This is a genomic window from Mesorhizobium metallidurans STM 2683 (assembly GCF_000350085.1).
GTDB classification, from domain to species: domain Bacteria; phylum Pseudomonadota; class Alphaproteobacteria; order Rhizobiales; family Rhizobiaceae; genus Mesorhizobium; species Mesorhizobium metallidurans.
In genome coordinates this window covers 1-49,272 of sequence record NZ_CAUM01000001.1, presented here as the reverse complement: position 1 = coordinate 49,272, position 49,272 = coordinate 1, and the positions used below count along the sequence as shown (strand labels likewise).

43 protein-coding genes and 2 pseudogenes are annotated in these 49,272 nt (G+C 61.1%); 7 read left to right on the top strand and 38 right to left on the bottom strand.

Going from position 1 to position 49,272, the window contains the following annotated elements; translation table 11 throughout:
• Positions 1-1,106: 1,106 nt before the first annotated feature.
• Positions 1,107-1,910 carry a type I restriction enzyme subunit R domain-containing protein gene (locus tag MESS2_RS34040; RefSeq protein ID WP_040591654.1) on the bottom strand — a complete coding sequence of 268 codons (804 nt, stop codon included), beginning with the start codon at positions 1,908-1,910 and terminating at the stop codon, positions 1,107-1,109.
• Positions 1,911-1,934: 24 nt separating this feature from the next.
• Between MESS2_RS34040 and MESS2_RS00205 the strand changes: the two are divergent.
• The 4 genes and pseudogenes from MESS2_RS00205 to MESS2_RS00190 all read left to right on the top strand — a co-directional run.
• Positions 1,935-2,273 (top strand): annotated as a pseudogene (locus MESS2_RS00205) (recombinase family protein); the annotation flags it as partial.
• A gap of 1,355 nt (positions 2,274-3,628) precedes the next feature.
• Complete coding sequence (gene groES / locus MESS2_RS00200; protein WP_008871949.1) at positions 3,629-3,925, top strand: co-chaperone GroES; 297 nt, start codon at positions 3,629-3,631, stop codon at positions 3,923-3,925.
• A gap of 62 nt (positions 3,926-3,987) precedes the next feature.
• Complete coding sequence (gene groL / locus MESS2_RS00195; RefSeq protein ID WP_008871948.1) at positions 3,988-5,652, top strand: chaperonin GroEL; 1,665 nt, start codon at positions 3,988-3,990, stop codon at positions 5,650-5,652.
• A 128-nt stretch (positions 5,653-5,780) separates the two neighbouring features.
• Complete coding sequence (locus MESS2_RS00190; RefSeq protein WP_008871947.1) at positions 5,781-6,557, top strand: sulfite exporter TauE/SafE family protein; 777 nt, start codon at positions 5,781-5,783, stop codon at positions 6,555-6,557.
• 251 nt (positions 6,558-6,808) lie between these two features.
• On the opposite strand, the gene MESS2_RS00185 is transcribed toward MESS2_RS00190, so the two are convergent.
• The 13 genes from MESS2_RS00185 to ccoN form a co-directional block, all read right to left on the bottom strand.
• Complete coding sequence (locus tag MESS2_RS00185) at positions 6,809-8,710, bottom strand: putative bifunctional diguanylate cyclase/phosphodiesterase (RefSeq protein WP_008871945.1); 1,902 nt, start codon at positions 8,708-8,710, stop codon at positions 6,809-6,811.
• A gap of 257 nt (positions 8,711-8,967) precedes the next feature.
• The gene (gene ubiM / locus MESS2_RS00180) at positions 8,968-10,149 is read right to left on the bottom strand and encodes a 5-demethoxyubiquinol-8 5-hydroxylase UbiM (protein ID WP_008871944.1); all 1,182 of its coding nucleotides are present in this window, start codon (positions 10,147-10,149) and stop codon (positions 8,968-8,970) included.
• Positions 10,149-10,544, bottom strand: a complete 396-nt coding sequence (locus tag MESS2_RS30425) for a globin domain-containing protein (protein WP_008871943.1) — start codon at positions 10,542-10,544, stop codon at positions 10,149-10,151. The genes ubiM and MESS2_RS30425 overlap by 1 nt, the downstream gene beginning before the upstream one ends.
• A 40-nt stretch (positions 10,545-10,584) precedes the next feature.
• Positions 10,585-12,486, bottom strand: coding sequence for a glycoside hydrolase family 127 protein (locus tag MESS2_RS00175; RefSeq protein ID WP_008871941.1), 1,902 nt, complete (start codon positions 12,484-12,486; stop codon positions 10,585-10,587).
• Positions 12,483-12,605: a hypothetical protein gene (locus MESS2_RS33780; RefSeq protein ID WP_280113298.1), complete on the bottom strand. Its 123-nt coding sequence runs from the start codon at positions 12,603-12,605 to the stop codon at positions 12,483-12,485. The genes MESS2_RS00175 and MESS2_RS33780 overlap by 4 nt, the downstream gene beginning before the upstream one ends.
• Positions 12,606-12,820: 215 nt before the next feature.
• A complete protein-coding gene (gene ccoS, locus MESS2_RS00170) occupies positions 12,821-12,976 on the bottom strand; it encodes a cbb3-type cytochrome oxidase assembly protein CcoS (protein WP_008871940.1) in 156 nt (51 codons plus the stop codon).
• On the bottom strand, positions 12,973-15,255 hold the full coding sequence (locus tag MESS2_RS00165) for a cation-translocating P-type ATPase (protein ID WP_008871939.1): 2,283 nt from the start codon (positions 15,253-15,255) through the stop codon (positions 12,973-12,975). The genes ccoS and MESS2_RS00165 overlap by 4 nt, the downstream gene beginning before the upstream one ends.
• Positions 15,252-15,749 carry a FixH family protein gene (locus MESS2_RS00160; protein WP_008871938.1) on the bottom strand — a complete coding sequence of 166 codons (498 nt, stop codon included), beginning with the start codon at positions 15,747-15,749 and terminating at the stop codon, positions 15,252-15,254. Before MESS2_RS00160 ends, MESS2_RS00165 begins: the two co-directional genes overlap by 4 nt.
• Positions 15,746-17,305, bottom strand: coding sequence for a cytochrome c oxidase accessory protein CcoG (gene ccoG / locus MESS2_RS00155; RefSeq protein ID WP_008871937.1), 1,560 nt, complete (start codon positions 17,303-17,305; stop codon positions 15,746-15,748). The genes MESS2_RS00160 and ccoG overlap by 4 nt, the downstream gene beginning before the upstream one ends.
• Positions 17,306-17,471: 166 nt before the next feature.
• Complete coding sequence (ccoP, locus tag MESS2_RS00150) at positions 17,472-18,335, bottom strand: cytochrome-c oxidase, cbb3-type subunit III (protein WP_008871936.1); 864 nt, start codon at positions 18,333-18,335, stop codon at positions 17,472-17,474.
• 2 nt (positions 18,336-18,337) lie between these two features.
• The gene (locus MESS2_RS00145) at positions 18,338-18,487 is read right to left on the bottom strand and encodes a CcoQ/FixQ family Cbb3-type cytochrome c oxidase assembly chaperone (protein ID WP_040591650.1); all 150 of its coding nucleotides are present in this window, start codon (positions 18,485-18,487) and stop codon (positions 18,338-18,340) included.
• An 11-nt stretch (positions 18,488-18,498) separates the two neighbouring features.
• The gene (gene ccoO, locus MESS2_RS00140) at positions 18,499-19,230 is read right to left on the bottom strand and encodes a cytochrome-c oxidase, cbb3-type subunit II (RefSeq protein WP_040591648.1); all 732 of its coding nucleotides are present in this window, start codon (positions 19,228-19,230) and stop codon (positions 18,499-18,501) included.
• Positions 19,221-20,852 carry a cytochrome-c oxidase, cbb3-type subunit I gene (gene ccoN, locus MESS2_RS00135; RefSeq protein WP_008871934.1) on the bottom strand — a complete coding sequence of 544 codons (1,632 nt, stop codon included), beginning with the start codon at positions 20,850-20,852 and terminating at the stop codon, positions 19,221-19,223. The genes ccoO and ccoN overlap by 10 nt, the downstream gene beginning before the upstream one ends.
• A 122-nt stretch (positions 20,853-20,974) precedes the next feature.
• Between ccoN and MESS2_RS34035 the strand changes: the two are divergent.
• Positions 20,975-21,497: pseudogene (locus tag MESS2_RS34035) on the top strand (IS481 family transposase); the annotation flags it as partial.
• Here the strand turns inward: MESS2_RS34035 and MESS2_RS00125 are convergent.
• The gene (locus MESS2_RS00125) at positions 21,434-22,198 is read right to left on the bottom strand and encodes a Crp/Fnr family transcriptional regulator (RefSeq protein WP_051068989.1); all 765 of its coding nucleotides are present in this window, start codon (positions 22,196-22,198) and stop codon (positions 21,434-21,436) included. The pseudogene MESS2_RS34035 and the gene MESS2_RS00125 sit on opposite strands and share 64 nt — an antisense overlap.
• A gap of 158 nt (positions 22,199-22,356) precedes the next feature.
• Here MESS2_RS00125 and hemN point away from each other — a divergent pair, with 158 nt between their 5' ends.
• A complete protein-coding gene (hemN, locus tag MESS2_RS00120) occupies positions 22,357-23,706 on the top strand; it encodes an oxygen-independent coproporphyrinogen III oxidase (RefSeq protein WP_008871931.1) in 1,350 nt (449 codons plus the stop codon).
• Positions 23,707-23,859: 153 nt separating this feature from the next.
• On the opposite strand, the gene MESS2_RS00115 is transcribed toward hemN, so the two are convergent.
• From MESS2_RS00115 to MESS2_RS00005, 23 genes are all read right to left on the bottom strand, one after another.
• A complete protein-coding gene (locus MESS2_RS00115; protein ID WP_008871930.1) occupies positions 23,860-24,132 on the bottom strand; it encodes a DUF2274 domain-containing protein in 273 nt (90 codons plus the stop codon).
• Between the two features lie 12 nt (positions 24,133-24,144).
• The gene (locus tag MESS2_RS00110) at positions 24,145-25,359 is read right to left on the bottom strand and encodes a TraB/TrbI/VirB10 family type IV secretion system protein (protein WP_008871929.1); all 1,215 of its coding nucleotides are present in this window, start codon (positions 25,357-25,359) and stop codon (positions 24,145-24,147) included.
• 13 nt (positions 25,360-25,372) lie between these two features.
• A complete protein-coding gene (trbG, locus tag MESS2_RS00105) occupies positions 25,373-26,398 on the bottom strand; it encodes a P-type conjugative transfer protein TrbG (protein ID WP_008871928.1) in 1,026 nt (341 codons plus the stop codon).
• Positions 26,388-27,119, bottom strand: a complete 732-nt coding sequence (gene trbF, locus MESS2_RS00100; RefSeq protein ID WP_008871927.1) for a conjugal transfer protein TrbF — start codon at positions 27,117-27,119, stop codon at positions 26,388-26,390. The genes trbG and trbF overlap by 11 nt, the downstream gene beginning before the upstream one ends.
• Positions 27,120-28,442: a P-type conjugative transfer protein TrbL gene (gene trbL, locus MESS2_RS00095; protein WP_008871926.1), complete on the bottom strand. Its 1,323-nt coding sequence runs from the start codon at positions 28,440-28,442 to the stop codon at positions 27,120-27,122.
• Positions 28,443-28,471: 29 nt separating this feature from the next.
• On the bottom strand, positions 28,472-29,197 hold the full coding sequence (trbJ, locus tag MESS2_RS00090; RefSeq protein WP_008871925.1) for a P-type conjugative transfer protein TrbJ: 726 nt from the start codon (positions 29,195-29,197) through the stop codon (positions 28,472-28,474).
• A complete protein-coding gene (trbE, locus tag MESS2_RS00085; protein ID WP_008871924.1) occupies positions 29,194-31,644 on the bottom strand; it encodes a conjugal transfer protein TrbE in 2,451 nt (816 codons plus the stop codon). The genes trbJ and trbE overlap by 4 nt, the downstream gene beginning before the upstream one ends.
• Positions 31,638-31,910: a VirB3 family type IV secretion system protein gene (locus tag MESS2_RS00080; protein ID WP_008871923.1), complete on the bottom strand. Its 273-nt coding sequence runs from the start codon at positions 31,908-31,910 to the stop codon at positions 31,638-31,640. The genes trbE and MESS2_RS00080 overlap by 7 nt, the downstream gene beginning before the upstream one ends.
• A complete protein-coding gene (locus tag MESS2_RS00075) occupies positions 31,910-32,218 on the bottom strand; it encodes a TrbC/VirB2 family type IV secretion system protein (RefSeq protein ID WP_008871922.1) in 309 nt (102 codons plus the stop codon). Before MESS2_RS00075 ends, MESS2_RS00080 begins: the two co-directional genes overlap by 1 nt.
• Before the next feature lie 11 nt (positions 32,219-32,229).
• Positions 32,230-33,198: a P-type conjugative transfer ATPase TrbB gene (gene trbB / locus MESS2_RS00070; RefSeq protein WP_008871921.1), complete on the bottom strand. Its 969-nt coding sequence runs from the start codon at positions 33,196-33,198 to the stop codon at positions 32,230-32,232.
• Positions 33,195-33,608 (bottom strand): hypothetical protein, encoded by a 414-nt coding sequence (locus MESS2_RS00065; RefSeq protein WP_008871920.1) that lies wholly within the window; start codon positions 33,606-33,608, stop codon positions 33,195-33,197. Before MESS2_RS00065 ends, trbB begins: the two co-directional genes overlap by 4 nt.
• Positions 33,609-33,728: 120 nt before the next feature.
• A complete protein-coding gene (locus MESS2_RS00060) occupies positions 33,729-35,759 on the bottom strand; it encodes a conjugal transfer protein TraG (RefSeq protein WP_008871919.1) in 2,031 nt (676 codons plus the stop codon).
• Between the two features lie 252 nt (positions 35,760-36,011).
• Positions 36,012-37,835 (bottom strand): glutamine--fructose-6-phosphate transaminase (isomerizing), encoded by a 1,824-nt coding sequence (gene glmS, locus MESS2_RS00055; RefSeq protein ID WP_008871918.1) that lies wholly within the window; start codon positions 37,833-37,835, stop codon positions 36,012-36,014.
• A 1,263-nt stretch (positions 37,836-39,098) separates the two neighbouring features.
• The gene (locus MESS2_RS00045; RefSeq protein ID WP_280113297.1) at positions 39,099-39,812 is read right to left on the bottom strand and encodes an FkbM family methyltransferase; all 714 of its coding nucleotides are present in this window, start codon (positions 39,810-39,812) and stop codon (positions 39,099-39,101) included.
• 702 nt (positions 39,813-40,514) lie between these two features.
• On the bottom strand, positions 40,515-41,438 hold the full coding sequence (locus MESS2_RS00040) for an SMP-30/gluconolactonase/LRE family protein (protein ID WP_008871912.1): 924 nt from the start codon (positions 41,436-41,438) through the stop codon (positions 40,515-40,517).
• Between the two features lie 692 nt (positions 41,439-42,130).
• Entirely contained in the window at positions 42,131-44,101 is a 1,971-nt protein-coding gene (gene rlxS / locus MESS2_RS00035) for a relaxase/mobilization nuclease RlxS (RefSeq protein ID WP_008871909.1), read from the bottom strand.
• A gap of 212 nt (positions 44,102-44,313) precedes the next feature.
• Positions 44,314-45,000: a lytic transglycosylase domain-containing protein gene (locus MESS2_RS00030; protein WP_040591645.1), complete on the bottom strand. Its 687-nt coding sequence runs from the start codon at positions 44,998-45,000 to the stop codon at positions 44,314-44,316.
• A complete protein-coding gene (gene traF, locus MESS2_RS00025; protein ID WP_008871907.1) occupies positions 44,988-45,536 on the bottom strand; it encodes a conjugative transfer signal peptidase TraF in 549 nt (182 codons plus the stop codon). The genes MESS2_RS00030 and traF overlap by 13 nt, the downstream gene beginning before the upstream one ends.
• Positions 45,533-45,802 carry a helix-turn-helix transcriptional regulator gene (locus MESS2_RS00020; protein ID WP_008871906.1) on the bottom strand — a complete coding sequence of 90 codons (270 nt, stop codon included), beginning with the start codon at positions 45,800-45,802 and terminating at the stop codon, positions 45,533-45,535. Before MESS2_RS00020 ends, traF begins: the two co-directional genes overlap by 4 nt.
• Before the next feature lie 162 nt (positions 45,803-45,964).
• Positions 45,965-46,288, bottom strand: a complete 324-nt coding sequence (locus MESS2_RS00015) for a DUF736 domain-containing protein (RefSeq protein ID WP_008871905.1) — start codon at positions 46,286-46,288, stop codon at positions 45,965-45,967.
• A gap of 534 nt (positions 46,289-46,822) precedes the next feature.
• Complete coding sequence (locus tag MESS2_RS33145; protein WP_008871903.1) at positions 46,823-47,209, bottom strand: hypothetical protein; 387 nt, start codon at positions 47,207-47,209, stop codon at positions 46,823-46,825.
• Between the two features lie 20 nt (positions 47,210-47,229).
• On the bottom strand, positions 47,230-48,546 hold the full coding sequence (locus MESS2_RS00010) for a ParB/RepB/Spo0J family partition protein (protein ID WP_008871902.1): 1,317 nt from the start codon (positions 48,544-48,546) through the stop codon (positions 47,230-47,232).
• A 76-nt stretch (positions 48,547-48,622) separates the two neighbouring features.
• Positions 48,623-49,042, bottom strand: coding sequence for a DUF2958 domain-containing protein (locus tag MESS2_RS00005; protein ID WP_008871901.1), 420 nt, complete (start codon positions 49,040-49,042; stop codon positions 48,623-48,625).
• Positions 49,043-49,087: 45 nt separating this feature from the next.
• Here MESS2_RS00005 and MESS2_RS32065 point away from each other — a divergent pair.
• Positions 49,088-49,272, top strand: a 185-nt coding sequence (locus tag MESS2_RS32065) for a hypothetical protein (RefSeq protein WP_157357546.1), incomplete at its 3' end; no start/stop codon positions are given.

Here is a 49,272-nt window from a genome sequence, read left to right as displayed (position 1 = left end):
TTTACAGATCCCTATCGGGGACTCTAAAAAAGTACCGTCAAGAGCCTCATTGGCTCTGACGGTACTTAGAAAAATTCGAATGGGCAATATGCGGTAGGTCCGTCAAAGCCAATCTCTGCGCATCGATTGTCGCTGATTGCCTCTGAAATGATTTATATTTGTTTTCAGTACGTTACGTCGCAGATTGGCGTATTTTCGGCGGCGTTTGGGTGGGCCTGAATCACTCCCACTCAATGATCAATTAGGTCTATAACTGCTTGTTTTGATTGATAAAATCTTATCATCTTTCCAAGGAATACCGTCAAGAATACCGTCAGATTGTTAGGCTGTTGAAAAGACTAAAACAATGTGGTCGCCGTCGCGGTATGCACACTGTTGACTGCATTATTTACGACTGCCATTCGGCGAGGTCAAAGCCGGAGTTCACAGACCATAAGGCAAGGACGGTCTTGCTCATGCTCGACAGCCCTAGGTCGAGTAGACGGGAATGGGCTGGCAGGAGATGGGTGTCGTGTCGAATCCTGTCGATCCTCGATCGACCAAAGCTTCGCATTCTCATCTGCTGTGACATTGTGTGGGCACACCTTTTTGAGGTCGTTCATTGGCAAGTCTTTGATGCTTGAAATTCTTCGGTGCTAGCAACATCACGTAATACGCTGGCAGGTTGACGACAAATCTCCTGTTCGATGGAGCTTGTCGTGCATTTTTTTGGATGAATCACCGTGCTAGCGTGGACACATAGGCCCAATGATCCTCTGTCCTTCAACGTTTCCGCTTCGGAAGACGACCCAAGAAAGGCTTTCTCCGCAGTACTTTCGCGTACTGAAGTACGCAAAAATTAGAATGCCTCTCCATCTGGTCGGGGAAACGATCGAGAAGACACGCAGAGACGGGCAAACTGGTGCAGCTGATGCGCGGCATCTACGTCGATGCCAATGATGACATCGACACGGTGCTCCTCCGACACGCTGTTCGCATGTCCCAATATCTATACCCGCGTGCTATCTCTCTGCAGCCATTTCCGTGCTGCTCGGCCCAACGCGCGACGGTCGCCTCTTTCTAAGCGGTCGACGTAAGCAGCCGACCCGGCTCCGTTTCACTCAAGATCATTCAGAACGAAGGCCCGCCAACCCCTCTGTCGCACAAGCAGTGATCAACGACATTGTGAACGAGTTCCGGATGGCAGTCTCTTCCTTGCACCAGCGATTCCTCGAGGCCTTTCGGCTACGCAGAGAGCATGCAGCGTTAATGGACGACGCCATGCGGGAGGCGATCGCGAAAAGGCTCATAGAGGAATACAGCAGCGCGAAGGGAGCGGCAGACGCGGTGTGGACGCTTGCGCGCGAAAACCAATGTATCGCGAAGGCCAACAGGCCGAAGGCTATGTGCTCCGTCGCCGCGGTCGTCCCGGTGCGCAACGAAGCTGCGATGGATCTGATCGTGGCCTGGCCATTGCCGGCGACTATATGCATATCACCGTCGCCGAGGTCCGTTGGGTTCGCCAGCGCGGACGCGTTCGTTGGCGGGATGTCGCAGAAGGGGCCTATCGGCGCGAGCAGGTCGTCACAATTCAGACGCTTGTCATTGATCGTCTGCCGGCGTCGGTTCGCTCCGCGATGTTTCCTGCGGATGGTTATTGCGAAATCCGGCCGACCGGGCGCGAGTCGCCGCGTGAGCTTGGATTTCCCCGCAATGTTGGGATCCGTAAACTTGAAGATCGCCTCCTCGACCTTGCACACGCGCAACGACTGCGTTTGGTCGCGCAGCGGATCGATCCCGCGCTGACCCGCTTGTTTGCCGGACGCAACTCGGTTCGCGCGCGCGATCGTCTGCATCAGAGTGTGGTTCTTCATTGGCTTGTCGAGATAGATCGTCGAGCAGGTTGGCACGTCGAAGACGGTGATCCACATGGCGCAGACGAAGACCAGTCTCGACTTCCCACCTCCTGGAGCATGGCTTCAAGCGGAACCGACGAGTTCACCGCCCGGATGCAGGAGGCCATCAACGGGATGATGCTGGACATGATCGCCGCGATTGCCCGCAAGGACTATGACGACAGGCGGCGGCAGGCCCAGGGTATCCAGAAGGCCAAGCAGGAAGGGCGCTACCGGGAGCGGCCTGAGGACCAGGAGCGCAATGCGGCCATAGTGAAGATGCTCAAGGCGGGCCAGTCCTGGAACAACATCGTGGCCGCAACCGGGGCCTCCAGGAGCACCTTGGCTAGGCTGGCGAAGCGGAGCCATTTAGCGCTCCCCTCGCCACGTCATACATAAGCAGGTGGTCCGTACCGTCTGCCCTACGCACTCCAACCGCTGGACAAGGATAGCCCCGCCAGCGCGTGCTCATGTCGGTCTGAGGTACCGCCACCGGGCAGCCTCTCGGCGTCTGGCGGTCGTCTCGCCCGGGCCTGTGTCGTGAAACCGAAGGGGCACGGGAGGATGGGTCGTAAGAAAATTTGGCCCGGATATTCCGACCCCTCCTTTTGACCCCGTTGAACCCGCTCACCCGAATTGTCTATCCGAGCTAGCCCAAGCGGCCGATTTGGGGGCGATCTTTATCGGCTACTAATGACCTGTCGCTTGACGCTGGGGTCAATTGGGTGGGCACTCGTCATTGGGTGGGCACGCGCGTCAGGCCGGAGTGTAGGCTGGGGTACGGAAGTCGCAATCTTTGAAGGCCCGTCCCCGGCCGCACTCTTGAAACACCCGCCCGGGTGGCCTTGGGGGCGGCACTAGCCGGTGTAAGACTGACAGGGTGCCCAAAGCTCCGCTGTCTGGGGCCTGTCATCGCTCAGTCACTATTTAGTTGTGCTGCCACTGCACCCTGCGAAGGCAGCTCAAAGCAGCGGGGACTAACCCCAAGCCCCCCACCCGGTCCCCGCTGCTCATTTACCGTCGCAATGACGTCAAGGCCCGCGTGACCACCTACAACATCGCAGCACACGCCAGTACCCGGCATGATCGTCAAGGCTTTCCGGTGCCGTTGCGGCTCAACGCGCTGCGTTCACGGCGGAATTCGTGAAGGGAGAGATTCGCGCGGTGGGCGCACTGGACGGGCGCGCCATCTTGTCTATCTAATCGCCGACGCAAACCTCACCACGGAAACAATCCACCTCGATCACGAAATCCCAAACACCGTCCTCAAAACGAGCATTCCTCTCGACCTGCTGATCGGAACCTACCGAACAAGCAAATTGCGAGCACCTTGCTTTAGGATTGCCAGGCGCTTCGGCAGGCATTTGCAGACCATCGATTGCGATAAGCGCTCCTTTTGGCGATGCCACTTAGGTTATGATGAATTGCAAAGAGCTCAAGACTGTGTGGCTGGCCATCGATTCCGGCCGACTGCTCGGCCATTAATTTCACATAATTTCACATTCCAAACAGAGACGAAAGTTGGCCCAGAGCTTACGGCCGAAACGCTCGCTTACGCAGTTGGATGCACCGTAACGGGGGCGAGGCTTCCGCGCCTATTCCAAATCCTTTGCTCTTCGGCCGTCCCCTCGTCCGTCTTGACTAGTACGAGCCCACAGCCTATTTCAGCGCCACGTTAGCACTCTCCACTGGCGAGTGCTAACCACGCTCCGGCAACGGAGAACCTTTCAACCTCCGCACCAGGGATATCCAAAATGGCAAAGTCGAATTTCCGGCCGCTGCATGACCGCGTGGTCGTTCGTCGGGTCGAATCCGAATCCAAGACCTCAGGCGGCATCATCATCCCCGATACGGCTAAGGAAAAGCCGCAGGAAGGCGACATCATCGCCGTTGGTTCCGGCGCCCGTGACGAAGCCGGCAAGCTCGTCCCGCTGGACGTCAAGGCCGGCGATCGCATCCTGTTCGGCAAGTGGTCGGGCACCGAAGTCAAGCTCAATGGCGAAGACCTTCTGATCATGAAGGAATCCGACATCATGGGCATCATCGGCTGAATCTCGGCCTCACCATCACTTAAACCCCAGGGCTCAATTCAAGCCCCTGCCAGGAGCTAAAAATGGCTGCCAAAGACGTAAAATTTTCCCGCGATGCCCGTGAGCGCATGCTGCGCGGCGTCAACATCCTCGCCGACGCTGTGAAGGTCACGCTCGGCCCCAAGGGCCGCAACGTCGTCCTCGACAAGTCATTCGGCGCACCGCGCATCACCAAGGACGGCGTCACCGTCGCCAAGGAAATCGAACTTTCCGACAAGTTCGAGAACATGGGCGCGCAGATGGTCCGCGAAGTTGCTTCGAAGACCAACGACATCGCCGGCGACGGCACCACGACCGCGACCGTTCTGGCTCAGTCGATCGTCCAGGAAGGCCACAAGGCGGTTGCCGCCGGCATGAACCCGATGGACCTGAAGCGCGGCATCGACCTCGCGGTGAGCGACGTCGTCGCGACGCTGATCAAGAACGCCAAGAAGATCAAGACCTCGGAAGAGGTTGCCCAGGTCGGCACCATCGCCGGCAATGGCGATGCTTCGGTCGGCTCGATGATCGCCGAAGCGATGCAGAAGGTCGGCAACGAGGGCGTCATCACGGTCGAGGAAGCCAAGACCGCCGAGACCGAACTCGAAGTCGTCGAAGGCATGCAGTTCGACCGCGGCTATCTCTCGCCCTACTTCGTCACCAACGCCGACAAGATGGTTGCGGATCTGGAAGACGCCTACATCCTTCTCCACGAGAAGAAGCTCTCCAACCTGCAGGCCATGCTGCCGATCCTCGAGGCTGTCGTGCAGACTTCGAAGCCGCTGGTCATCATTTCGGAAGACGTCGAAGGCGAGGCTCTGGCCACGCTCGTCGTCAACAAGCTGCGCGGCGGCCTGAAGATCGCCGCCGTCAAGGCGCCGGGCTTCGGTGATCGCCGCAAGGCCATGCTGGAAGACATCGCTATCCTCACCGGTGGCCAGGTCATTTCCGAAGACCTCGGCATCAAGCTCGAGAATGTCGGCCTCAACATGCTCGGCCGCGCCAAGAAGGTGTCGATCTCCAAGGAGAACACCACCATCGTCGACGGCGCCGGCAAGAAGGCCGAGATCCAGGGCCGCGTCGCCCAGATCAAGCAGCAGATCGAGGAGACCACCTCGGACTATGACAAGGAGAAGCTGCAGGAACGTCTCGCCAAGCTGGCGGGCGGCGTTGCCGTCATCCGCGTCGGCGGTGCGACCGAGATCGAAGTCAAGGAAAAGAAGGACCGCGTCGATGACGCCCTCAACGCGACCCGTGCGGCCGTCGAAGAAGGCATCGTACCCGGCGGCGGCGTCGCACTTCTGCGCGCTTCGCTGGCCATCACCGTCAGCGGCGCCAACTCCGACCAGACCGCCGGCATCGCCATCGTGCGTCGTGCGCTGCAGGCTCCGGCTCGCCAGATCGCGGCCAACGCCGGTGCGGAAGCATCGATCGTTGCCGGCAAGATCCTCGAGAACACGGGCCCGACCTTCGGCTTCAATGCCCAGACCGGCGAATATGGCGACATGATCGCCATGGGTATCGTCGATCCGGTCAAGGTCGTGCGCACAGCTCTCCAGGATGCGGCCTCTGTCGCCGGCCTGCTGGTCACCACCGAAGCCATGATCGCGGAGGCTCCGAAGAAGGAGTCGGCTGGCGGCGGCATGCCTGCCGGCATGCCCGGCGGCGGCATGGGTGGCATGGGCGGTATGGGCGGTATGGATTTCTAAGGTCCACGCACCTCAACAATCTCGATGGGCGGCAGCGATGCCGCCCTTTTCTCTGACGCGGAGCCAAGCCGGATGCCACATCCACAAGGCTACATACGGATACGGCGGCACGTTCACGGCGGACACCAATGACTGACTTCATTCTGTTCGCCATTGTCGGCTTCCTCGCCCAGGCGGTTGACGGCGCGTTAGGCATGGCCTATGGCGCGATCTCCTCCACCGTGCTGCTCTCCTTCGGTGTTCCGCCGGCGCAGGCTTCCGCCGCGGTACACGCGGCGGAAGTGTTCACCACTGCCGCTTCCGGCACGGCGCACCACTACCACCGCAATATCGACTGGAAGCTGTTCTGGCGGCTTGCTCCTTTCGGCATTCTCGGCGGCTGCCTCGGCGCCTTCGTGCTGACCTCGTTCGACGGCGACATTGTGAAGCCCTACGTCACGACCTATCTCGCTGTGATCGGGCTCTGGCTGTTCCTCCGGTCGTTCCGCAAGATCCCCAGCAATCCGGTTCCTACCCGTCTTGTGGCGCCGCTGGGCACTGTCGGCGGCTTCCTCGACGCTGCAGGTGGCGGCGGATGGGGCCCGATGGTCGTGACCGGATTGCTCGGCGCCGGCGCGCCACCCCGCTACGTGATCGGCACTGTCAATGCGGCCGAGTTCCTGATCACGCTAGCGGTGTCCGTCACCTTCATCGTCGCGCTCGTCAGTGGGCACTGGCAGGAAGCGGGGGCGCTGTCGACCCATGCAAGCTCGGTGCTGGGGCTGATCGTGGGCGGCATAGTCGCCGCTCCGCTTGCCGGATGGGTGCTCAAGGCGATTGCCGAGCGGACGCTTTTGCGGCTCGTCGGCTGCCTGATCATGCTGCTCGCTTTGTTCCAGACCGCCCAACAACTGGGATTCGTCTGACCTGAGCAAGCGGACTACCCTTCTAAGCCTTCGCTTTGCTTCCGGACATCATGATCGGCGTAACCGAAGTGAATCGCGGACTGGAGGCGACTTGCCACCCTGGAAAACCTAACCTGCGCCACGAACAGCGTATGGCACGCCAGTGATCAACGCGTTTCCCATTCCCGCCTCGCCCCAGCCCATCGGTCATTTGACGCTCTGCTCGATGCAGTGACTGCTCTGCTCGATGTAGTGACTGATGACGGCGGCGATCAACATTGCTTCGCGTGCTCTTTTAGTGCCAATTCAAGCGCTTGGCTCAAAGGCACCGCCTTGGAGAATAGGAAGCCCTGAGCGGTTCTGCAGCCAAGCTTGTGCAGAATTTGCCGGTCTGCCTCTGTTTCGACGCCCTCGGCCATGACATCGATCCCGAGCGCCCGACCAAGATCGATCACCGTTTTGACAAGCAGCCGGTCCTCCCGAGACTTGGCCAAGCCGCGGATGAAGCCTTGGTCTATTTTCACCTTGCGTATCCGACTGTCCTTGAGCGATGCCAACGTGGAAAAGCCGGTGCCGAAGTCATCGAGCGCGATGGAAATGCCGGCATGCGAAAGCCGTCCGAGCTTTTCATCCAGTCTTTCCGGGTCCACTGGAGATTCTTCGGTAATCTCGATTTCGAACATCGTTGCAGGGAGGTGTTTTGCCGCCAGACCATTCAGAACCATGTCGTCGATATCGCCGGCTTCCAATTCGCGCGGCGAAACATTCATTGCCACACGAACATCTCGACGGTCAGCTTTCACCAAGCCGTCGATAAGAGCACAACAGTCGGAGAACACCGTTTGCGTTAGCAGTTGAAGCATTCCGGTTTCGCGTGCGGCTGTCATGATTTCGGGTGGAGAGATGGAACCATGGATCGGATGGGACCACCTCAGCAAGGCTTCAAAACCGATCACGGCCTCAGTGTCGAGTCTTACGATGGGCTGGAACCAAGGTGCCAACCTTCTCGCCTCTATCGCCGAATGAAGGTCGCGTTCGATGGACTGGCGACGCTGCAATTCCCTGTCGAGTTCGGCATCGAACAGGCGAAATTCGTTCCTGCCACGACGCTTTGCCGTGTAAAGGGCGACATCCGCCCGCAGCAACATTTCCGTCAGCCCCGGCCTTTCAGCCAAGTATATTCCGATCGATGCACCGATCCGGACGGACGCGACCTTAGGATAGGGGCTGGCGACTTTGGCTATGATATTGGATGCGAGGTTACTGGGAGAAAGCGAACTCCTGAGTGAGGGAAAAAACAGCACGAACTCGTCGCCGCCGATACGTGCGAGCGTTGAGCCTGCCGGCGCTTCCTGCTCTATGCGGCGGGCGATCATGACGAGCAGTTCATCACCGGTCCTGTGACCGTAGGTATCGTTGACAGATTTGAAGCCGTCCAGATCAATCAGCATTGCAACGAAGGGGCCGTCCGTATTCTCGAGCTGATTGATCGCGTGTTCGAGACCCCGTCTGTTGAGGAGGGCCGTCAGGTGGTCCTCTCTGGAATTGCGCTCCATTTCCGCCGCAAGCCGCTCCGCCTCATGTCTCAGGCGGCTGGCTTCGCGGAAGCGAGCTTGCCCTACAAACGAGCCTCGAACCAAGCCGCCGATGAACAGCAGAACGGCAAAAGCCAGAATGTAATCTTCAAAGTTGCCTTTCGCCGACAAGCAACCCACCGCGATCAGAAGCGGCGGTGTTATGAAATTGGTCGCTGCCGCGGCATATGAACTGCCGTATGTAACCGCACCAGCTGAAATGCCGGCCAGAATAATCAGATGCAGCGGTGCTTGCGGTGTTGTGTAGCCAACAGTAAGGACGGCAAGAAAGGACCAGGCAAACCCTGCCAGAAGAGCAAGGATGCCAAACCAGCGAAGCCGCTGCGAAATCCCTGTTAAATCGTCCTGATGCCCGGTCTCCTTTAGCTGATAACGGGCGAGTCCGAGGCGGGCGGCATTTATCGTATTGATAACCAAAAACCAGGCTACGCCGGCAAAGCCGTTCTCGGAAAGGGCCTGCACGGTCAAAATCAGGCCCGATAGGATAATGCTTATCGGCATTGATACGAAGAGACCTGCCCTTAGGTCAGCAAGCTGATCCTGAAGGATTCTGGCCTCCAGCTCGTCTTCTTTCTTCATGTTCGGACGGGTCAGGTTGCATCTCCTGCTTGTACGCAGCACATGTCTATGCAAGCCTACTAAAGGAGGGGTTAACTATTCAGCGCGACATCAGCCTCTGGGCTGATCAGCCAAATAAAGCGCTGAGACAATACCTCTTCGGGGCGACATTTATGGCCTGCCGCGGGAAGCTGCCGCTTCTGCGTGCAGGGGCAGCGATTACTCCGGCGAATGAGGCCCTCTTTCATCGCGCAAGGTCCAAAGCTGCTGGTACGGTTTCATCGCCTAAGCATGGCCGAAATGCCATGCCGCATAAAGGGAACATGTTGGGCGAACCGAAGCCCCACATGTCTTGCAAGCCGTGCCGCCGGGTGCTCGCTTGAGTAGAGTCCGACGACAATGTTCGTGCCATGGAAGAGCGGCGCCGCTGACAGGCGAAGCCACCTTTCGTATCCGTGCAGCATGTCGGGATCGGCAATCTCGCGACCGTCGCGACATGCTGTTAGGATTCCATAGGCGAGTTGCTTCTGGCTGCTGATACCGATGTTGAAACCATGCGCAGTTACCGGGTGCATGCCGATGGCAGCGTCGCCGATGAGTGCGGCGCTGGGAGCTTGGAATTTGTGCGCCCAAGTCGTGACCAGCGGATAGGCATGGCGCTTGCTTGCCAAGGTCATTTTTTCAAGGCGCCCTCGACACCGGTTCGTCAATTCCCTCAGAAACAAATGGTCGCTGAAGGCAAGCAGTCTATCGGCCTCGTTTGAGCACAGGGTGAGCAGCAGCGACGACACGCCCTCCGCCAGGGGCAACATCGCTATCGTCTGATGGTGATCGAACCATTCGATTGCCACCTGGTGGTGGGCGCGCTCATGCCGTACCCGGCATATTAGCATGGAGTAGCCAAGCCGATTGATATCGGCGCCTATGCCGAGCAGATCACGAGTGGCCGACAGACGTGAATCGGCGGCAACCACAAGGCTAGCGTTCAACTGCACGCCATCAGACAGCGTTACGACTGCTCCTGTCTGGCTGGTTGTTGCATCTACGACCGAGTGGCCGCACAGCAGCCGCGCGTGATTCTGCAAGTGGATGGTCTTGAACAGCGCGTCGCGAATTCGGCAATTTGGGACCAAAACTCCGAGGGGTTCTCCAGACCCGCTGGGAGGATCGAAACGCAGAGCGAAAGGGCTCGAACCGTTGAGCACGCGGGCGCCGTGAAGCGGTGATTTGTCCGAAGCGGGGATGGCATCCCAGGCGCCGATCTCGCGAAGGATTCTGATCGAGGCGTGGGTCAGCGCGATTTCCCGACCGTCAAAAGGCGGATTGGCGAGAGTATCGATTGAGTTCTGTTCGACAACTGCGACCTTGAGTTGGCTTTGAGCGAGTGATGCGGCGAAGGAAAGGCCGACCGGCCCGGCTCCGACAACAACGATATCGAATCTGTCCTCAGCGCCGCCCATCAGCGTGCCGCCATCGCGGCGGCTATCCTCGTGAGACGCTGGTTGAGTTCAGCCTCCTGTCGTGCGCTGCGTTCCAATGCCCGCCGTATCGCCTCAAGGCGCAGGGCGGGAAAATCCGCATGTATCAGCAACGAAGCAGGAAATCGCCTCAAACTCGTACGCGGGTGATCGGACCAGCGCTCGCGTCCGCGCAGCCAAGCACATACCCAGCCAGCAAGCGAGATTGTCACGTCGGCAGTTTTTGACCGACGCGGCGCCCTTATCCCCCTGTATGCAGGGTCGGTTCCAATCAGGTCGTGGAACTCGTCAACCAGAGCACGGACCGGTGGACCGCCCGCCGGACGAATGAGAATATTATCTGAGGCTTCTGATGACTGCATCTTGTCGGCATTCATTGGTTGAGAAGTGGCCTCCCATACGGCGACAGCGCTGAATTCAGCTTTCCAGCAGCCACACTTGCATCGAGCCTTTCGCCCGATTGTTCCAGAGATAATATGGCAGAGCGGTTAGCCGGCAGCCCGAAACGATCGGGGGCGCATTCCTGTATAGGCTGTCTCCCCACTCTTGGTCTTCGATACGCTCTGGGGAGGCGGTCAGCGTGACCACGCCATCGAAGAGATCGCCCCGTTCCACCGTTTCGATCCTGGCGTCTCGCGGTAGTTTGAGCTGCTGCACCGCCCCCCCGGGATTGTCGACCTCTTCAACGCAATAAACCAACGGCCCGCGCTTGAGCGCCACCCGGCCGATGTCCTGCTTGACCGAGGGATGAGCATAGATGCGCTCGGGAGAAATCGGTAGCTCGAGGGCGATGGTGTCTCCGGCATTCCATAGCCGCGAGATCGCAAGATAGCCATTTCTGGTGCATGCCGTCACGTCGACTGCACATCCCCCGACCGAAGCTTCGGCTTCATGAGCCCAACCGGGAATGCGGAGATTGATAGTGAACTCGGCCGGCGCGTCAGGGCTGACCTCGATCCTGATCGAGCCGAAAAATGGATAGGCGCTGGTTTCCCGCAGGAACACATTGCCCGTAGCGAGTTGGATGTTCGTCGAAACGCCGCCGTAGAGATGGAAGGCGATTGCGTTTTCACTGGCCGAGACGAAATAGCCTCCGATCGAAGCAATCAGACGAGACGAATTCATCGTGCAGCATGGGCATGAGTGCCAGGCCCATCTGCTGCGTCGCCCATCGCTCTCGAGCGGATTGGAGTAGAAATAGCGCTCGCCATCGCGCGAAAGGCCGGTCAGCGCGCCGTTGAACAACGCCTGTTCCAGAACGTCGGCGTATCGGCCGTCGAGTTCGAGATGCAGCATGCGATGTGCCCAGAAGATCAGGCCTACCGAGGCGCAGGTCTCCGCATACGCCGTATCGTTCGGCAGGTCGTGATCCTCAGTAAAGCCTTCATTCGCGGCAGCCGGACCCAAGCCGGACGTGATGTAGATTTTCGAGGAGATGACGTCGGCCCAGAGCACCTCGCATGCTTTCTTGAGGCTGTCGTCATTCAGTTCCGCCGCGAGGTCGGCCATGGCAGAAAGCATGTACATCGCTCGGACCGCATGTCCGACCACCTTAGTTTGCTCGCGCACCGGCCTGTGCGACTGGTTGTACTCATATCTTTTCGCCCTGAAATCCCTGGGGTGCTCCCCGCGCGCGACCGCTTCCTGATCGAAGTAGTGCGGCTGACGCCCGCGCTCATTCATGAAATAGGCCGCGAGGTCGAGATGCATTCTGTCTCCAGTCAAGCGATAGAGCTTAACGAGGGCCAGCTCGATTTCCTGATGGCCGCAATAGCCGCGCTTCTGGCCGGGGTTCGGGCCGAATGTCTTGCACACATGGTCAACATACCGCTCAAGGATGTCCAGGAGCCGGCGCCGGCCCGTCGCGAGGAAGTAGGCGATCCCGCCCTCGAGCAGATGTCCAAGATTGTAGAGTTCGTGATTGTCGCGCAGGTTGGTCCAGCGCTTGTCGGGCTCGCGCTGCAGGTACCAGCAGTTCAGATAACCGTCGGGAGCCTGCGCCTTTTCGAGATCGTCGACAATGTTTTCGATCCATGCCTCGATGTCGGGATCACGCCTGTGTGACAGCGCGTAGGATGCTGCTTCTATCCACTTGCCGGCGTCGGAATCCCAGAACACCTGCCCGGAATCGTGCTCGTTGCCTGGGACGCTCAGTGGCAGCGACTGGTTCGGCAGTGTGAGGGACAGCAATACACCTTGCTTGCCAAGCTGGACGTGCTGGCTGGGGATAGTCCGTGTCAGCACCGTCTCCAGCCGCTCGCGCCAGAATTGCCCCTCTAGCGCGACATCAACGAACCGAACTGGCTTGAACTCGCTCATTCGAACGCATCGGCTCCTGCAATGACGTGCGCCGGCCTGCTCACGGCTTCGACAAAGCCGGCGCCCCCGGCGAACACGGCCAGCACCTGATGCCGCTCAGCTTCCGTCCGGCTAGACATGCGTTCTCCCCTTTAAAAGACTCGTCCATTGAAATCAGGGCGATGAGGAGACAGCACTGATCTGGGTCAGCCAGACACGACAAACCCGCGCCGCCGGTCTATCCGCTCCGTTGCACTTGGAACACGTACATCGCCAGCGCTCGTCCGGCCGTGGGAGGTACTTCGTGGCATCAGCCGCTTGCATCGCGGGCGACGCAGGCCCTCGAGTGACGGAATCAGCGTTCCGGCCTCTCGTCCCGGTCAATGAGGATACGCTCGGCGGCTCCGTCGAGATCCTCGTATTGACCACTCCTCAAGGCCCACAGGAAGCCAGACAGTCCAAGCCCGCCCAACAACAGAGCCACCGGTATGAGATAGACCAGGATTGTCATGAGGGTTGCGTCAATGTGCCGGTGTGGGAGCGGCTATCAGGCGGAGCAGTTCTCCTTGGCACGTCTGGCACAAAACCTTGCAGCCTCGACGCATTGCCAATGACAAGCAGTGATGAGGCCGACATCGCGATTGCCGCAATCAATGGTGTTACCTGCCCCAAAATGGCGATCGGGACGGCAATGGCGTTGTAGACAATCGCGATGGCGATGTTTTGCCGGATCAGTTGTCCGGCCTTTCGCGAAACGTCGAGCGCAAGGGAGACGGCCGAAAGGCTTTCGTGCAGGAAAACGAAATCCGCAGCTTTGCGGCCGACATCGGCCGCCGTGGCTGGAGCGATCGAGACATGTGCCGCGCCCAGCGCAGGGGTGTCGTTGAGGCCGTCGCCAACCATGAGCACCTTGTGGCCGTCCTTCGCCAGGCTTTCAATATACTTGACCTTGCCCGAAGGAAGCAGCGCCGGAACAAAGTGATGTATCCCCAACGTCGTCGCGACCTCGCCGCAGGCAGCCCCGGTATCGCCCGACAGCATTTCCACGGAAACTCGGGCGTTGTTCAATTGCTCGATGGCCGCCCTGGCGTCCGGACGCAGCGCGTCCTTGAAGACAAAGGACGCCACGATGATCCCGTCTTTGGTCAGAACCGTTCCGCCGTATCTGCTTTCCCCACCGGTTCGGGCCTTCCATCCAGCCCAACCGCGCCGCCCCAGTCGCCAGGTGCTTCCCCTCGCGGTGGCTTCGATGCCGAATCCGGGGTGTTCGCTGACAGCTTCGAGCTTTGGCTGACCGGCGAAACCGGCAAAGGTGGCAATGGCGTTTGAATGCGGGTGACGGGAGTGCGCGGCCATCTCGGCAGCGATTGCCAGCATGGCCGGATCGACTGACGACGCATTGACGAGCCGAGGCTGTCCGAGCGTAAGCGTTCCTGTCTTGTCGAACACCGCCGTGTCGATCGCCGCCAGGCGCTCCATGGCCGAACCATCCTTGACCATGACACCGCTTTCGAACAGACGCTTCGCAGCGACCACCTGCACGATCGGCACCGCGAGACCGAGCGCACATGGGCAGGTGATGATGAGAACGGCGATTGCGTTTGTTACTGCCCGGTGCCAATCGCCCGTCGCCGCCATCCAGCCAAGGAACGTCAGGAAGGCGGTCAGATGAACCACTGGAGCATAGAGCGCTGAAACGCGGTCGGCGAGCCTGCGATAATGCGCGCGACCGCCCTCGGCGGCTTCCATCAGCCGGACCATTTCGGCCAGGAAGGAGTCTTTTGCGGCGGCTGTCGCCTCGACCGTCAGTGGGCCGGTGAGATTGTGCGTGCCGGCCTGCACGGTTTCCCCTGTCGCCACTGTTCTGGGTGTGCTCTCACCGGAAACCAGTGAACAGTCGAGATCCGAAGAGCCTCGAATGACCTTGCCGTCGACGGGAATCCGTTCGCCGGCAGCGATCAGCAACTGCATGCCTGGTTCGATCTCGCCAACCGGCCGGTAGTCGCGCGTGCCATCGTCGCGCAATACTATGGCGCCGCGCGCCGCCAGCCGTGACAGACCGTTCACCGCGGTCCGGGCACGCTCGCGCATCACGTGATCAAGCGTGCGGCCGATCAGCAGGAAGAACAGCAGCGATACCGATGCATCGAAGTAAGCGTGGTCGCCATGGTTGATGGTTTCGTAAAGGCTCATCGCGTAGGCGAGCGAGACACCAACCGCAATCGGCACATCCATGTTCATGCGGCCGTGACGCAATGCGTTCCATGCCGAGCGGAAGTAGATGCCACCAGCGAAGGCGAGCGCGGGGATGGCGATCAGTGCCGAGACCCAGTGGAACAGGTCGCGGGTCGCACCTTCAGCGCCGGACCAGACCGACATTGAAAGCAGCATGATGTTGCCCGCTGCAAAGCCGGCAACCCCCACGGCCCGGATCAGCTCCGATAGCGTCTTGTCCTTCTCCCCTGTCTCGGGCTCGAACAAATGCGCGTCGTATCCCAGCCGTCCAAGCGCGGCGACAAACGGTGGAACCTCATTTCCGCGCCACCGGATCGCAACCCGTTTCGTCGACAGGTTGACACGTACACCCTCGACGCGATCGAGTTTTCCAAGCGCCCTCTCGATACTCTGGATGCAGGCTGCGCAATGCACCGTCGGGACCGAGAGATCGGTTTGGTGCAGATCGCCGCCAAGCGAGCGGCTCGCCAGCCTGACCTCCTGGCTTGATGGCAGGACGGATATGCTGCTTTCCAGATCCAGCGCCGTTTCGGCGCCCGGTGCACAACAGCTCATTGTAACGCTCCATGGGAAATTATAATTCGACGGACGTCGCGATAGGGTTCTGCGAGACCAACATCGGCGTCGACTTGGACGATCCAGACGCCGTCCCTTGGCGTATGCTGGGCGGCAAATTCCTGGCTCGCGGCAGGCGCAAGCATGACGGCTTTGTCCTCGGCCTCGTAGGCGGGATGACGGAACAGGAGCCTGACGCCGTGCAACTGGACCGCTTTGCCGGCGGCCTCGCTGAGGCCGTAGCGGACCTCGCCCCGTGCGATGGTCAGTTTGCCGGTCCAGCCGAGTGCGGCCTGCGCGCGCCCTTCCTCGGCCATCCGGTTGAACTGCTGGCTCGCGACATAAGTATTTTCGACGACAAGACCCGTCCAGCTTGTGCTGGCGAGTGTTGCCATGGTCAGGTTCACACCAACGATCACGCCGAAAAAGCTAAGGATGATACGCAACATATGCCTGCCGGTGAATTCGGGGGGCCTTCGTGCATTGACGCTCATCTAACGATCTCCGGTGCGTTGAACGTGGCCGTGTATTCGTCCGACTCGAAGCTCGCCTTGTCCTCGACCCGGAACTTGAACGTCTGCGCTTGGGCATTGATCTGTTCCGCCGGCTGGCTGACGAAAATCTTCAGCATTTTCAGCCGGTCCGGTTCGACCGGAACGGAGAGGGAGCGATCCGCAGGCATGTCGATCCCGACGACGCTCATCTCGGCATCCGCCAGGCCCTGCATGGTGACGACAATCGTTCTTGGCTCTGGGATCATGTTGAGCAGCTTGACGGTGTAACCATTGCGGATCGAACCATCGGACAGCGTGACGAACTGCGGATTGCGGTCGTGCAGAACGTTGACCTCGAGCCGATCGCGCGTCAGCAGCGAGTAGAGTAAGGCGAGACCGACCGCCGACCACGCACTCATGTAGACGAAGGTGCGCGGTCGAAAGATCTTGCGGACATGGAAATGGGCTAACCTGTTGGAGAAAGCGCTGCCGTCTGTCCGCACCAGCGACGGATTCACCGAGCAAGCGCCGCCTGCGGTCGCCGCCGCCATGTTGGCGTTGTAATCGGACAGCGTCGCATACGAGATCAGCCCGCGCTCCTTGCCGAGTTTGTTCATTACGCCGTCACAGGCGTCGATGCAGAGCGCGCAGGTGATGCATTCGAGCTGCTGGCCGTCGCGGATGTCGATCCCCATCGGACAGACCGCGACACAGGCATTGCAATCAACGCAGTCTCCAACCGGCTGCCCTGCGGCAAGAGCCTTCTTGGCATGGCGCGAACGGGGTTCCCCGCGCCAGTCATTGTAGGTCACAGTGAGCGAATTCTCGTCGAGCATGGCCGCCTGGATGCGCGGCCACGGGCACATGTAGGTGCAGACCTGCTCGCGCATCAGTCCACCGAATGTGTAGGTGGTTGCCGTCAGCACGCCGATGGTGATGTAGGCGACCGGCGCAGCGGTGCCAGCGAAGACCTCGTCAATCAGAGATGGCGCATCGGCGAAATAGAAGATCCAGGCGCCGCCGGTCGCTGCCGCTATGGCCAGCCAGATGGCGTGTCTCGATACACGCAGCACAAGCTTGCGCGCAGTCCAGGATCCCGCGTCGAGCTTTATGCGAGCATTGCGATCTCCCTCGATCGCACGCTCTACAACTAGAAACAGATCGACCCATACCGTCTGCGGGCAGGTATAGCCGCACCAGGCTCTGCCAACGGTGGATGTGATCAGGAAAAGGCCGATGCCGGCCATAACGAGAAGGCCGGCCACATAGTAGAATTCCTGCGGCCAAATCTCGATGAAGAAGAAATAGAAGCGGCGGTTGGCAAGATCGATCAGCACGGCCTGGTCCGGTGCAAACGGACCTCGGTCCCAGCGCAGCCAGGGCGTCAGATAGTAGATCGCCAGCGAGATCGCCATCACCAGCCATTTGAAGCTACGGAAATTACCCGAGATTCGCTTGGGGAAAACCTTCTTGCGTGGAGCATAAAGCGGCTCACGGGTGTTGGGGGAGTCGATCGCTTCTGCTTCGGGCGGTTCTGTCTGCGTTTTATCACGCACGTAGCATCTCCAGTCCCGCTGCCGATGTCAGGGCCGCCCGTGGAACAGCCTCGCCGTAGGCGGTCCGCCCGTGTTGATTCAGGTCGCAGTCGGAATGGTGTCGAGGCCCGGCTCGCGCCGGGCCTCGTCGCTTGGCAGGGGGAGGGCCGAGAATAGGCTTCCGTTCCTATTCTCCGCCGCCAAGCGAATGGACATAGACCGCAAGTTCCTTGACCGTGACCTCGCCGAGACGCCCACCCCAGGCCGGCATGACGCCTTGCTTTGGCGCGCGAACCTGCGCGGCGATAGCCGTCTCGCCCGCCCCGTAGAGCCAGATCGCGTCGGTCAGGTCGGGTGCGCCAAGCTCCGTGTTCCCCTTTGCCTTATCACCATGACAGGCGGCACAATTCTCGGCGAAAACATTGGCGCCGGGTATGACCAATGCTTGATCGCCAACAGCGCCGGAGAGACTCGAGACATAAGCGCTGACCTGTCTAATCTGCTCGGGCGTAATGATGTCACCAAAGGCGGGCATTTCCGACAGGCGCGTGTCGGAGTCGGAGGCAAAGCGGATGCCGTGCGTGATTGTCTGCTGGATCTGCTCGGCCTTGCCGCCCCACAGCCAGTCGTCATCATTCAGGTTGGGAAAGCCCTTCGAACCCTGGGCGCCGGAGCCATGGCACTGAACGCAATTGACCTTGAAGGCGGCGCCACCGGCCGCGATAGCGAATCCGCGCAAAACATCGTCGGCGGCAATCTCGGAGACAGTCTTCGCCTGAAGGGCGGCAACATACTTGCCCTTGGCGACCTCGGCCGCTGCCAGCTCATTCTTGACATCGTTGCGGCTGGAATAGACGAGCACGCCTCGGGTGGCGGAGCTTAGCATAGGCCATGCGGGATAAGCGATGGTGTAGCCGATCGCCCAGACTATGGTGACGTAGAAGGTGATCACCCACCAGCGCGGGAGCGGATTGTTGAGCTCCTTGATCCCGTCCCATTCATGGCCGGTGGTCGAGACGTCGGAGACTTCGTCAATGTGCTCACCGCTCATGATCAGTCGTCCTTGAGAGGGATTTGAGCAGCTTCGTCGGCTCGCGTCCTGCTGCCGGGACGGAGCGCAAAGGTGATGCATCCGACGAAGAACAGCGCCATAGCGAGCAGGCCCCAAGTGTCGGCAAACGCCCGCATGAAGTTGTAGGTCATCACCATTCTCCTCAGCGGTAACCGGCGGCTTCGTCGTAGTTTTTGAAATCGACCAGAGTGCCAAGCATCTGGAGGTAAGCGACCAGCGCGTCCATCTCGCTGACCTGTTGCGGATTGCCATCGAAGTCACCGAGCTTGGCCTTTGGATACCGCGCTTCAAGACCGGATGTGTCGATGTTGGGATCTGCCTGCGCCATGAGATCGGCATTCGCGCTCGCGATCATGTCGTCGGAGTAGGGCACGCCCACACGGCTGTTCGCGATCAGGTGCGTCGAGAAGTCCTTCACCTCAATCGGCATTTCCTTCAGGAACGCGTAGCTCGGCATTATCGATTCCGGCACCACCGAGCGCGGATCCACAAGGTGCTGAACGTGCCATTCATTCGAATAACGGTCGCCCACCCGCGCGAGATCCGGTCCTGTGCGTTTCGATCCCCACTGGAACGGGTGGTCGTACATCGACTCGGCCGCCAGACTGTAGTGCCCATAGCGCTCGACCTCATCGCGGAACGGCCTGATCATCTGGCTGTGGCAGAGGTAGCAGCCCTCGCGCACATAGATGTTGCGGCCGGCGAGTTCGAGCGGCGAATAGGGCCGCATGCCTTCGACCTTCTCGATCGTATTGTCGAGATAGAAGAGCGGCGCGATCTCGACGATGCCGCCGATCGTCACCACCAGAAGGGAGCCGACGAGAAGAAGCGTGGCGTTCTTCTCGATGACGGCGTGTTTGTCCATCAAGCCCATTTTCTGGCTCCTGATCGCGCAGGTCGGACGGCGGCGATGGGACGCGGCATCGGTTTCTCCTCGCGCTGGTAGCCGAGGATTGTCATGGTGACGTTCCATGCCATGATCAGGGCGCCGGACAGGTACATCGCGCCGCCGATGGCACGCATGATATAGTAGAGATGCATGGCGGCGACAGTTTCAGCGAAGGAGAAGACCAGAAAGCCCTGCTCGTCGTATTCGCGCCACATCAGGCCCTGCATAACGCCGGAGACCCACATCACCGCGGCGTAGACGACGATCCCGAGCGTTGCCAGCCAGAAGTGCCAGTTGACGAGCCGCAGCGAATAGAGCCGCTCGCGGTTCCACAACTTCGGCACCATGAAATAGATCGCGCCAAACGAAATCATGCCGACCCAACCGAGCGCGCCGGAATGCACGTGGCCGATGGTCCAGTCGGTGTAGTGCGACAGCGAATTGACAGCCTTGATTGACATCATCGGGCCTTCGAAAGTGGACATGCCATAGAAGGCTATGGCCATGACCATCATGCGGATGATCGGGTCCGTCCGCAGCTTGTCCCAAGCGCCGGACAGCGTCATCAGGCCGTTGATCATGCCGCCCCAGGAGGGCATCCAAAGCATGATCGAGAACGCCATGCCGAGCGTCTGCGCCCAGTCGGGCAAGGCGGTATAGTGGAGGTGGTGCGGGCCGGCCCAGATGTAGAGAAAGATCAGCGCCCAGAAGTGGATGATCGACAGCCGGTAGGAATAGACTGGCCGGTTCGCCTGCTTGGGCACGAAATAGTACATCATGCCAAGGAAGCCGGCGGTGAGAAAGAAGCCTACGGCATTGTGGCCGTACCACCACTGCGTCAAGGCGTCCTGGACGCCGGAGAAGGCTGAATAGCTTTTTGAACCCACGAACGAGACTGGCATCGACAGGTTGTTGATCACATGCAGCATCGCGATGGTCACGATGAAGGACAAGTAGAACCAGTTGGCGACGTAGATGTGCGGTTCCCTGCGCTTCAGGATGGTACCGAGGAACAGGACGAGGTAGGCGACCCAGACCATTGTCAGCCAAAGATCCACATACCATTCGGGCTCGGCGTATTCGCGGCTTTCGGTGATGCCGAGCAGGTAGCCCGTCGCAGCCATGACGATGAACAGCTGATAGCCCCAGAACACGAACCAGGCGAGATTGCCGCCGAACAGCCGGGCGCGGCAGGTGCGCTGTACGACATAAAGGGACGTGCAAAGCAGCGCATTGCCGCCGAAGGCAAAAACCACGCCGGATGTATGCAACGGCCGCAAGCGGCCAAAGTTGAACCAGGGCTCGACGCTGAGATCGGGATAGGCAAGCTGCAGCGCGATGACCACACCAACCAGCATGCCTACGACGCCCCAAAACACCGTCGCCACGGCCCCGTAACGGATTGGACCGTCCATAAAAGCGGCGGGGTCTATCGGAACTGCAGGCTTGAACTCCGTATTGCGCAACAGGATCGCGGTGAAACCAGCTACGGCGAAGAACAACACCCACATATGCTGGCGGAAAGGTTCATCTACGCCGAAACCGGCAGCCACCAGGGCCGCAAAAGCGAACAGGCTTAGAAGCACGATCTCTGTGCCGAATTTCATCGCAAATCCCGATCTCGAATCCGGCGGACGCCAAATCCGCTGTGCATCAATTGCGCAGCCGCCGCCTGCTCGCCCTGATCCATGTCAGGGGCCGCACGATTTTTCGGCAGCTAGGTTGACCTTCGCGGCGGCCGGTGCGCTACGCCAACCAGCTGCCCGACCAGATCGAGCTGACGATCGTCGCAACCAAGAAGGACAAGCCGCACTGGGCGCCAGGAAGATTAGGGAGCTCCTGATCAGGAGGCTCGCCGGCGATGTCCGCATACCCTCGAAGAGCCCGGTGCATGCCGTGCTCGATCGTCACGGCCTGTAAAGCGCTCCCGTCAGCGGCAGCGCTTCGGCACGCAACTATCACCAACGCGTTGTGGTGCACGGACTTCTAAGGGGAGTTCCGGCGGGCGATGGTCGTTATTGTGACGGTCACCGACCCGGCCTCGCGCTACCTGCTCCCCTGCGAAGCGCTCGAATCGAAGAAGGAAGGACCGGTCATCGAGGCCGCCATCCGCCTGTTCAGGGAACGCGGCCTGCCTTCCGCCATCAGGAGCGACAACGGCCTGCCCCTTCTCTTCGCCGAACGGCCTCTACAACCTGTCCAGGCTGTCGGTCTTCTGGCTCAGGCTCGGCATCGCCATCGAGCGCAGCCGGCTCATGCTGTCCACCATCACATGGCGTGTGTTCTCGATCCGGATCACGCCGTCAGCCCGCAATTGCGTCAGCTGCCGGCTCACAGTCTCGTTCGTAATTCCAAGAAAATCAGAGATCTCGGCACGCGTCAGCGGCAGATCGAAGGACGCTGACCTGGCTACCGGGTCAACACTGGAATCGATATTCCGAGCGATCATGAGGAGAAAACTCGCCACCTTTTCCGATGCGGTCTTGCGCCCCAACGTCACCAGCCACTCGCGTGCTTCATCGAGTTCATTCAGCGTCTGCTTGAGCAGGCGATGCTCGAATTCCGGCGACCCCTTCATCATCCGTTCGACGGCTGCCCTTGGAAACGAGCACAGCGTGACAGCTGTCACCGCTTCCGCATTGATCGAGCTTTCCACCTTAAAAGGACGTCCCAGAAAATGCGGTGCAAACTGGAGACCGACGATCTGCTGGCGACCATCGGAAAGGCTCTTTGTCAGCTTTACCACGCCTGAAAGCAGGTTCGAATAGCTGTCGACCGCCTGTGCGTCGCCGATCAGTTCCACTCCTGACTCGATCTGGCGCCGCGAGCAAGTGTTGGCGAGCCCAACCAAATTGTCTGGATCAAGCGCACCGCAGACGCCGCGATGCCGTGCTTCGCAATGGACGCAAAGAACGGGAATACCGGAAGTGTGAATGTGTCGCCGTACTGACATGCGCTCGCTCAACCCGATCCCAAGTGCCGGCAGGATACCAATCTAGGGTAGAAAAATCCTTGCGGCAGTTTGTCCGAGTTGCTGATTGACCGAAATCAGGGCTTTGGCTCGCCAATAAGCCCAGAGTTCCAGCGATGCAAACATGGTTGGACCACGACATGCAGTCCGAATTAGCTGCCCGGGTTGGCGAGAACGTCCCGCGCTATACCAGTTATCCGACTGCACCGCATTTCCACGCGGGCGTCAATCCTGCGGTTTATCGTGGCTGGCTGGAGGCGCTCAAAAGTGGCGGCGAGATCTCGCTCTATCTGCACATCCCCTATTGCGACAGACTCTGCTGGTTCTGTGCGTGTCATACCAAGCAGACGCGCCACTATGAGCCGGTGACGGCCTATCTGCGCTCGCTACACGCGGAGATCGCGACGGTTGCGGGTCTCGTCAGCGGCAAGGGCCATGTCCGCGCAGTCCACTTCGGCGGCGGTTCGCCCACCATGCTGAAGCCCGAGGACATGGTGGCGCTTGGCGCGTTTTTGCGGGACAGCTTCGATTTTGTCCCGGATACAAAAATCAGCGTCGAGATCGATCCAAACGACATGGATGAGGCGCGCCTTGATGCGCTGGCCGAAATCGGCATGACCAGGGCGAGTCTCGGCGTCCAGGATTTCGAGCCAAAAGTGCAAAAGGCAATCAACCGCGAGCAAAGCTTTTTGCAAACGAAGGCTATCGTCGACGGAGTTCGCTCCCGCCGCGTCGGTTCCATCAATCTGGACCTGCTCTACGGATTGCCGCACCAGAGCAGGGAGAGCGTCTGTTCCACCGTAGCGCAGGCGCTGACCCTGGAACCGGACAGGATGGCGCTGTTCGGCTACGCGCATGTGCCCTGGTTCAAGAAGCATCAGACGATGATCAAAGAGGCGTGGCTGCCTGGCCCCACGGAGCGGTTGGCGCAATCGCAACTCGCTGCGCGAGCGATTGTGGACAAGGGATATGAAGCAATAGGGCTCGATCATTTCGCCAAGCCAGGCGATGCCTTGGCGATCGCGGCCCGGGCAGGGGCTTTGCATCGCAACTTTCAAGGCTACACGGAGGATCGCTGCGAGACACTGATCGGGCTTGGCCCTTCGTCCATCGGCCGTTTTCGCCAGGGCTACGTGCAGAACAATATTTCAACCGCCGAGTACGGAAGTATGGTTGCGCATGGCGGGCTGGCGGTTGTCCGCGGTATCGCGCTTTCCGACGACGACCGCGTTCGCGGCTGGATCATCGAGAGGCTGATGTGTGATTTCGCCTTCTCGGCAGTCGATCTGGTGGAACGCTTCGGCAAAGCCGGCCAGAAGCTCCTTCTTGAGTCGAGTACCATGGCCCTCCACGATCCCGTTCGATTGCTTGAACTGGATGGCGACCGTTTCGTCGTGCCGGCTGAAAGTCGCCCATTCGTTCGAAGCATCGCGGCCAGGTTCGACAAATATTTCCAAAGCGGAAGGGCCAGGCACTCGGTTGCAGTTTGAGCCAAAGAGTGCGGTCGCCGTGACGTGCTCCCCTGTTTGCCTCCATTTGTGAGTGAGCCCGTTCACGTTGTGATCCTTGACGGATCGGGTTGCATGTTCAAGCGGAGTTAGCCCATCGAGGCTCGTGTGCGGGCGGTTTACTCATTGCCTCGGTTACTCGGAATCTGAGCCTGCCAGACGCCGCGACTTCTCCGGCATGCTGGACGTCGGCAAACCTTCTTTTCTGGCCTTGGCAAACGCTCGGTCGCCTTCCAGAAACCCCGCCAGCATGAAAGGGATGAGTTCCGCCACCGTTTCAGACTCGCCATAGGTCTGACGATAAAGGGTAGCATACTCCTTGAGTGATTGGCTCAACTCCGCGCTGACGGTGATGGTAATCTTCGAAGGTGTTCGGTCTGGAAGCTTTCCAAGTTTCAAGTTGGCCATATTCACTCCCGCTCAACTCGCGTATGGCCGTAGCACCAGATCCTTGTGCACGATGACGCGCAGTGGCCAACCTGGGCGGATGGTGATGGTGGGCTGAACATTGAGGTTCTTCTCGGTGATGCGCTGGCCGGCTTGACTGACGTTCTGCTGAGTGGATTCCCGGATCGCTTTGACCAGATCGCTTTCGTTTTCTCCAAAACTTAACTCGGTGCCGACGCCCAGCAATGTGGCCAGCGCGACTCCCTTGATCAGCTGCCAGGTGTGGAAATCGATCTTGTCCTCGAGCCCGGCATAGCCGGCAGTGTCTGTCGCCGGGAGATTGTCGATTTCGATCGAAGAACCGTCTGGCAGTATTATTCGCTGCCAAACCAGAAGCGCCCGTTTTTGCCCAAAAGCGACGACGCTGTCATAGGTCCCGATCAGCCGCGAGCCTTGCGGGATAAGCAGCATGCTGCCGGTGAGCGTGTCGTGCACGTTCTCGGTGACCTGCGCGACGACAAACCCGGGCAAGTCGGAATTTATGCCGGTGATGAGACTTGCGGCGATCACGCTGCCGGCCATGAGCTGATTTGGCGAAGCTGGCGTCTGCAATGCATGCGGGTTGTAGATCCCGCTGGTGTTGCGCTGGCTGACAAAATCGAGCTTGCGTTGTTGATTGTTCTGATCGCCCTCAGCCGGGGCAACGGAATCTGACGGCCGAGCGGCATCAGATTGCGGAGGCGCCCCGAACGGCTGCTGAGCACTTTTCGCATTACCGCCGATGCCCGCCTCCTTGGGTTGATTTTCAATGCGGAAGAAGACTTGTGATTCCCGCGCCTCAATCGCCTGCTGGGCAACACGCTGCTCCTCGGCGGAGTTGTCCTGCCCTGGCGCGATGCCGAGCTGGCGCCGCCGCTCAAGGATGGGGCGACCGAGGTCGCCCGGCAGTGGTGGTCCAAGCACAGGAGGGTTCGGCTTCACTCCGGAATAGTCCTTGGGAAGTGTTTCAAGTCCTTCAGGGGTTGGCTTGCGGTCAGTGTTGTAGAGATCTTCCGCCTTTTCTTTGAAGCGAAGCGCCGGTCCCTGCAGCGCCATCATCGTGACGCCCAGGATGGCACCGGACCCGACGGCAGCGATGGCGACGATCACGCCGCGCCTGAACCGCACGGCGCGGCGGGGCGAGGCCCGTAACTGCAGCTGCTCGGGATCGAGTTTTGGCGGAGCATTGGATGGGGAAGTGTCGGTCATAAGGCCCCTCTCCTCACCTGCTGGAGCGCGCAAAGAGAGATACGCGACGCGGCGGTTGCCGGCCGTCCGTCCTTGTGATGCGCACCACTTGCTGCTGCTTGGTGCCGAGGCGTAGTTCGGCCGCGGCGAAGAGCCGATCGACAATGTAGTAGTTGCCGCGCATGCGGTAGTTGACGAGCTGGTTGTCCCCGTCAGAGCCGACGATGAAGAGTGGCGGGGCCTCTCCCTGGTCTATGCGGCGCGGGAACTCGATATAGACCTTGCTGCCATCATCGAAGGCTCGCGTCGGTCTCCAGGGCGGTGTGTCGCCCCTAATCGAGTAGCGAAAGCGAATGTTTTCGAGCGCCACGTTCGACGCCACCGGCATGGTAGCCTCGGCCTGAGCGTTACGCTGGCGGAGCGCGACGATCTGGTCCTCGCTGTACGTCCAGGAGATCGCCGCCATAGCGGTCTTATCGGTGCTTTGAAGCTGCAAGTGGTAGGTGCGTCGTTCCGTGGTGATCACCAGATTGGTGCTGAGTCCCGGCGCGAAGGGTTTTACCAGCACATGGGTGCGCTGGTCGTCACCGGTGCCGCTGACGGTATCGCCGATGACCCAGCGCACCGTGTCGCCGGCCGACACGGCTGTCAGTTTCTCGCCCGGCTGTAGGGCGATATCGGTGACGCGCTCCGGCGCGGCATAGAGCTGATAAAGCGCGCCATCGGTGAAGGGATAGACCTGCACCGCATTGACGTAGCCGTACCGGGTGGGTTGCTGCGTCGCCGCCTTGTTGGCGTCGGCGACGCGTTCTTCAGGAGAGCGCTTGTCGTCGGCGATTTTGCCCGGTTCTGGCTGCAACTGGCCGGGGAGCGGCAACGGCCTTGGCACCTCGACTATCTTGACCGGTGTCTCTGGCGCCTTCTCGATTGCCGCTGCTTTGAAGTCGGCAGCATCATACGAGATTTCAGGCGGCACCGGCTTCGATGCGCAGGCCGAGAGAACTGCTGCCGATGCGGATAGGATCAGCGCGGCACGGAACGATTGGGCTCTATTTGTCATCGGCGGGCTCCTTCGGGGAAACGGATGTCGGTGCGGCACTGTCGAGCTCGCGCGACCAGTCGATGGCGTTGATGAATACACCGAGCGGATTGTTGCGCAGCTGATCCGTATTGCTTGGCGGGCGGATCACGATGGTGAGGATCGCGGTCCAGCGCGTGGTGCTGGCAAGGCTGCCGCGCTCAAAGACCTGCTCAGTCCATTTGACCTGGAACGAGCTGTCGGAAGCCCTGACAACACTGGTCACCTGGACGGACACGCTGCGCGTTCCGATCTGACCGAAAGGATCGTTTGCCTTGGCGTACTCATTGAGGAAGAGTGCCGCACGGTCGGTGGCAAGGTCGTAAGCCGCCAGCCAGTTCTGCCGCACCAGCACCGGATCAGTGGAGACGGAACGGACATTCTGGATGAAGCGGCCGAGGTGCCAGGCTATCTCGGCGTCGGAGGGCTCGTAGTCTTGGATAGCCGGCGCGACGGCGCGTGCCTCGCCGAAGCGGTCGACCTCGACGACGTAAGGCACAACACGGCTCTGCATCGACTGCCATACGAGTCCGCCAGAGAGCCCGGTCGCCAAGGCCAGACAGCCGAGGGCCATGAGCCGCCAGTTCCTAGCCTGTACTCGAGATGAGCCGATGCGCTCGTCCCATAGCTGGGCGGCCTTTTGATACGGCGTGACCGGTTCGGGTGTCTTGCCGTAACGTTGAACGGGTCGCTTGAACAGCATCTAGTCATCCTTGTCGTTGAGAGAGGGATTGGCGCTGCCTCCCGGCCTGTCGCCTTCACGGACAGCCTGCATGGCGGCGTGGCGGTGGGCACGGGCGGTCTGTTCGGAACGCAAGCGCCTTGCCCACGTCGGAGCGGCATTAGGATCTGCAGCGGTTGGGTTTCCAGTCATGGACGCGGTGGGCGCACCACCGGTCGCGGTCCATGCCGCTTCCCGGCCGGCATCGGCGCTGCGCCCGAACGTTCCCGCGGCAGCTCTTGCTGCTCGCATCGCGGAGCCGCCGGCGGCACTGGTCACGCCCTGCAATCCAGCAGCCACACCGGACAGGCCGGTGTGGGGCGAGGTTGCTCGCCCGATCTGCCAGGCCGTTAAAGCAGCCGATCCCATCGTTGTGCCGGCCCGAATTGCGGCGAGACTGCCGCCGGCTGCTATGCGCGCGCCAGCAAATGCCGTGCCTCCGGCAACGAGCGATGCACCAGCAGCCGCCGCAGTCGTGCCAAGTGCGGCGCCCGCGCCAAGCTGCGGCGCGCCGGACACTAGACCCGACGCGATGCCGGGCCCAAAGATGCCGAGCCCAAGCAACGCCAGCGCGCCCAGCACCTGTGACATCGCGGCGGCCAGGTCCGGCTCCTTGCCTTGCAGCGCGGAAGCAAACTCGCCGAAGAGTGTGGAGCCGATGCCGACGATGACGGCAAGTACCATCACCTTGATGCCTGAAGAGATGACATTGCCGAGCACGCGTTCGGCCAGAAACGCCGATCGATTCCAGAGTGCGAAGGGAACCAGAACAAAGCCGGCAAGCGTGGTGAGCTTGAACTCAAGGATTGTGATGAACAGCTGAATGGAAAGGATGAAGAAAGCGATGATGACCAGGAACCAGGCCATGAGCAGCACGAAGATGGTCAGCGCGTTGCCGAAGATTTCTGGAAAGCCGAGCAGCTGACTTGCCTGATCAAGCAGCGGCCAAGCGCCTTCGAAACCGGTCGCGGCGATGCGGCCCGGGCGCAGGAGATTGTCTGGGGAGAGATTGCCGGAGGACGCGTTGATGCCGAGCCCGGCAAAGGAGCGATAGATGATGTCGGCGAGGTTCCTAAAATTATTCAAGATGAAGGCGAAGACGCCGACATAGAGCACCTTGCGGGTAAGCCGGCCGAGAATGTTGGGCTCGTCGCCGAGCGCCCAGGCCAGCCCGGCCAGCGTGATGTCGATGCCGATCAGGATGGTGGTGAGGAAGGCGACGTCGCCCGAAAGCAGACCGAACCCGCTATCAATGTAGCGGATGAAGGTCTCCATGAAGCGATCGATGACGCCAAGGTCGTTCATGCCGCCGCCTTCCTCGTCAGAGTTGGTGATCAGTTGCCGGGATAGGCCGAGCCGGTACCCAGGAAGCGCTTGGTTGTCTCGCGGGCGGCTTCCTCGGACTGCGCCTTGCGCGCGGCATCCTCGGCCTCAGCTCGAAACTGAGTCGCGAGCAGCGTTTGGATCTGCATCTGCTGCTTAGTTGAAAGCGCGATCAGCTGGTTGGTGGCCTGGCTTGCCTGAAGCGCACCGGCTGCCCCTTGGCTGCGGTTGACGAGATCGGCAAGCAGGTCGCCGTCGGCGCGGACGTTCTCGACGATCTGCGACTGGGCCCGCATGGTCTGGCGGAACGCCTGCATGGCGCTCTGCCAGCGCTCGCGCGCAGCGGTTGCCACATCGCTGACCTTGATCGTGGCCTCGTAGCTTTCTGGATATTGGCTGCGCCACTGGTCTTGAAGCTTGCCCAGATCAAAGCTGAGGCCACTCGCCTGGTCCATCAAACCGTCAATGCGATGGAGCGAACCGGTGAGTTGGCCCACGGAAGAGAAATCCAGACGCTGAAGATTGCGCGCCATGTTCTGCAGCATGGTTGCCTGGTTCTGCAGCGACTGGATCTGGTTGTTGATCTGCTCCAGCGCGCGCGCCGCCGTCAGCACGTTCTGCGCATAATTGGATGGATCGAACACGATAAGGGCGTAGGCCGGCTGCACATAGTCGGCCATTGGCTTGGCGATCAGGGAAACGGTGATCAGGCTGGTGAAAAGACGGCGTCCAATCATGAGGATTGCTCCATGTCTGGTTGAGGGAATTGCTGGAGAAGCTCGGCAGCCCAATCGAGGCCGCGCGCGCTCAGAAAGCGGGAGGCAAAGCTGTCTTGCCCGTCTTCGGACTGGATTTTGTCGATCAGGGTCTGCGTCGCCGGATCGGAAGCGCCGCAAAGCGCAAGAGTGATGGGGCCAAGCCCGAGCTCGAAGAGACGGTTTCCGCTACGTGACTGAAGATAGTAGTGGCGCTTCGGCGTGGCGCGGGCGATCAATTCGATCTGCCGCTCGTTCAAGCCGAAGCGCTCGTAGGCTGCCCGCGCTTGCGGTTCCACAGCACGATCATTGGGAAGGAAAATGCGCTGGGGGCAGCTCTCGATGATCGCCGGCGCGATTGAAGAGCCCGCGATATCAGCCAGCGATTGCGTAGCGAAGATCACCGAGACATTCCGCTTTCGGAGCACCTTCAGCCATTCGCGGATACGGGCGGCAAAGAGCGGATTGTCGAGATAGACCCAAGCCTCGTCGAGCATCAGCAGCGTCGGCCGTCCATCGAACCGCTCTTCAAGACGATGGAACACGTAAGTGAGCACAGGCAGCACAGCGCCTTGGCTCTGCATCAGCTCTTCCGTCTCGAAACACTGCACATTCGATAAGGCCAGCCGATCATCATCGGCGTCGAGCAGGCGGCCGAAAGGACCGTCGAGTGTGTAGGGCATCAACGCGGACTTCAGCCCGTTGGACTGAAGCAGGACCGAAAGGCCGGTCAGCGTGCGTTCCTGCGCCGGCGCGGTGGCAAGGCTGGTGAGTGCCGACCAGATTGCCTCCTTCACCTCCGGCGTGACGGTGACATTCTCATGGGCAATGAGGCCGGCAATCCACTCGGCTGCCCAACTGCGGGCAGCCTGGTCGCCGATATTGCGCAGGGGCTGGAAGGCGAGCGCACCGTCAGCACCCAGTGCGTGGTGTTCTCCACCCGTGGCAAGGACTGCCGCGCGCGCCGAATTGCCTTTGTCGAAGACATAGACCTGCGCGCCGGCATAGCGCCGGAACTGCAGTGCAATCAGGGCAAGCAGCACCGATTTGCCGGCGCCGGTCGGGCCAACGATCAGCATGTGGCCGACATCGTCGACATGGGTGGATAGCCGGAATGGTGTCGACCCGTTGGTCTCTGCGAACAGAAGTGGCGAGGCCTCTCGCTGGGTGACCTTGGTGAGATGCTCGTTCGCCGTAGGACCTGCCCAGACCGACGACAACGGCATGAGATGCGCAAGGTTCAATGTGTGAACGAGCGGCTGGCGAACATTGGCATAGATATGACCAGGCAGCGAGCCGAGCCACGCCTCGACCGCATTGACGCTTTCGCGGATGGTGGTGAAGCCGAGCCCATTGATGATGCGCTCGACCGCGCGAAGTTTCTCCGCGGCGGCTTGATGGTCCTCATCCCACACTGTCACCGTTGTGGTGAGATAACCGAAGCCGACATGGTCGCCGCCCAACGCCTGAAGGGCTGCGTCGGCATCGAGCGCCTTGTTGTCGGCATCGCTGTCGACCAGCGGGACAGGTTCGTTGGTCACGACCTCGCGCAGGATGGCCGCGATCGATTTGCGCTTGGCAAACCACTGGCGGCGCAACCGTGTCAGCGTCTTCGTGGCTTCCGTCTTGTCGAGCGGGATGAAGCGCGTCACCCAGCGATAGGCGAAATCCTGATGATTCAACGCGTCGAGAATTCCGGGCCGGGTGAGATTCGGGAATCCGAGGACGGTAAGGGTGCGAAGATGGTGTTCGCCGAGCATCGGCTCCAAGCCGCCGGTAAGCGGCGCGTCGACCAGGATGCCGTCGAGATACATCGGCGTTTCCGGGACAGCGAGTGGATGGCGGCGGGTCGAGATTGTGCCGTGCAGGTAAGTCAGGGTCTCGGCATCGTCGAGCACGCGCACCTCGGGCATGAAACCGGACAAAAGATCGAGGACCCGGTCGGTCTCGTCGCGAAACCGCGCCAGCTCCTGGGGCCAGTCTCTCCCGCCGCCAGATTGGTGTGCGTCAACGAGCGCGCTTTCAGCCCTCGCCCGTGCGTCGGGGGGCGGCATGAACAGCAAAGTCAGGTGATAGCGGCTCTCGTAATGCGCGACCTTGCCCTCGAAGGCTGCGCGTCGTTCTTCATCGACCAGCCAAGACGCGGCGTCGGGAAAGGTTGAGTTAGGATAGCCGAGCGCCTCTATGCGCTCGGCTTCGAAGAACAATGCCCAGCCGGAGCCGAGCCTTCTCAACGCGTTGTTTGCCCGGGCGCAGATGCCGACAAGTTCTGCTTCCGTCGCGCTTTCGAGATCGGGCCCGCGGAACCGTAAGGTCCGCTGAAAGCTGCCGTCCTTATTGAGCACGATGCTGGGCGCGACGAGCGCTGCCCAGGGCAGATGGTCGGCAAGTTTGTCGGCTTTGCTGCGGTATTCTGACAGGTTCAGCATGCCAACCATCCCTTCAGACGAAGGTGACGAACGAGCACGCTGGCGAAGTCTGGATCGCGTCTTGTGGCAAAGACCGCCAGCGTGTGGCCGGCAATCCACAGCACCAGCCCAGCGATCCACTGCTGCAAACCGAGGCCGATAGCTGCGGCCACCGTGCCGTTGAGGATCGCCACCGCTCGCGGTGCACCGCCCAGCAGGATGGCTTCGGTCAATGCCCGGTGAACGGGAACCGCGAAGCCCTCAATATGCTGCTCTCCAGCGACCATCAGACGAGTGCCCCGCCGCCAAAGGAGAAGAAGGAGAGAAAGAAGCTCGATGCCGCGAAGGCGATCGACAGCCCGAAGACGATCTGGATCAGCCGGCGGAAACCGCCTGCGGTGTCACCGAAGGCAAGGGTTAAGCCCGTGGTGATGATGATGATCACGGCGATAATCTTGGCGACCGGTCCCTGTACAGACTCCAGGATCTGCTGCAGCGGCTGTTCCCAAGGCATGCCGGAGCCTGCTGCGCGGGCTGAGACCGTGAGAACAAGCACGAGCGCGGTGGACGAAAGAAAGCGAAGCTTCTTGCACATGAATTGGCCTTTCAAAACTGCTGAAGTTGCGGGAGCGTCAGTTGGGTGACGGTGTAATCGCCGCTGCCGTCGAGACCGGTGACCTCGGCGATGGCGTCAATGCGGCGCGAGGATCCGCGCCCGGCGATGAAGACAATCAGATCGATGGCATCGGCGATCAGACGGCGTGGTACAGTGACGACGGCTTCCTGCGCGAGTTGCTCGATCCGGTAGAGGGCGGAGCGCGCCGAATTGGCGTGAACCGTGGCGATGCCGCCGGGGTGGCCAGTGTTCCATGCCTTCAGCATATCGAGGGCTTCCGCACCCCGGACTTCGCCGACGACGATGCGGTCGGGCCTGAGCCGCAGCGTCGAGCGTACGAGATCGGCAAGCGTCACCGAGCCCCGTCTTGTCCTGAGTGCAACGCAGTCCTTGGCAGCGCACTGCAGCTCGCGTGTGTCTTCGATCAAGATCACCCGCTCGTCGCATTCCGCGACTTCGACCAGCAGCGCATTGGCGAGCGTGGTTTTGCCCGACGACGTGCCGCCTGCGACCAATATGTTGCGCCGCTCGCGCACGGCCTTCCTCAGCGCATCGGCCTGCAGCGGCAGCATGATTTGGTCGGCGACATAGTTGGCCAACGTGTAGAGTTTTGCGGCCGGTTTACGGATGGCGAAGCATGGCGCCAGAACGACTGGCGGCAACAGCCCCTCGAAGCGCTCGCCCGAGGGCAGTTCGGCGCTGACGATCGGACTACCCGCATGCGCCTCGGCACGCACATGGGAAGCGACCAGGCGGACGATGCGTTCCGCCTCGGATGGGTGCATATGCACGCCGGTACCGACCCGACCTTCTCCCAGCCGGTCGAGCCGCAGCGCACCGTCGGGATTGACCATCACCTCGACAACAGATGAATCGGCAAGGGCCTCAGCGATTGCCGGGCCCATGGCGGTGCGCAACATGGTACGATGGCGATGGTCGACCTCCGGATGAGAACTCATCCTTCCCCTCCCCCGCCATTATCCGTCCCAAGCGACCGTTTGCCGGAGGCGATCTGGCGGCCCACTTGCTCGACGAATTTGTCGAAGCGCTCCTGGGCAATCGCCTGCGTCGCCCTGTCCGGGACTGGTGTGTGAGCATGAAGCGTGACGGAAAAGCGAATGAAGAGCGCCAGGCTCTCTAGGATCATCTCGACGTCGCGTCTGAGATGACCGAGGTCACGGGAAAGACGGTCGAGCCTTACGCCGTAGCGCCGGTCGAGCTCGTTCTCGCCACGCCGCTCGATAAAGGCCTCGACTGCCTTCGCCACGATCGCTGATTTGGTCGTCGATGGATCGCGGCTGAGGTCGTCCAGTTTCTTGCTCAGGTCGGGTTCGAGCAGAAACTGATGACGAATGCGGTGAGGGCTCATGTGGTTCGTTCCAACTGTCCCAGCGCTGTTGCGCGGGCGGGAACGAGCATCGGCGACTTCTTCGAAATTGCTTATGGCCGTTATCTACGCTGATTTGCGCTCTGCCTTCGGCAGCTTCTTTCAGAAGCCGGGCACGATGTCCTTGTTGTCGCCCGTTCCCTCGTTGATGCCATAGGCGCGTGCGGCAGTGGAAATTCGGTCCATCACGCGCCTGTGGGCAACTGCCTCGCTATCATCGTCCGCGGGCTTGAGCAGGTCGTCCCGGTCGGGCTCCAGAGTGACGGCTGTATGCTCTTCAGGCAGACCCGGATGTCGCTGTTGCTGGACACCTCCTTCATCTTCAATTGCCTCGCCCGCGCTTTCGCCGCCGCCAGCAAGACGGCGGTCAACGCCCCGCACCTGCCCGATCCAACAGTCCGGACGCGGTACTGGCCGATCCGCGTAAGCGCCGTCGCGCAATACCGGCGCAGAAAGCACGCGCTCGGTGAAATTTCGATCCTGGTAGTAGCGCAGCTTCTTCGCCCGGATCGGCGGCAGCCCTGAAACCAACACCAGTTCATCGGCTTGCGGCAACTGCATCACCTCGCCCGGTGTCAATAGTGGGCGGGCGGTCTCCTGGCGGCTAACCATCACGTGCGACAGCCAGGGCGCCAAGCGATGGCCGGCGTAGTTGCGCATGGACCTCAGCTCCGTCGCCGTGCCGAGCGCGTCCGAAATGCGTTTGGCCGTGCGCTCGTCATTGGAGGAAAAGGCAATCCGTACATGGCAGTTGTCGAGAATGGCATTGTTGTCCCCATACGCCTTGGAGATCTGGTTCAAGGATTGCGCGATTAGATATGCACGGATGCCATAGCCGGCCATGAAGGCGAGCGCGGTTTCGAAGAAATCAAGGCGACCGAGCGCCGGGAATTCGTCCAGCATCATGAGCAGTTGATGGTTCCTGCTCTTCTTAGGATCCCCCTCCAGCCGCTCCGTCAGACGCCTGCCGATCTGATTGAGCACAAGTCGCACCAGCGGCTTCGTGCGCGAGATGTCCGATGGCGGCACGACAAGATAGAGTGACATCGGTCGCTCAGCATCCAGGAGGTCGGCAATGCGCCAGTCGCAGGCTGATGTCGCTGCCGCCACCGTAGGATCGCGATAGAGGCCGAGAAACGACATGGCGGTCGAAAGAACGCCTGAACGCTCGTTCTCCGACTTGTTCAACACCTCGCGAGCTGCCGAGGCCACGACAGGATGGACCTGGGGCTTATCCGCCGCGCCGAGATGGTTGGTCGTCATCATCCGCCGTAGTGTCGCGGCAAACGAGCGTTGCGGGTCCGACAGGAAGGTGGCGACGCGAGCGAGCGTCTTTTCCTCTTCGGCGTAAAGCACGTGCAAAATGGCGCCGACCAAGAGTGAGTGACTGGTTTTCTCCCAGTGGTTCCGCCGGTCCAGCGCGCCTTCCGGATCTACCAGGATGTCGGCGATGTTCTGGACGTCACGGACCTCGTCTGGACCTTTTCGTACCTCCAGCAGCGGGTTATAGCGCGCCGACCTCGGATCGGTCGGATTGAACAGGAGACAGTAGGAGAACTTCGAGCGCCAGCCGGAGGTCAACTGCCAGTTCTCGCCTTTGATATCGTGAATGACGGCCGAGCCGGTCCAGGACAGAAGAGTTGGAACAACCAGTCCGATGCCCTTGCCTGATCGTGTTGGGGCAAAGGCCATGACGTGCTCGGGCCCGTCATGGCGCAGATAGCGATCCTTCAGCTTGCCTAGGAAAACGCCGGCCGGCCGAAACAGCCCTGCCGTCTCGATCTCGTGAGTCGCGGCCCACCTTGACGACCCATATGTGGTGACCGACCCGAGCTGTCGCGCGCGCCAGAGCGAGCCGGCGATCGCGGCGGCACAGCCCACGAACCCACTGGCGCCGGCAAGCGCACCGGCCTTATCGAAGACCTCGGGCGCATAAGCGTCGAAGTGGAACCACCATTCGAACAGTTTCCACGGCTTGTAGATCTGCCAGCCAGCCGCGACTAACCATGGCGCGCCGAGTGGCGGTTGATGGCCGAGCATGTGGGCGCACCACTGCGTGGCCGCCCATACGCCGAGTATCACGATTGCGAACACGACGGCGATCTGCCCAATCAGCAACTTCGTAGGCGTCATTGGCTTGCTCCGCAGTTCTGGACATGCGGGGCCAAGCATCGCGCGGCGCGATGTGAACTGAAATGCACACTACGCACGACCAGGTGCGATGAGGGAATGGGCAGGATCGCTCAGACTGGAAACTTTCGGTGGAGCAATAGAGATATGTCCACTTGGCCGCGGACCTGATCTGCGTCTCGTCGACATCCAAGTGCCGGTGATGCTTGGAAGTGTATTTTCGATGGACGCATGCCACCTATGAGCGCGTCACAATCATTCGACGGTGACCGATTTTGCGAGATTGCGCGGCTGGTCGACATCTTTGCCCATGGAGACCGCCGTATGATAGGCAAGAAGCTGTATCGGCAGCGAGAAGATCATCGGCGCGATAATCTCGTCGACGGCCGGCAGCACGATCGTATGCATCGTGTCGAGTTTCGACGCAGCGGCCCCATTTTCATCGGTGATGAGGATAATCCGCCCTCCACGGGCGGCCGCTTCCTCCATATTGGAGACGGTCTTGTTGAAAAAACGATCATGTGGCGCGATGACGATCACTGGCATGTTCTCGTCTATCAATGCGATCGGACCATGCTTCAATTCGCCAGCCGCATAGCCCTCAGCATGGATGTAGGAAATCTCCTTGAGCTTCAGCGCACCTTCCATCGCCAGTGGGAAACTGGTGCCGCGGCCAAGATACAGGACACCATGACACTTTGACAGTTCGCGCGACAGGAGCTCGATATCTGGCTGGATGCTGTTAAGTACCCGGCCCATGACGCCCGGCATTTCGGCAAGGCTCCGGACGAGCGCCTTCACCTCATATTCAGTTAGCGTTCCACGGTCCTTGGCAGCGCCGATGGCGAGTGTGGCCAGAACCGCAAGCTGGCACGTGAAAGCCTTCGTGGAGGCGACGCCGATCTCCGGGCCGGCAAGGATCGGGAAGACCGCGTCGGCCTCCCGAGCGATGGTCGATTCGCGGGCATTGACGACAGCGCCGGTTTTCAGCCCACGCCCCTTGCAGTACCTCAGGGAGGCGAGCGTATCGGCGGTTTCGCCGGATTGCGAAATGAAAAGAGCCGCCGATTCCGGCGGCAACGGGATCTCCCGGTAGCGGAATTCGGACGCAACGTCGATTTCGACCGGCAGGCGCGCATAGCGCTCGAACCAGTATTTTGCGATCAGTCCGGCCAGATAGGCGGTGCCGCAAGCCGAGATCGCCAGGCTCGGGATGCTGGCGAAATCTATGCTAGAAACCGTATCGACGCGATTCCCTTCGAAGTTGATGTAATGACCGAGCGCACGGGCGATGACCTCGGGCTGCTCGTAAATTTCCTTCTCCATGAAGTGGCGACGGTTGCCCTTATTGGCCAGGTATGCCCCGGCCGTGGAAGTCTGGCGCGGACGCTCGACGGGATAGCCATCGAAATCGAAGATATCGGCGCCTGCCTTGCCGATAACGGCCCAGTCGCCGTCGACGAGATATGTGATTGCATTTGTGAAGGGAGCTAGCGCCATGGCGTCAGAGCCCAGGAACATCTCGCCGTCGCCGTGACCGATCGCCAGCGGTGGTCCATTGCGCGCCGCCATGATGGTCGACGGATCATCCTCGAAGAGAATGGCAAGCGCGTAGGCGCCCCTGACGCGCTTCAGCATGGCGTGCATTGCCTCACCCCGCCCCATGCCCTCCCGGCGGTGTCTTGCCAAGAGATGCACGACGACCTCGGTGTCGGTGTCGGTCTGGAACTCGGCGCCCGCCGCCGCCAGTTCGTCCTTCAACTCGGCGAAATTCTCGATAATGCCGTTGTGAACGACGGCCACACCGTCCGTAAAGTGCGGGTGCGCGTTGCGCTCAGTCGGTGCCCCATGCGTTGCCCAGCGCGTGTGTGCGATGCCGATGGTGCCACTCAGCGGCTCTTCCTTCAACCTCGTCTCGAGATTGATGAGCTTGCCCTTGGCGCGCCGGCAGTGCAACGAGCCCTCGGTGATGGTGGCAACGCCGGCTGAGTCATATCCTCGATATTCGAGACGCTTCAAAGCGTCGACCAACCGATCCGACACCGGCTGATGCCCAACGATGCCAACAATCCCGCACATGATCCTCTCCGAATTCTTCCCGGTAGCCTCAGCCGACCCGAAGGGCACCGCCCGGCGCCGAGCCTCCTAGTAGAATTCGGTAAAACAGGTAAAATCGATTGTTGGGATGGCTGCCATCCAGCCAGTGGATAGAAGAGGACGTGTTTGACCAGTTAGAAACGGTATGCGCGGTGCCGGCTTGCGTCCACCAACCGCCAGTTGGGACGAGTTTCCGTAGTCGGCTGAGGCGTAACGATCATCGCAATGTCCGCTTTTTACATGCTGTTGACTCGCCCAGTTAACGGCCCTTAGATCCATTGACTGCTACAATGCTTAGGGGTTTTCAAAATGCCGTTCAAACGGGCCGGTCTATACCCTGCCGATCTCGATCTATGCCAACGGGTATTCGACCAGATATGCAGTGACGAGCATATCGCCCGCTCATCGTTGGAGGCCGACCACCTCGCCCTGGATATTATGGTCGCGTTGGAAGAAGAGGCTGACGCGGATGAGGCTGAGCTGCTTGAACTCATCAGATCGAAGCGGCGGGCTACTCGTCATCTCGGAAACCCTGCAGAGAGGCATGGCGGACGTCTTCGTCGCCGCTGAGGGATGCAGTCACCCGGCCTTCCCTTTGCATGTTCGACTGCCTTGCTGGCCGCCTTGGCAACTCCTGCATGTTTGCTCACGCGCACTGTCGGCCGTCTGGAACTTGCGCCAAACTCATCAGTTCTGGACAATGCCAAACAGCGCGTGGCTACGATCCTGACTTCCATCGGCATACTGACATCCCGGCCGGCGGCTCGACGCCCCTCAAGGCGTGGCCTGGAAGCGTCGCAGCCGGCGCCCCCGGCAGCGCGGCGGCCAACCTTGACTGCGTCTCGACACGAGGTCGGCGCTTCACCGGAAACGACGCAAGGGCAGCGACAAGCACATGAGCAGGAGCCTGCCGCGGCAGTCACCTGAACCAGCAAGCGGCCCCGGGTGTCCTTCCGCTTTCATCCGGGCTTCGCCGTCAACCCAAAGCGGACAACTGATGTGCTACAAAAACCGGGATGTCTGCCTGAGATCCGCCTGGACTTTCGCAGTTGCTTTAAATGCGGGCTTCTCTTCTATTGTCAGCGAGATCTGGCGAGGGTTCAACGCCGTTGCGCTGCAGATCGCAGACGATCGTTCCGTAGCGCTGTCCATTGCGCTAGGCACGGTCAGGGATGCCGATCACATGCGGCGCTTTCGGCGCTCGAACCCGGGCCGCAGGAACAGTCCGCAACGGTGTGTCCCCGCTCACCGGCATAGCGAGCCTGTCCGGCAGGCGCGAGCCCGGGTTGCCATCCATGGCGGAGTCTGTGTGGCCCCAGCGATGACATCTGATTCGGCCCCCTGCACATCCATCCAGATGAAATCGATCTTGCTCAGGTTGGCTTCGCTGCACCAGTCGTCAAGCCTTCGAGTTTCAACCGATATGGGGTGATCGAACCTAACCCAATCATGTTCGAAAAGATGATTCTTGGGTCGGCGTATCGAGCCAGATCGGTCCCATTCCTTCGCACTTCCGTCTCCGTTGCTTGGATGGAAATCAATACTGCCATTCCGGCTACTGATCGCGATCTCGAAAAGCCTCACCTTGTCTAGGTAGAGATCCATGTACTTCTTAAAGCGGGCAGCCGCTCGAGGGTCGGGCTCAAAGCAGTAGAGCTGAGCCCTTGGGCAAAGCCTGAGAAAACGTCGCGTATCGGTTCCGTCATTGCAGCCGATGTCCAGGATGACGGGATTGGGCTTTTGAAGGAGTGAAACAATCTGCCGACGTAACTTCAACGAAGACACCGGTTCGCGCACACACTCCAGAAGCTCTTGCCAGAGCCGCTGCATGGAGATTGGAAAAAGGTCTCCCTGGAAGGCCGAAATATTTCCATTGAACTCGTCCTCAGCGCCTTGAATGCAGCCGTGCCGCCTTATGGGAGTGTAGGTCACCCGGAACTTAGGGCTGGCACCGGGCAACTTGGATTGCTTTCGATTGGTCCTGCGGCGTCGGCCGGGTTCACAAGTGTTCCTGAAGAAGGGGAGGGCGCACTCCTTAGTAGACCCGTTTCCGCCGACCGACGTTTTCACATCCGCTATTATCCATAATTGGTAAAATCGATTGTGTTGATGGAACGCATGCGCGCGATGCATACATACCTGCCAGGCGCCTGTGACAGGCTGAACGAGGACGATGCTTCGGCGGGTCACCGTCCCCTCCGAGACTTTTCACCATCATATGGGGGTTGACGCTTCCCGCGGTTCACCAGGAAACGAAGGTCCGCAGCGCCCATCGGCTCTCGGCGGCGTGCCACAAGTCGCTGGGTTCGACCTACGCGGCGACTGCGTCAAGATCCGCCCGACCCAAAGCGTCACCCATCCGAGGGCTACATCTCGCGGCACGCCGAACTGCTGGGCAGCAGGGCATCCGCACTCAGCATGCCGCCGGACGACTATTTCAACGACGCGCTTGCGACCGCGTTCGCGCGGATGGCAGCGCCGCTCCAAGTTCAACAACAACGTGCCCGTATGCTCGACGCAAACATGTCATCTGAAGCGCTCGGCTGTTCCTCAAAGCCCGTGATCGTCTGCGCGCCGGCAGCCGATCGACCTGCCCCGATGCGCAATGGCCAATCTTGCGGGTGCGGCGATGGTTGAGGCCCGCATAGCCTGAACGCGAGCCTACGATTGCGCTGCCGCATTGGCGACCACAAAGACGGCATAGAGCGACTGTCGCGCCGTTATGAACAGGCGATTGCGCTTGGGGCCGCCGAAGGTGAGGTTGGCGACCGTCTCGGGGATGCGGATCTTGCCGATCAGCGTGCCGTCGGGATCGAAGCAATGGACGCCGTCGCCGGCCCCTGCCCAGACGCGGCCGGCCGTGTCAACCCTGAACCCGTCGAAAAGGCCGGCCGTGCATGTCGCAAAAACGCCGAGCTCGCGCAGACTGCTGCCCTCGACGGCGAACTTGCGGATGTGCCGTGGCCCATCCTTCTCATGCGTAACGCCGGTGTCGCCCACATAGAGCATCGTCTCGTCCGCCGAGAAGGCAAGCCCGTTGGGTTTCGCCATGATCGAGACGACGCACACCACCTCACCCGTTGCGGGATCAGTGCGGTAGACATGGCAGCCCTCGATCTCCTGCTCGGCGCGGTCGCCCTCATAGTCCGTGGCGATGCCGTACGATGGATCGGAAAACCAGATGGTGCCGTCCGAGCGAACCACAACGTCGTTCGGTGAGTTCAACCGCTTGCCTTCGAAACGATCGGCGATCACCGTGATCGAGCCGTCGTGCTCGGTGCGCGTGACGCGCCGCGCCCGATGCTCGCAGGTAACCAGCCGCCCCTGCGTGTCGACTGTGTTCCCGTTGGCGTTGTTGGACGGCGCGCGGAAGATCGAGACCACGCCATTGGTGTCGTCATAGCGCATAATCCGATCGTTCGGGATGTCCGAGAACACCAAGTAGCGGCCGGCGGCAAACCAGGCCGGACCCTCGAGCCAGCGGCCACCCGTCCACAGCCGCTCGACCGCCGCATGGCCGACGAACCGGCGCTCGAAACGCTCGTCCAGAACTTCGAATCCGGCGCCTTCAATATCTCCGAACATGGCTGCTTCTCCATGACATCAGCTTATCGATAGCCGTCGTTTGAAGACGACTCGCGCTGCTATGCGTCCATCCGCAATTAGTATGCCGGTTGCGGGCAGAGCTTAGCAGCGGTACGGTCGTGGTCGGCGTTGACTCTTACTTATTTTCTCCACTGACCCGCGCTCATGCTGATTTTGTTGCGCGTCGTCTGGCGCGAAAGATTTTCGGCTTTCGGAGAGACTCATCGGCTCGATTGTGGCGATCGTTACGACTGCGGCAGCGTCAGCGGCGAGGTCCGGAACAGGGCGGATCCCGGTCTCGAAGCGCCGCCGCGTGCGGGTGCGTGAGTACCTGCTCTGAGTCACGTAGTGACTGCCCAGGGTTTCCCATTGAGATCCACCAGCGATCCCGGGATGTCGTTCTGATTCGATGGCCCACGGCCGCGGCGACCGAATGTAATTGCCCCGCGTCGACCATCGGCTATCGCAGGGTGTCGCGACCTGCTCACAGCAGGCGGATGTTGCGACGGAAGCGTTGTCGGTGATGACGATGGACGGCTCCGGTCATGACTTCGCTCTTGGACATTTGAGGACGGTCGGCCGACCGTCTTTCATCTCCTCTTCGTTTACCCTTCGCGCTCGGCACGCCTCGACCATGTCCTCTCGACAGAGCATCGTTCGGTCACTTCCGCACAAGATTCCGTGCAGCCATGTCACGAAACGCTCGGCCCGCTCCTCTGTCGGCCAATAGTCCATGAAATCCCCTCCCCGCGCATGATCCCGGACACCTCCTTGCCGATGTGCCGATCGAGCACTGGCCGCCATGGCACGAGCGTGAACTCGCGCGACTTCTCGATGACGGCGTATTGGCCGCTGGCAAGCTCGACCGATCGGCGCAGCGTGCCTTCTACCCGAACCCCGGGCTTCGCTTCGGAATACGACAGTCCAAGTTCGTCCGACAGCTGACCGGCAACACGGTTCAGCTCGCGGTGGCGCAGGATGGAAAGCATATTCGAGCGGAAAACGATCCTACCCTGGTCTTCATGCGCCAGGCCTTGCACGATGAGCCATTGCCGCCGGCGGACCTGCACCTCACGCACCTCACGGCCGAAGCCCGAGTTGCGCAACCCCTCTGGTTCATCGGAAACCAACTCCCGGTCGATCCATGTGGCGCCGTCGAAGCCGACTTGGCGTTCCAGCGACAAAAAGGAGAGCTTCTCGACTGTCACAGGCTCCGCCCTGGCCCGCAGCCGCTCGTATTCCGATGCGCGATCGAGATGATCCGGCGCGATGATCCACGTGCCGTCCGGCTCGCGCTCGACAGCCCGGGTGGCGCGCCGGATCGCCTCCAGCCGGCGCACATGCGTTTCGGCAAAGCTTTCGGTGGCCGACGGATCATGCCTCAGGTGGATATCGACGTTGTAACGGCCGCCATGTGCGGCGGCGATCTCGGCGGTCGTCCGATCAACCTGCCTGGGCTCGGTGTTCCGCGGTGTGACCCGGACGATGCAGCTATCAGGCGTCGGTTCGGTGCCTTCGCCTTTGCCGATGTCGATGTAGTGGGTTCTTCCATCCACCCCGTCGATGATGAGGTAATGACGGTCGTTGATCTCGTCGGCCAGCCCGCCCCCAACAACGCAGCCGACGATACGCTGGGCCTGCTCACCGAATCGATCGTGGATCACCCAATCGGCGGCACTGCGGGCGAGCCCTTTGCCTGTGAGCTCGCGGTGCATTGTCTTGATGATGTCACCGCGCTCGCCGATGCCGCGCAATGTGGCTTCGAGCTGGCCATCGAGGCGCCAGCGACCCGACCCGACCTCTTCTGCCAAGCCCATCCGCTCGAGCTTGCGCAGCCGGCCCTGGTGCAGCGTCTGACGAAAGGCCTCGGGCCCGTCCGTCGAAACAAGTCCGTCATCGTCGCGCATGCGCAGCAGCTGCCGGTCGATGCTGGTGAAGCGTTCCTGCTCCATTTCCTGGCGCAGGCGGTGCTCGATCTCGTGGTCGGTGCGCGGACCGAGATCGAGGCTGACCAGCTCGGCCGCGCGCTCGCGGATGCCCCTCGAGGTGTATTCCCGCGCTATGACGAGGTTCTCGCCGCGATCGTCCTTGCCACGCACGATGATGTGGGTGTGCGGATAGCCGGTATTGAAATGATCCACGGCAACCCAATCAAGCCTCGTGCCGAGGTCCTCCTCCATCTGCGCCATGAGCCGACGGGTCAGCGGCTTGAGGTCGTCATACTCGATGCCGTCTTCTGGCGCGACGATGAAGCGGAACTGATGCCGGTCGCCATCTGCGCGATCGACAAACGCCTTACCGTCGACGCGGCCGCTATCGGCACCGTACAGCTCGCCAGGCGCACCTTCCCTGGTGACACCGTCGCGCTGGATGTAGCGCAGATGCGCACGCGCTCCGTCCGCGCCCTTGCCGGCCAGTTTTACGATCCGGGCCTTGACGACGACGCGACGCTGACGGAAGGCAGCATAACGATCGCGCGATTTCAGCAGCGCGGCGGCCGCTCCGCCGCGCCCTGCCCGGCTGCCGTTAAAGCGGCCGCCGCGCTGGGGCCGGCCGCCGGCTCTGTTGATCGCCGCCTGGACTTGGCTGGCGAAGCGTTTGCCTGCCTTCGAGCCGCGCGAGCCTATTCTGCCGAGCTTCGGCCTGAATTCGTCATCCTGCATCGTGGCCTCCCAGAAATTTCAAGCAGAGTCAGATACTTGCGTGTCCCACACTCCCGGCGCTGCCAGCAGCCTCCGGGAAAAACGATGTGCAGACAAAGACTTCGCCGCCTCCTGGAGGCATTGCCTTTATCTTGCCTTACGCCGCCCTTCCGCTTTCCGGCTTCCGCACCCGCTCTTTCCCGCCCCGCAAAACCGCGCCCCCGCTCGCCGAGTCACCCGCCATTCGGCTCGTTCGTCCGAGCGCGATTGACGCGCAGCGGCACAAAGAGATCGCCTTTCGCTTCGCCGGCGCGAACGCCGTTACGAAGGAAGAAGAGCGAGCGGCCGGAGGGAGCGTTTTGGCTGTTTGGCGCCTTGGAGTCCCCTTCGAATTCATCAATGTCGTCCGCCGAAATCCCCGTCCCCCTGAGCTGTTTGAGATAGGCAACCGTCTCCTTCGGCAGCGGCTTCCCACGCTTCAAATGCTCTTCGTAGCGCTCGGGTCCTGCGTTGTAGGCGGCAAACAGGCCGGGGAATCCGAAGCGGTCAAACATGGCACTAAGATAGGCGGTTCCGGCGAGAATATTGTCACGCGGATCGTGCGGATCGGCTCCCAGATCGTATTCGGCACGCATGTCCTCATACGTTTCCGGCATCACCTGCATGAGGCCCATTGCGCCCGCGCGTGAGGTAATTGGGCGGCCGTCGAGCATGGTCTTGCCGCCGCTTTCGGCATCCATGACGGCGTAAATCCAGGCCTGAGGAATACGGAAGCGTCTGCTTGCTTCGCCTGTGAACTCGTGCCACCTTTGAAGGTGCGGAATTTGGGAGATGGCGACCGGCTCAGCGCCGGTCGAGGCGGAACAGGCGCATGGCGCAAAGGCGATCATGCCGAACATCAGCAGGGTCACTCGGTCCATAGCGGCACGAGCCTCCCGATGACATTTGCGCGCGGCACCGGCCCGAAATAGCGGCTGTCGAATGACCGAATATCGTCGCTGCCGAGCAGGAAGATTTCGTTGTCGGCGAGTGTCCGGCACCCGTTCCACCGTGGCAGCGGGCGGCCTCTGGTATCCTTCGCCAGCCGTCGCGCGACGATCTGGCCGTCGATGATGACCGCGTCATTGAAGGTGCAGACTTCGTCGCCCGGCAGCGCGGCAAGACGTTTTACCAGCGGCACGTTGCGGGGCAGATAGCCGCGTTCGGCGGCGAGTTCGGCGAGCGATTCTGGCGGGCGGACGAGCACCAGATCGCCCCGAGCCGGTGCTGCAAACCCGAGGCCATAGAGGCCGACGGGCGCGCTGGCCGAGGCGTTCCAGACCAGCCAGGGCCTTGGTTTGACGGTGCCGGCGAAGCCGATCAGGGTCAGTCCAATCACGGCAGCGCCGATGGTTTTGCGTGCCTGGAGGCGCCGCAGGCGGCTGCCGATCAGACGGATGGAAGGGCGCCGGCTCATGAGCGGCCTCCCTGGCCGGCTTGGCCGGAACCGGCCTCACCATCCTCGTTACCGGCGTGCTGCGGGTGCCCTTTCGACCATCCGTCGAGTTCGTCGATGTGGTAGCGGACATAGCGGCCGTGCTTGCGGAATTTCGGGCCGCCGCCCTTGAGCCGCATCTTTTCCAGCGTGCGCTGGGAGAGCCCGATATAGAAGGCAGCTTGGGCCGTGCTGAGAAAGGGACTGCCCTTTTTAGCGCGGGCCGCGCGTTCGTTTTCGTCGTCCATGGTGATCCTCGTTTCGCTTCGGACAAGCGAGGGCGAGGATGGGCGAGCGAGATCGCCTCCGGGACGGGCGAAGAGTCCGGGGAGAGTTTTCGCCGCCTTTTCGGGCGGGCGCCTGGGAATGAGCCCCGCGCCGGATGGGGGCGCGAGGCTCGGGTCGGCCGATCAGTCGGCCGGGTTCCAGATGATGGCGTAGGTGTCGTCATCGTCCTGGCCGGCGGCGCGGCCGAGATTGGCGTAGAGCTTGCGCGGTCCGAACTCCGGCGCTGCAATCGACAGGCTCACATAATCCTTACCGGAAGTCTCGCCGGTGCGGATCCAGCCGGCGCCAACTTCGACCCCCTGCGTCAGCACCCGGAAGTCGGGATGGTTGTCGGCGCTCTTGGCCTGGTTGGGGACGATGTCGATGTCGGCGCGGACGCTGAGCGTCTTGAGCTGGCCCTTGTAGGCGCCGTTTTCCTGCTTGTTGACGTAACCGATCGCGGTCATTTGAAGTCTCCTTTTGCTGTCGCCGGGGACCATCCCCTGCGATGGCGGACCGTAATGGGCGCGTCCGGACCGCCTGAACCCGACAGGGCCGAAGCGATAGCGGAGGACCCGAGCGGGCAGCTTTTTTGAAGCGAAGCGGCGCGAGGAAGCCGCCGCAGGCGGCGGGGAAAAAAGCTGATCGGCGAGGGTTTCGGGCGGCCGGATCCGCCCATAGGTCGACAAGCCAGCCGCAGGGGAATGGTCCTTGAAGAGAGCAGGAGATCGTGGGAAACGCGGTCGCTACAGCCAGGCAGGAGGGGCGGGAATTGACAAGACCTGCGGCTGATAAGGTGCCCACGCCGATCGAGATCGTGACCGCAGGTTGGGCGCAGATCAGGCATCGGGCGGGCGGACCGATCCATGGGGATCAGGAGTTTGCCGGCCTGGATTTTGCTGCGCGATGCGGGGCAAAGGAAAGCTCGAACATGCAGCCACTGCGACCGGGGTACAGTGCCGAACGGCGGCTGCCGAGAAGCCGCCGCCGGCCGTGACAGGCTATTCGCAGACGAACAGCGACCTGACCCGTGCCCATTGATCGGCGGTGCGGAAGCCGCCTCGATCAGTGTAGCTTTCGACCGGGAATTTCATCCAGCGCGGCAGCCAGGTCTCGACCAGTCTGCGGCCGTTATCGCCCGAAAGAAAGTCGCGGATGATCTTCTTTTGCGTCTTCACCTTTTCGGCGACATTGCCGTCCGCGACATGTTTGCCGCCGACTTCGGCAAGCATGGAGTTGGCAATTTCCTTGTCGCGCAACAGGTCGAAGAAGGCGTCGTCCGGCTGCCAGCAAGCGCCGATGTCGACATTCAGATGATTGCCGAGCGCGTCGATGACGGCGCTGCCGGCTTCAAGTGTCTCGGCCATGACGATACTGAGAACGCGCATGACATGATCGTCGCAGAGCGCTAGGAGCCGCGCGAAGATGCTTGCCGTGCCGAAGTCGTCGCCATTGCCGTCAGCGATTGTGCCGTCCTCATCCGGTTGCCCAGCAGCGCCACGACCTCGCGCCGTTTTTCGGCGAACGCGGCCTCGGCCTTGCAGGCTGCCAGGCTAGCGGCCACGATCTCGTGGGCGGCACGCTGCGGTTCGCGGCGAACCTGCCACAGGCCGGAACCGGCTATTGCATGCGCCACCATCAGGCGAAGTGCTGCGCCCGGATGGTCGAGCAGGCCAAAGCGCACGGCGGCATGACGGTGCAGATCGACATAGTTCTGCATCGGTCCGGTGAGTTCGGGCCGCGACGGTTTCGCGGCCGTCTCCTCTGCGCCCTCGCCATTCGCGCGGGCGCGGCGAGCCTCCTTGCGCGATAGCCAGCCCTCGTGACACTCGACCTCGCCGCGATGCGAGACTGATATGAAGACCTTGCCGCCCTTCTTCTTCGGCGTCTTTTCGTGGTCCCATGAGTGGAAATGCTGACCCGGTTCGAGCACGATCACCTCGCTCCAACCGTGTTCCAGACAGGCGTCGCGCTTGGCGGCAATCGCCTCGTTCTGCTTTTGCCAGAACAGGTCGGCGTCGGCGAAATAACTTTCCTCGCCAAACAGATCGGAGACGATCAGGCCGGGATAATCCTCGATGGCAAACAGCGCCACCTTGGTGGAGATTGACTGTCCACCGAACAGCCATTGCTTCAACTGATAGCCGCGTGGCGCGTATTGCCCCGGATCGGCAAACAGTGCCAGCCAATCCTTCTGCTGGGCTTTCGAAGCCATGGTGAGATAGCGAGCGGTTTCGGTGTTGATTTCGTCCCGCCGATAGGCTTCGCGGATTTTGGGCAGCAGTTCGCCAAGCGCCAGAATGCGCTTCACCTGAAGCTCCGTAATGCCGAAGGTGCCGGCGATCTCCGGAACTGTGCGGCCTTCTCTGATCAGCCGTGAGAACGTCTCCCATTGCGACACTTCGTCGGGGTTGAGGCGGGCGACGTTCTCGATCAACGAGGCTTCGAGGGCATCGGCGTCCTCGCCAGCCTCCATGATGGCGCAGGGCAAGGGATCGGCTTTACCTCGCTCGTCGGCGAGCGATTTCGCGGCGAAATAGCGTCGCCGTCCGGCGACGATCTCGAAGCTTTCCGGCGAGCCGTTCGGCCGCACCAGAAGCGGCACGAGGACGCCACGCGCGCGGACGGACGGCAGAATGTCGGACAGGTCGGGCGCGCGTTTACCGTGGCGCATGTTGAGGGCGGAAATATTCAGTCGGTCGAGCGGAATATGGGCAAGCTGCATGTCTTCTCCTTCAATTGGGGTGCGATTGTCCCCGCCGGGGAGACCGAAGGCCGATGCGGCGGGGACGGGTTTGCGCCTAGCGGCGCTCTGGTTCCGCCGCGTCTGGCGGAAGCTCGGAATGGGATTTGGCAAGTGCTTCCGCTGTCTGCCGCAGAAGCCGCTCGGCTTCGGTGATCTGGCCGGCGCTGCGCGCGGCCTCCGCATAAACGGACAGCGGAAAACGCGCTTTGAAATAAAGGTCGCGCTCGATGCCCAGTCCGAGCGGACCCTTGATGGATTCGAGTTCGGCAAGGCTGACGCTGCCGAGTTCAGGGAAGCCGAAGCCGAGGTCGCAAAGGCCGAACAGCGTGTCGCCGTCTGCATCGAGTTCGGTCAGAAGCCAGATCGCAGGACCGGCCGGATCGAACAGTTTCACGACCGGTGCGTGGTCGGTTTCGGCGTCGGCAGCGCCGTTGGCGAGGAGCCGGGCGCGCAGTTCATCGGTGATCAGGATCATTGCGGAATTCCTTCAAGACGGTTCGGGCTGATTGAGTGCGGCTTTTTGAAACAGGCGGATACGAGCGGCTGGTGCGCGCGCGCGGGCGCATCGGCGCGCCGTCAGAAGCGCAAGACGGTCGCGCATGGCGATGGAGCGCGCTCACGCGGCGATCTCGGCATGCGCCTCGCCTTCGACGTCGGCACTAAGGCCAAGCAGGAAATCGGCGGCTTTCGAGGCATGGCTGGCCG

Bases quoted from the DNA above. Each gene is read 5' to 3' on its own strand.
- MESS2_RS00160 (WP_008871938.1), bottom strand. From the start codon at position 15,749: ATGAGCGTCAATGCACGAAGGCCCCCCGAATTCACCGGCAGGCATATG.
- MESS2_RS00075 (WP_008871922.1), bottom strand. From the start codon at position 32,218: ATGTGCAAGAAGCTTCGCTTTCTTTCGTCCACCGCGCTCGTGCTTGTT.
- groES (WP_008871949.1), top strand. From the start codon at position 3,629: ATGGCAAAGTCGAATTTCCGGCCGCTGCATGACCGCGTGGTCGTTCGT.
- ubiM (WP_008871944.1), bottom strand. From the start codon at position 10,149: ATGGGCGGCGCTGAGGACAGATTCGATATCGTTGTTGTCGGAGCCGGG.
- ccoS (WP_008871940.1), bottom strand. From the start codon at position 12,976: ATGACAATCCTGGTCTATCTCATACCGGTGGCTCTGTTGTTGGGCGGG.
- hemN (WP_008871931.1), top strand. From the start codon at position 22,357: ATGCAGTCCGAATTAGCTGCCCGGGTTGGCGAGAACGTCCCGCGCTAT.
- MESS2_RS00110 (WP_008871929.1), bottom strand. From the start codon at position 25,359: ATGACCGACACTTCCCCATCCAATGCTCCGCCAAAACTCGATCCCGAG.
- traF (WP_008871907.1), bottom strand. From the start codon at position 45,536: ATGAGCCGGCGCCCTTCCATCCGTCTGATCGGCAGCCGCCTGCGGCGC.
- rlxS (WP_008871909.1), bottom strand. From the start codon at position 44,101: ATGCAGGATGACGAATTCAGGCCGAAGCTCGGCAGAATAGGCTCGCGC.
- ccoP (WP_008871936.1), bottom strand. From the start codon at position 18,335: ATGAGCGGTGAGCACATTGACGAAGTCTCCGACGTCTCGACCACCGGC.
- MESS2_RS00175 (WP_008871941.1), bottom strand. From the start codon at position 12,486: ATGAGCGAGTTCAAGCCAGTTCGGTTCGTTGATGTCGCGCTAGAGGGG.
- MESS2_RS00080 (WP_008871923.1), bottom strand. From the start codon at position 31,910: ATGGTCGCTGGAGAGCAGCATATTGAGGGCTTCGCGGTTCCCGTTCAC.
- trbL (WP_008871926.1), bottom strand. From the start codon at position 28,442: ATGAACGACCTTGGCGTCATCGATCGCTTCATGGAGACCTTCATCCGC.
- MESS2_RS00065 (WP_008871920.1), bottom strand. From the start codon at position 33,608: ATGAGCCCTCACCGCATTCGTCATCAGTTTCTGCTCGAACCCGACCTG.
- trbE (WP_008871924.1), bottom strand. From the start codon at position 31,644: ATGCTGAACCTGTCAGAATACCGCAGCAAAGCCGACAAACTTGCCGAC.
- MESS2_RS00125 (WP_051068989.1), bottom strand. From the start codon at position 22,198: ATGTCAGTACGGCGACACATTCACACTTCCGGTATTCCCGTTCTTTGC.
- MESS2_RS33780 (WP_280113298.1), bottom strand. From the start codon at position 12,605: ATGTCTAGCCGGACGGAAGCTGAGCGGCATCAGGTGCTGGCCGTGTTC.
- trbF (WP_008871927.1), bottom strand. From the start codon at position 27,119: ATGCTGTTCAAGCGACCCGTTCAACGTTACGGCAAGACACCCGAACCG.
- ccoN (WP_008871934.1), bottom strand. From the start codon at position 20,852: ATGAAATTCGGCACAGAGATCGTGCTTCTAAGCCTGTTCGCTTTTGCG.
- MESS2_RS33145 (WP_008871903.1), bottom strand. From the start codon at position 47,209: ATGCGCGTTCTCAGTATCGTCATGGCCGAGACACTTGAAGCCGGCAGC.
- groL (WP_008871948.1), top strand. From the start codon at position 3,988: ATGGCTGCCAAAGACGTAAAATTTTCCCGCGATGCCCGTGAGCGCATG.
- MESS2_RS00115 (WP_008871930.1), bottom strand. From the start codon at position 24,132: ATGGCCAACTTGAAACTTGGAAAGCTTCCAGACCGAACACCTTCGAAG.
- trbB (WP_008871921.1), bottom strand. From the start codon at position 33,198: ATGAGTTCTCATCCGGAGGTCGACCATCGCCATCGTACCATGTTGCGC.
- MESS2_RS34040 (WP_040591654.1), bottom strand. From the start codon at position 1,910: ATGTGGATCACCGTCTTCGACGTGCCAACCTGCTCGACGATCTATCTC.
- MESS2_RS00020 (WP_008871906.1), bottom strand. From the start codon at position 45,802: ATGGACGACGAAAACGAACGCGCGGCCCGCGCTAAAAAGGGCAGTCCC.
- MESS2_RS00165 (WP_008871939.1), bottom strand. From the start codon at position 15,255: ATGAGCTGTTGTGCACCGGGCGCCGAAACGGCGCTGGATCTGGAAAGC.
- MESS2_RS00060 (WP_008871919.1), bottom strand. From the start codon at position 35,759: ATGACGCCTACGAAGTTGCTGATTGGGCAGATCGCCGTCGTGTTCGCA.
- MESS2_RS00015 (WP_008871905.1), bottom strand. From the start codon at position 46,288: ATGACCGCGATCGGTTACGTCAACAAGCAGGAAAACGGCGCCTACAAG.
- MESS2_RS00190 (WP_008871947.1), top strand. From the start codon at position 5,781: ATGACTGACTTCATTCTGTTCGCCATTGTCGGCTTCCTCGCCCAGGCG.
- MESS2_RS00030 (WP_040591645.1), bottom strand. From the start codon at position 45,000: ATGGACCGAGTGACCCTGCTGATGTTCGGCATGATCGCCTTTGCGCCA.
- MESS2_RS00040 (WP_008871912.1), bottom strand. From the start codon at position 41,438: ATGTTCGGAGATATTGAAGGCGCCGGATTCGAAGTTCTGGACGAGCGT.
- trbJ (WP_008871925.1), bottom strand. From the start codon at position 29,197: ATGATTGGACGCCGTCTTTTCACCAGCCTGATCACCGTTTCCCTGATC.
- glmS (WP_008871918.1), bottom strand. From the start codon at position 37,835: ATGTGCGGGATTGTTGGCATCGTTGGGCATCAGCCGGTGTCGGATCGG.
- MESS2_RS00185 (WP_008871945.1), bottom strand. From the start codon at position 8,710: ATGAAGAAAGAAGACGAGCTGGAGGCCAGAATCCTTCAGGATCAGCTT.
- MESS2_RS00145 (WP_040591650.1), bottom strand. From the start codon at position 18,487: ATGACCTACAACTTCATGCGGGCGTTTGCCGACACTTGGGGCCTGCTC.
- MESS2_RS00005 (WP_008871901.1), bottom strand. From the start codon at position 49,042: ATGATCCTGATCACCGATGAACTGCGCGCCCGGCTCCTCGCCAACGGC.
- ccoO (WP_040591648.1), bottom strand. From the start codon at position 19,230: ATGGGCTTGATGGACAAACACGCCGTCATCGAGAAGAACGCCACGCTT.
- MESS2_RS00010 (WP_008871902.1), bottom strand. From the start codon at position 48,546: ATGCAGCTTGCCCATATTCCGCTCGACCGACTGAATATTTCCGCCCTC.
- trbG (WP_008871928.1), bottom strand. From the start codon at position 26,398: ATGACAAATAGAGCCCAATCGTTCCGTGCCGCGCTGATCCTATCCGCA.
- MESS2_RS30425 (WP_008871943.1), bottom strand. From the start codon at position 10,544: ATGAATGCCGACAAGATGCAGTCATCAGAAGCCTCAGATAATATTCTC.